The organism is Neobacillus sp. NPDC093127 (genome assembly GCF_044754175.1).
In the GTDB taxonomy this organism is placed as follows: Bacteria; Bacillota; Bacilli; order Bacillales; family Cytobacillaceae; genus Neobacillus.
Map to the genome: position 1 here is coordinate 127672 of NZ_JBIVOP010000002.1, position 57671 is coordinate 185342.

63 protein-coding genes, 1 tRNA gene and 1 pseudogene (1 of these 65 running past the window's edge) are annotated in these 57671 nt (G+C 42.9%); 56 read left to right on the top strand and 9 right to left on the bottom strand.

Annotated elements, in window-relative coordinates:
- The 4 genes and pseudogenes from ACIQCO_RS03735 to arsC form a co-directional block, all read left to right on the top strand.
- Positions 1-872 (top strand): annotated as a pseudogene (locus tag ACIQCO_RS03735) (hypothetical protein); the annotation flags it as partial.
- 918 nt (positions 873-1790) lie between these two features.
- Positions 1791-2069, top strand: a complete 279-nt coding sequence (locus tag ACIQCO_RS03740) for an ArsR/SmtB family transcription factor (protein ID WP_400426571.1) — start codon at positions 1791-1793, stop codon at positions 2067-2069.
- Positions 2070-2147: 78 nt separating this feature from the next.
- Positions 2148-2834 (top strand): MIP/aquaporin family protein, encoded by a 687-nt coding sequence (locus ACIQCO_RS03745; RefSeq protein ID WP_400426095.1) that lies wholly within the window; start codon positions 2148-2150, stop codon positions 2832-2834.
- 62 nt (positions 2835-2896) lie between these two features.
- Positions 2897-3316, top strand: coding sequence for an arsenate reductase (thioredoxin) (gene arsC, locus ACIQCO_RS03750; RefSeq protein WP_400426097.1), 420 nt, complete (start codon positions 2897-2899; stop codon positions 3314-3316).
- A 31-nt stretch (positions 3317-3347) separates the two neighbouring features.
- On the opposite strand, the gene ACIQCO_RS03755 is transcribed toward arsC, so the two are convergent.
- From ACIQCO_RS03755 to ACIQCO_RS03770, 4 genes are all read right to left on the bottom strand, one after another.
- Positions 3348-4559, bottom strand: coding sequence for an MFS transporter (locus ACIQCO_RS03755; RefSeq protein WP_400426099.1), 1212 nt, complete (start codon positions 4557-4559; stop codon positions 3348-3350).
- Positions 4560-4643: 84 nt separating this feature from the next.
- Positions 4644-5222 (bottom strand): DUF2087 domain-containing protein, encoded by a 579-nt coding sequence (locus ACIQCO_RS03760; RefSeq protein WP_400426101.1) that lies wholly within the window; start codon positions 5220-5222, stop codon positions 4644-4646.
- A gap of 145 nt (positions 5223-5367) precedes the next feature.
- Entirely contained in the window at positions 5368-6426 is a 1059-nt protein-coding gene (locus ACIQCO_RS03765) for an ABC transporter permease (RefSeq protein WP_400426103.1), read from the bottom strand.
- Positions 6423-7148, bottom strand: coding sequence for an ABC transporter ATP-binding protein (locus ACIQCO_RS03770; RefSeq protein ID WP_400426105.1), 726 nt, complete (start codon positions 7146-7148; stop codon positions 6423-6425). The genes ACIQCO_RS03765 and ACIQCO_RS03770 overlap by 4 nt, the downstream gene beginning before the upstream one ends.
- A gap of 110 nt (positions 7149-7258) precedes the next feature.
- On the opposite strand from ACIQCO_RS03770, the gene ACIQCO_RS03775 reads away from it, so the two are divergent.
- The 10 genes from ACIQCO_RS03775 (at position 7259) to cydS (ending at position 16153) form a co-directional block, all read left to right on the top strand.
- Positions 7259-7543 carry a hypothetical protein gene (locus tag ACIQCO_RS03775; RefSeq protein ID WP_400426107.1) on the top strand — a complete coding sequence of 95 codons (285 nt, stop codon included), beginning with the start codon at positions 7259-7261 and terminating at the stop codon, positions 7541-7543.
- A 37-nt stretch (positions 7544-7580) separates the two neighbouring features.
- Positions 7581-8174, top strand: a complete 594-nt coding sequence (locus tag ACIQCO_RS03780; protein WP_400426109.1) for a putative ABC transporter permease — start codon at positions 7581-7583, stop codon at positions 8172-8174.
- Positions 8175-8543: 369 nt separating this feature from the next.
- On the top strand, positions 8544-9242 hold the full coding sequence (locus ACIQCO_RS03785) for a response regulator transcription factor (protein ID WP_400426572.1): 699 nt from the start codon (positions 8544-8546) through the stop codon (positions 9240-9242).
- A 4-nt stretch (positions 9243-9246) separates the two neighbouring features.
- Positions 9247-10611 (top strand): sensor histidine kinase, encoded by a 1365-nt coding sequence (locus ACIQCO_RS03790; RefSeq protein WP_400426111.1) that lies wholly within the window; start codon positions 9247-9249, stop codon positions 10609-10611.
- Complete coding sequence (locus ACIQCO_RS03795; protein WP_400426113.1) at positions 10608-11300, top strand: polysaccharide deacetylase family protein; 693 nt, start codon at positions 10608-10610, stop codon at positions 11298-11300. The genes ACIQCO_RS03790 and ACIQCO_RS03795 overlap by 4 nt, the downstream gene beginning before the upstream one ends.
- Positions 11301-11307: 7 nt before the next feature.
- Positions 11308-11931, top strand: coding sequence for a DedA family protein (locus tag ACIQCO_RS03800; RefSeq protein ID WP_400426115.1), 624 nt, complete (start codon positions 11308-11310; stop codon positions 11929-11931).
- Positions 11932-12083: 152 nt separating this feature from the next.
- The gene (locus ACIQCO_RS03805) at positions 12084-13262 is read left to right on the top strand and encodes an MGDG synthase family glycosyltransferase (protein WP_400426117.1); all 1179 of its coding nucleotides are present in this window, start codon (positions 12084-12086) and stop codon (positions 13260-13262) included.
- Between the two features lie 400 nt (positions 13263-13662).
- Positions 13663-15009 (top strand): cytochrome ubiquinol oxidase subunit I, encoded by a 1347-nt coding sequence (locus tag ACIQCO_RS03810; RefSeq protein ID WP_400426119.1) that lies wholly within the window; start codon positions 13663-13665, stop codon positions 15007-15009.
- On the top strand, positions 15006-16031 hold the full coding sequence (locus ACIQCO_RS03815; protein ID WP_400426121.1) for a cytochrome d ubiquinol oxidase subunit II: 1026 nt from the start codon (positions 15006-15008) through the stop codon (positions 16029-16031). Before ACIQCO_RS03810 ends, ACIQCO_RS03815 begins: the two co-directional genes overlap by 4 nt.
- A 17-nt stretch (positions 16032-16048) precedes the next feature.
- Positions 16049-16153: a cytochrome bd oxidase small subunit CydS family protein gene (cydS, locus tag ACIQCO_RS03820; RefSeq protein ID WP_400426123.1), complete on the top strand. Its 105-nt coding sequence runs from the start codon at positions 16049-16051 to the stop codon at positions 16151-16153.
- Between the two features lie 342 nt (positions 16154-16495).
- On the opposite strand, the gene ACIQCO_RS03825 is transcribed toward cydS, so the two are convergent.
- Together ACIQCO_RS03825 and nikR are read right to left on the bottom strand one after the other, a co-directional pair.
- Positions 16496-18031, bottom strand: coding sequence for an NCS1 family nucleobase:cation symporter-1 (locus ACIQCO_RS03825; protein ID WP_400426125.1), 1536 nt, complete (start codon positions 18029-18031; stop codon positions 16496-16498).
- Positions 18032-18481: 450 nt separating this feature from the next.
- Entirely contained in the window at positions 18482-18901 is a 420-nt protein-coding gene (gene nikR, locus ACIQCO_RS03830; RefSeq protein WP_400426127.1) for a nickel-responsive transcriptional regulator NikR, read from the bottom strand.
- Between the two features lie 75 nt (positions 18902-18976).
- Here nikR and ACIQCO_RS03835 point away from each other — a divergent pair, with 75 nt between their 5' ends.
- The 7 genes from ACIQCO_RS03835 to ACIQCO_RS03865 all read left to right on the top strand — a co-directional run bounded on the left by ACIQCO_RS03835 (position 18977) and on the right by ACIQCO_RS03865 (position 22571).
- The gene (locus ACIQCO_RS03835) at positions 18977-19612 is read left to right on the top strand and encodes an energy-coupling factor ABC transporter permease (protein WP_400426129.1); all 636 of its coding nucleotides are present in this window, start codon (positions 18977-18979) and stop codon (positions 19610-19612) included.
- Entirely contained in the window at positions 19609-19884 is a 276-nt protein-coding gene (locus tag ACIQCO_RS03840; protein WP_400426131.1) for a PDGLE domain-containing protein, read from the top strand. Before ACIQCO_RS03835 ends, ACIQCO_RS03840 begins: the two co-directional genes overlap by 4 nt.
- The gene (locus ACIQCO_RS03845) at positions 19881-20567 is read left to right on the top strand and encodes an energy-coupling factor transporter transmembrane component T family protein (protein WP_400426133.1); all 687 of its coding nucleotides are present in this window, start codon (positions 19881-19883) and stop codon (positions 20565-20567) included. Before ACIQCO_RS03840 ends, ACIQCO_RS03845 begins: the two co-directional genes overlap by 4 nt.
- Positions 20567-21382 carry an energy-coupling factor ABC transporter ATP-binding protein gene (locus ACIQCO_RS03850; RefSeq protein ID WP_400426135.1) on the top strand — a complete coding sequence of 272 codons (816 nt, stop codon included), beginning with the start codon at positions 20567-20569 and terminating at the stop codon, positions 21380-21382. The genes ACIQCO_RS03845 and ACIQCO_RS03850 overlap by 1 nt, the downstream gene beginning before the upstream one ends.
- Before the next feature lie 73 nt (positions 21383-21455).
- The gene (locus ACIQCO_RS03855; protein ID WP_400426137.1) at positions 21456-21626 is read left to right on the top strand and encodes a hypothetical protein; all 171 of its coding nucleotides are present in this window, start codon (positions 21456-21458) and stop codon (positions 21624-21626) included.
- A gap of 95 nt (positions 21627-21721) precedes the next feature.
- Positions 21722-22129, top strand: coding sequence for an Imm26 family immunity protein (locus ACIQCO_RS03860; RefSeq protein ID WP_400426139.1), 408 nt, complete (start codon positions 21722-21724; stop codon positions 22127-22129).
- A gap of 76 nt (positions 22130-22205) precedes the next feature.
- On the top strand, positions 22206-22571 hold the full coding sequence (locus ACIQCO_RS03865) for a hypothetical protein (RefSeq protein WP_400426141.1): 366 nt from the start codon (positions 22206-22208) through the stop codon (positions 22569-22571).
- 559 nt (positions 22572-23130) lie between these two features.
- Here ACIQCO_RS03865 and ACIQCO_RS03870 read toward each other — a convergent pair.
- Positions 23131-23661: a PspC-like choline-binding domain-containing protein gene (locus ACIQCO_RS03870; RefSeq protein WP_400426143.1), complete on the bottom strand. Its 531-nt coding sequence runs from the start codon at positions 23659-23661 to the stop codon at positions 23131-23133.
- Positions 23662-23784: 123 nt separating this feature from the next.
- The gene (locus ACIQCO_RS03875) at positions 23785-24561 is read right to left on the bottom strand and encodes an Ig-like domain-containing protein (protein ID WP_400426145.1); all 777 of its coding nucleotides are present in this window, start codon (positions 24559-24561) and stop codon (positions 23785-23787) included.
- 359 nt (positions 24562-24920) lie between these two features.
- Here ACIQCO_RS03875 and ACIQCO_RS03880 point away from each other — a divergent pair, with 359 nt between their 5' ends.
- From ACIQCO_RS03880 to ACIQCO_RS04035, 32 genes are all read left to right on the top strand, one after another.
- Positions 24921-25205 (top strand): YhdT family protein, encoded by a 285-nt coding sequence (locus ACIQCO_RS03880; RefSeq protein ID WP_400426147.1) that lies wholly within the window; start codon positions 24921-24923, stop codon positions 25203-25205.
- Complete coding sequence (gene panF / locus ACIQCO_RS03885; RefSeq protein ID WP_400426149.1) at positions 25202-26647, top strand: sodium/pantothenate symporter; 1446 nt, start codon at positions 25202-25204, stop codon at positions 26645-26647. Before ACIQCO_RS03880 ends, panF begins: the two co-directional genes overlap by 4 nt.
- 68 nt (positions 26648-26715) lie before the next feature.
- A complete protein-coding gene (locus ACIQCO_RS03890) occupies positions 26716-26970 on the top strand; it encodes a CsbA family protein (RefSeq protein WP_400426151.1) in 255 nt (84 codons plus the stop codon).
- A 400-nt stretch (positions 26971-27370) separates the two neighbouring features.
- The gene (gene uvrB / locus ACIQCO_RS03895) at positions 27371-29350 is read left to right on the top strand and encodes an excinuclease ABC subunit UvrB (RefSeq protein ID WP_400426153.1); all 1980 of its coding nucleotides are present in this window, start codon (positions 27371-27373) and stop codon (positions 29348-29350) included.
- A gap of 9 nt (positions 29351-29359) precedes the next feature.
- The gene (gene uvrA, locus ACIQCO_RS03900; protein ID WP_400426155.1) at positions 29360-32236 is read left to right on the top strand and encodes an excinuclease ABC subunit UvrA; all 2877 of its coding nucleotides are present in this window, start codon (positions 29360-29362) and stop codon (positions 32234-32236) included.
- A gap of 201 nt (positions 32237-32437) precedes the next feature.
- The gene (locus tag ACIQCO_RS03905) at positions 32438-32608 is read left to right on the top strand and encodes a hypothetical protein (RefSeq protein ID WP_400426157.1); all 171 of its coding nucleotides are present in this window, start codon (positions 32438-32440) and stop codon (positions 32606-32608) included.
- Entirely contained in the window at positions 32583-32717 is a 135-nt protein-coding gene (locus tag ACIQCO_RS03910; RefSeq protein WP_400426159.1) for a hypothetical protein, read from the top strand. The genes ACIQCO_RS03905 and ACIQCO_RS03910 overlap by 26 nt, the downstream gene beginning before the upstream one ends.
- 236 nt (positions 32718-32953) lie before the next feature.
- Positions 32954-33895 (top strand): ABC transporter permease subunit, encoded by a 942-nt coding sequence (locus ACIQCO_RS03915; protein ID WP_400426161.1) that lies wholly within the window; start codon positions 32954-32956, stop codon positions 33893-33895.
- Between the two features lie 2 nt (positions 33896-33897).
- On the top strand, positions 33898-34803 hold the full coding sequence (locus tag ACIQCO_RS03920; RefSeq protein ID WP_400426163.1) for an ABC transporter permease subunit: 906 nt from the start codon (positions 33898-33900) through the stop codon (positions 34801-34803).
- A gap of 64 nt (positions 34804-34867) precedes the next feature.
- Complete coding sequence (locus tag ACIQCO_RS03925) at positions 34868-35182, top strand: magnetosome magnetite crystal formation protein family (protein WP_400426165.1); 315 nt, start codon at positions 34868-34870, stop codon at positions 35180-35182.
- A gap of 39 nt (positions 35183-35221) precedes the next feature.
- Entirely contained in the window at positions 35222-36331 is a 1110-nt protein-coding gene (locus tag ACIQCO_RS03930) for a DUF4097 family beta strand repeat-containing protein (protein WP_400426167.1), read from the top strand.
- A 17-nt stretch (positions 36332-36348) separates the two neighbouring features.
- On the top strand, positions 36349-36714 hold the full coding sequence (locus ACIQCO_RS03935; RefSeq protein WP_400426169.1) for a phage holin family protein: 366 nt from the start codon (positions 36349-36351) through the stop codon (positions 36712-36714).
- A 139-nt stretch (positions 36715-36853) separates the two neighbouring features.
- A complete protein-coding gene (gene hprK, locus ACIQCO_RS03940) occupies positions 36854-37789 on the top strand; it encodes an HPr(Ser) kinase/phosphatase (protein WP_400426172.1) in 936 nt (311 codons plus the stop codon).
- 20 nt (positions 37790-37809) lie between these two features.
- Positions 37810-38628 (top strand): prolipoprotein diacylglyceryl transferase, encoded by an 819-nt coding sequence (lgt, locus tag ACIQCO_RS03945; RefSeq protein WP_400426174.1) that lies wholly within the window; start codon positions 37810-37812, stop codon positions 38626-38628.
- Between the two features lie 91 nt (positions 38629-38719).
- Positions 38720-39688 (top strand): nucleoside recognition domain-containing protein, encoded by a 969-nt coding sequence (locus tag ACIQCO_RS03950; protein WP_400426176.1) that lies wholly within the window; start codon positions 38720-38722, stop codon positions 39686-39688.
- The gene (gene ppaX, locus ACIQCO_RS03955) at positions 39657-40301 is read left to right on the top strand and encodes a pyrophosphatase PpaX (protein ID WP_400426178.1); all 645 of its coding nucleotides are present in this window, start codon (positions 39657-39659) and stop codon (positions 40299-40301) included. Before ACIQCO_RS03950 ends, ppaX begins: the two co-directional genes overlap by 32 nt.
- Before the next feature lie 3 nt (positions 40302-40304).
- Positions 40305-40841, top strand: coding sequence for an acyltransferase (locus tag ACIQCO_RS03960; RefSeq protein WP_400426180.1), 537 nt, complete (start codon positions 40305-40307; stop codon positions 40839-40841).
- 356 nt (positions 40842-41197) lie between these two features.
- Complete coding sequence (locus ACIQCO_RS03965; RefSeq protein ID WP_400426182.1) at positions 41198-42370, top strand: ATP phosphoribosyltransferase regulatory subunit; 1173 nt, start codon at positions 41198-41200, stop codon at positions 42368-42370.
- A complete protein-coding gene (gene hisG / locus ACIQCO_RS03970; protein ID WP_400426184.1) occupies positions 42363-43025 on the top strand; it encodes an ATP phosphoribosyltransferase in 663 nt (220 codons plus the stop codon). Before ACIQCO_RS03965 ends, hisG begins: the two co-directional genes overlap by 8 nt.
- Positions 43003-44274, top strand: coding sequence for a histidinol dehydrogenase (hisD, locus tag ACIQCO_RS03975; protein WP_400426186.1), 1272 nt, complete (start codon positions 43003-43005; stop codon positions 44272-44274). The genes hisG and hisD overlap by 23 nt, the downstream gene beginning before the upstream one ends.
- 27 nt (positions 44275-44301) lie before the next feature.
- Positions 44302-44889: an imidazoleglycerol-phosphate dehydratase HisB gene (gene hisB / locus ACIQCO_RS03980; RefSeq protein ID WP_400426188.1), complete on the top strand. Its 588-nt coding sequence runs from the start codon at positions 44302-44304 to the stop codon at positions 44887-44889.
- 115 nt (positions 44890-45004) lie between these two features.
- Complete coding sequence (gene hisH / locus ACIQCO_RS03985) at positions 45005-45634, top strand: imidazole glycerol phosphate synthase subunit HisH (protein ID WP_400426190.1); 630 nt, start codon at positions 45005-45007, stop codon at positions 45632-45634.
- Positions 45631-46365, top strand: coding sequence for a 1-(5-phosphoribosyl)-5-[(5-phosphoribosylamino)methylideneamino]imidazole-4-carboxamide isomerase (gene hisA / locus ACIQCO_RS03990; RefSeq protein ID WP_400426192.1), 735 nt, complete (start codon positions 45631-45633; stop codon positions 46363-46365). The genes hisH and hisA overlap by 4 nt, the downstream gene beginning before the upstream one ends.
- Entirely contained in the window at positions 46356-47117 is a 762-nt protein-coding gene (gene hisF / locus ACIQCO_RS03995) for an imidazole glycerol phosphate synthase subunit HisF (protein WP_400426194.1), read from the top strand. Before hisA ends, hisF begins: the two co-directional genes overlap by 10 nt.
- Entirely contained in the window at positions 47114-47719 is a 606-nt protein-coding gene (gene hisIE, locus ACIQCO_RS04000) for a bifunctional phosphoribosyl-AMP cyclohydrolase/phosphoribosyl-ATP diphosphatase HisIE (protein ID WP_400426196.1), read from the top strand. Before hisF ends, hisIE begins: the two co-directional genes overlap by 4 nt.
- Before the next feature lie 283 nt (positions 47720-48002).
- The gene (locus ACIQCO_RS04005; RefSeq protein WP_400426198.1) at positions 48003-49505 is read left to right on the top strand and encodes a tetratricopeptide repeat protein; all 1503 of its coding nucleotides are present in this window, start codon (positions 48003-48005) and stop codon (positions 49503-49505) included.
- Between the two features lie 95 nt (positions 49506-49600).
- A complete protein-coding gene (gene trxB, locus ACIQCO_RS04010; RefSeq protein ID WP_400426200.1) occupies positions 49601-50551 on the top strand; it encodes a thioredoxin-disulfide reductase in 951 nt (316 codons plus the stop codon).
- A gap of 381 nt (positions 50552-50932) precedes the next feature.
- On the top strand, positions 50933-51391 hold the full coding sequence (locus tag ACIQCO_RS04015) for an NUDIX hydrolase (RefSeq protein WP_400426202.1): 459 nt from the start codon (positions 50933-50935) through the stop codon (positions 51389-51391).
- A 20-nt stretch (positions 51392-51411) separates the two neighbouring features.
- Entirely contained in the window at positions 51412-52305 is an 894-nt protein-coding gene (gene rapZ, locus ACIQCO_RS04020; RefSeq protein ID WP_400426204.1) for an RNase adapter RapZ, read from the top strand.
- Positions 52302-53288, top strand: a complete 987-nt coding sequence (locus tag ACIQCO_RS04025; RefSeq protein WP_400426206.1) for a gluconeogenesis factor YvcK family protein — start codon at positions 52302-52304, stop codon at positions 53286-53288. Before rapZ ends, ACIQCO_RS04025 begins: the two co-directional genes overlap by 4 nt.
- 51 nt (positions 53289-53339) lie before the next feature.
- Positions 53340-54290, top strand: coding sequence for a DNA-binding protein WhiA (whiA, locus tag ACIQCO_RS04030; RefSeq protein ID WP_400426208.1), 951 nt, complete (start codon positions 53340-53342; stop codon positions 54288-54290).
- A 114-nt stretch (positions 54291-54404) separates the two neighbouring features.
- Entirely contained in the window at positions 54405-54662 is a 258-nt protein-coding gene (locus tag ACIQCO_RS04035) for an HPr family phosphocarrier protein (RefSeq protein WP_400426210.1), read from the top strand.
- A 154-nt stretch (positions 54663-54816) separates the two neighbouring features.
- Here ACIQCO_RS04035 and clpP read toward each other — a convergent pair whose 3' ends face one another.
- Positions 54817-55419 carry an ATP-dependent Clp endopeptidase proteolytic subunit ClpP gene (clpP, locus tag ACIQCO_RS04040; protein WP_400426212.1) on the bottom strand — a complete coding sequence of 201 codons (603 nt, stop codon included), beginning with the start codon at positions 55417-55419 and terminating at the stop codon, positions 54817-54819.
- A gap of 205 nt (positions 55420-55624) precedes the next feature.
- Here clpP and ACIQCO_RS04045 point away from each other — a divergent pair.
- The 3 genes from ACIQCO_RS04045 to ACIQCO_RS04055 all read left to right on the top strand — a co-directional run.
- Positions 55625-55696, top strand: a tRNA-Arg gene (locus ACIQCO_RS04045).
- Positions 55697-55848: 152 nt separating this feature from the next.
- Positions 55849-56817 (top strand): tyrosine-type recombinase/integrase, encoded by a 969-nt coding sequence (locus ACIQCO_RS04050; RefSeq protein ID WP_400426214.1) that lies wholly within the window; start codon positions 55849-55851, stop codon positions 56815-56817.
- Between the two features lie 212 nt (positions 56818-57029).
- Positions 57030-57671, top strand: the 5' portion of a protein-coding gene (locus ACIQCO_RS04055; protein WP_400426216.1) for a ParB N-terminal domain-containing protein. It continues 564 nt past the right edge of the window; 642 of the gene's 1206 nt are visible here — the first part of the coding sequence; it begins with the start codon at positions 57030-57032; its stop codon lies beyond the right edge, outside the window.

The following is a 57671-nucleotide window of genomic DNA, read 5'->3' on the forward strand; positions in this document are numbered from 1 at the left end:
AAGGACCACAAGGAGAAGCAGGTGCACAAGGGACTCAAGGACCACAAGGAGCAACAGGTGCACAAGGGGTTCAAGGACCACAAGGAGAAGCAGGACTACAAGGGACACAAGGAACACAAGGAGCAACAGGTGCACAAGGGGTTCAAGGACCACAAGGAGAAGCAGGACCACAAGGGACACAAGGACCACAAGGGACACAAGGACCACAAGGAGAAGCAGGTGCACAAGGGACACAAGGACCACAAGGAGCAACAGGTGCACAAGGGGTTCAAGGACCACAAGGAGCAACTGGTACTCAAGGCACACAAGGTCCTCAAGGAGCAACAGGAGCTGGAGGAATAATTCCATTTTCAACGGGTATCATCATGAGTGGTGCAACAGTAGTATCAGCTGCTCCAATTTTAATGGGTTTTGGTAATCACACGGTTGAAGTTATTGACGGTTCTGGAGAATCAACTATGCCACCCGAAGCAGGAGGCTTTGCTTTCCCAATTCCTTTTGCGGGTACCGTTCAAGATTTACAAATAAGTGTAGATTTATTGGTTGCTTCAGCGGTTTCTATAAATACTCTCGGTATTCAATATGATTTTACAGTATTCCGCGCACCGTCAGTTCCTAATAATGGGATTGATCATCCTTCTTCACCTTACGTGACAACTCCGCTGACTAGTTCGGTTAGATTCGGATTTCCGAATACGGTCATTACACCTGGTACTTTCCGTACCGCAACGAATATTAATGTTGGATCATTAGTAGTCGCTGCGGGTGATCGTATTGGTATTCGTGTAAGAACGCTTAGCTCAACGGATCCCTCAGCAGCTGATATCACCCAACTCTCATTTAGCGCAAGTCTATCCTATACACCTTTTTAGTAAGCCTCCAGTAATGTGATTCACTATTTGTTTTATGGGTAGTTGAATAATTCAGAAAATGAACTGCCATATCTAAAAATATTGTCAATTAAGGAATCTCCTGCATAGGGAGATTTTTTTATCACATCAGAATTTATAACATTGAATATTGATACCTGTCTAGCGCAAGCAGCCAAACGGCTTGTGTACTTCGCCCTTTCCCTAGGATAAGTCAATATCGGATCGCAAACATTCATCGTGTTTCCTTTATCTCAGTCAAAGAGCTCCAGTCCATATGCCGCTAATCGGGCGCTTGCTCCTTGTTTAAGTAATATTTATGGAATCCATCCATTTTCTAAGGGAGAATCAATTTTAAATATTTGTACAAAGCGTCCGGTGACTTTATTCTTTGAACGATAGATGGAGATACTTCAACATTTACCTCATATCTTGATAGACTTTTAATAAATTCTTATGTTGAGCTATTCCAATATTGTGCTAAATCAATTTCATTTGGTCGGGTAAATGTTTCACTCAAGCAACTGGAATGACTGTGGGAAAAATGGGGAAGTTGATTGGTGTATCATAGACTCTGAGATGGGTTTTATTAATTTCTTAAATCAAATTGATACTATTTCCATAATCGGGCGCGATTGTGGAGAAACACAGGTAGAAAATGATCAAATTTTTTTATAAAACCGAAACTTTAATTAGCTAGAGAAGAATCCATTTTGATCAATATCTTTTTAAAATGGATTCTTTTTATTTATCATAAAATGCTGGCTTGTGAGGTTTGATTGATCAAACTTTATTTCAAAGCAACAAATGATTTACAAAAAATAAATATAATACAACTTGTAATCAATATATAAGTGGAATATTATATAAGTAAATTATTATATAGTAAGGAGGAAATCTTATTTGAAGAATATTGAATTAATGGCGAAACAGTTAAAAGCTGTGAGTGATCCTAATCGTTTAAAGCTGTTGGCTTATCTTAAAAAAGGGGAAATATGTGCTTGTGATTTTGTTGATGTTTTAAATATTTCTCAACCTGCTGTCAGTCAACAATTGAAAAAGTTAAAAGAAGCTGGAATTATTGTCGAAAGACCAGCAGGAACATGGAAGCATTATCGATTAAATGAATTGCAACAACCGTATATTCAGGCCATTATTGACCATTTGGATGAGATTTCATTCATACGGTGCGACTGTTAAACGCTTGTAATACTTTTTTAGTCAAGATGTACGACCCTGTTTTACGTCAAGAATTTCATCATCAAGGGGATTAAAACAATGAAAGAAAAGATCATCAGTGAATTTTTAGGAACCTATTTTCTCGTTTTTGCCGGGACAGGCGCAGTCGTAATCGATACGATGACAAAAAGTTTAACACATGTGGGTGTTGCGACTACATTTGGATTGGTCGTGATGGCATTAATTTACACGTTTGGTCACATCTCAGGTGCACATTTTAATCCTGCAGTTACCATAGGATTTTTAATTCATAAGGATATAACTAAAAAGGAAGCCGTGTATTATATTGTTACACAAAATATTGCAGGGATTGCAGCTAGTCTCACCTTATTTTCATTATTTGGAAATGTAGCGTCTTTAGGTGCTACGCTGCCAAATGGTACATGGGCACAATCGTTTGTTTTAGAATTCATCCTTACATTTTTCTTAATGTTTGTTATTTTTGGAGCAGCTGTTCATGGTAAAGCAGCAAAATCCTTTGCAGGAATAGCAATTGGTGCAACAGTGGGATTAGAAGCGATGTTTGGTGGACCAATTAGTGGTGCATCGATGAATCCAGCAAGATCGATTGGTCCTGCGATTGTATCAGGAACACTTCAATATTTATGGGTGTATATTATCGCGACTATATTAGGAGCCATGTGCGCAGCAATCATTTATAAATTACTAGACGATAAAGAAAACTTGCCGATTGGCGACCCCGTTAGGGCGAAGACAAAGGCGTAGTTGCACTTATGACTGATAGGAATGTTATACTTTCCTATCGGCTACAAAAAGGAGCGAGCAACATGTCTAAAAAAACAATTTATTTCCTATGTACTGGAAACTCATGTCGCAGCCAAATGGCAGAAGGTTGGGCAAAGAAATATTTAAACGATCAGTGGGAAGTACGCAGTGCTGGTATTGAAGCACACGGGTTGAACCCAAATGCTATAAAAGCGATGAAAGAAGCTGGAATCGATATTACAAATCATACTTCTGATATTATTGATCCTGTATATTTAAACGATGCAGATTTAGTTGTTACGCTATGTGGGGACGCTGCTGACAAATGTCCAATGACCCCGCCAAAAGTAAAACGAGTGCATTGGGGATTTGATGACCCAGCAAAAGCACAAGGAACAGATGAAGAAAAATGGGCCTTCTTTCAGCGTGTCCGTGATGAGATTGGAGATAGAATCAAACGTTTTAGTGAAACAGGAGAATAATACAACCAATAACCAAGAGTCAAGGTACTATTCAAATAGTACCTCTCTTCCGATATGATTTGGTTAATATGGTTACCATTAGGAAAACGGCAACAAGTATATAGGCAATACCTCCAATTAGACCTAAGGAACGGGGTGTAAGGTATTGTAGTGCGGATCCGGATATAAACATAGACATTCCCAAAATAGTGTTTGAGATTGTTGCCAGCAGCCCAAACATGGTTCCATGATGCTCCTCAGGGATTTCCTTCATGAGAGTGGTATCAAAGCACGCATTTCCAATCCCGGACATAAACGCAGCACCACAAAATATTAAAAGGGCGAAAACCATTAAATGTGTGCGGCTTAATAAGACTAGAAATATCCCTTCAAGTAATAGACATAATAAACCTGTAACAAGGAAATTTTTTCGTAGTTGATTGGCAACAGAAAAGCTTAACATTAAACCAATCCCTAATGCACCATAAAAAAGACCTACCCCAACATCTCCAAGCTGAAACTCATTAATCGCATACACGCTGATTAGAACATTATCAATCCCATTCATAGAAGCAATTAATATCTCACATAAAAGGAGAATTTGAACCGGAACAGACATCAAGATTACCTTTTTGAAGGTTGAGATAGGATTTTCTTTATTGGACTCAACTGCTTTTTCCATGTTTTTTTTGGGGGGAAATGTAATAGTCGAGATGATGGCTCCAGCTCCTAAAAATGAAACTGCATTTAACCAAAATGTCACACCAGCCCCAAAAATAGATGAAACAATTCCACCTGAAATGGCACCGATGATTAAAACAATCCCGACCATTACTTGCTCCAAACTATTCACTTTAACAAGGTGCTCTTTGCTCACGAGCCCAGCTATGCCCGATTTTCTAGCCGGTCCATAAATAGCTTCTCCTGAAGCCAAAATAAACGAACTACAATAGACAATCCAGAGATCCTCCTTACTGTGAACGAAAAGGAAAGATAAGGCTACCGCAACTCTAATGAGGTCAGTTGTGACTAATATTGTTTTTCGGGAAAATCGATCTACCAGCCTTCCTACCATTGGTCCAAAAAATAATGAGGGCACCAGCCGAATGGCTAGTGTCGTTCCCACCGCCAAGCCTGACCCTGTTACATGCAGAAGCATTGCTAACACAGCTACTGAACTAAAGCGGTCGCCAATCCCATTCACAATCCCTGCTAGAAATAACCTCCGATATTGTTTTTCTTCCTTTAAGAATGATATACCCATATCAATCACCTTCTTTTATATATATCTAATTTCATATACATCTAATTAGCTGGGCAAAAAAATACGGGTGCCGGCCAACACCCTTTAACTCAACCACCATAACTCAACTGGATTTAACTCATATTTATTGTTTTCACGGTACATATATTGGCACATAATAAGTTCGCGTCTTAATGTTGCATAATCCTCATGATAGTGCTTTAAATATTCATTGATCTCTTTCTCTTGATATACTTTTCCAAATTCTAATCCTTTGATGATATGCGCTAGTACAACAAGCTTTTTCTTTCTTTGTGCAGGGTAGTTTTTCAGTTTCCCATCTTTTGTGAAGAAATTATTGATAATAGCCGAACGTTCCTCTTCAGTAACCGACATTTCCATTTTTGCATCACCACCTGTTCCAACAGATAAAACGCCCTTAGCACTCATTTCCAATATTTTTGTATTAAGAGAAAAATAGATTGTATTTTTATCACGGCGTTCTTTAATAAGTCCAACCTCACGCAGCTTCGTCATATGGTGGGTAATCGTTGGCGGCTTAAGCCCTAACGTCTCAGCAATCGCTTGCCCATTCAAAGGACCTTGCTTTAGCAAGGCAATGATACGAATCCGTGTTAGATCACCTAATGCTTTATGAAATTCAACAATTTTGCTTAACTGCATTTGTTAACTCACCTACTTTTAAATCTATCTAATTAGATATTAATTGAATTCACTTTAATAATCAAGGGGTAAATATGTTTTTTATAATATAGACATGCCAAATAAAAAAGCCAAAGGATTTCTTATCCCTTGGCTTCACTTACGATTATAATTTTCGATATTTTTTCAAGGCCAAGATATTAAGCACAATGAAAATGGCTGCGAAAATAACTAAGGCGAGGAGATCGCAGCTGATTTCGCTAATGCTGGCTCCTTTATACATGACGCCCTTTAAGGCATCCCCTGCATAATACATGGGGATAATTTTCGCGACCGCTTGTAACCAGTTGGCCATCCCTTCGAGCGGGAAAATCCCGGCAAAAAATACTTGTGGAATAACGGCTATCGGGATAAATTGGATCATTTGAAATTCTGAAGCCGCAAAGGTCGATAACAGAATCCCTAAAGAGAGTGCCACCAAAGCGAGCAGCAAGTTAATCAATAGCACATTCCAAATCGAGCCGGCGAGGACTATATCTAATACATTGATCGCATAAAAGACGACAATCATCGTTTGAATGACTGCAAATATTCCATAACCGACCAAGTAGGCTGTAACAATTTCCACCCTTCGAATCGGTGTCGACAATAACCGCTCCAATGTGCCGGTCGTCCGCTCACGTAATAGGCCAATCCCTGAAATAATAAACACAAAGAAGAAGACGAAGAAACCTACTAAAATTGGACTTAAGACATCAAAAAAGACAGTATCCGCATTGCCGTAAACATAGTTTACATCGATACTTTTTGGTGTTATAGCTGGAGCTGTTCCAGAACTTTTCATCATCATTTTGAATTGGAACTCGGCAGCAACCACCTGATTGACCTTCATTTGCAGCACTTTCGCTTTTGAAGGGTCGTCATTCCGTAATATCAGCTTTAGTTTTCCATTATCCTGTTGCAGCAAGCCGTCAAGGTCGTCATCCACCACTGTATCCTTAGTAACGGCCTCATATTGTTTTACCTTTATGTCTGCCTTTTTAAATGCATCTACTAGGCCGCTTTCAACCTTTAAGACTCCTAATTTAGGATCCACTGTGTTGCCGTTAAATAGAAAGAACATCAAGGTTAATATTAATAGGGGTGCGACGAATAATAAGGCTAAGGTGCGTTTGTCGCGGAACATTTGCTGACAGATTCTTTTGATTAACGCTAAGACCCTCATGATTGTTTCACCCCTGCTTTCAGGAATACCTCATCAAAATCGTCTGTTTCGTATAACGCTTTTAACTCACTTGGTGAACCGCTGGTTAAAATGCGGCCATCGCGGACCATGGCGACATAATCACATTTCACAGCCTCATCCATCACGTGTGTGGTCACGATAATCGTTTTTCCTTCTTCATTTTTCAATCGTAAAAACTCTTTCCAAATCGACAATTTTAATTCGGGGTCAATTCCCACAGTCGGTTCATCTAAAATTAATATTTTCGGATCTTGAATCAGCGCGATTGCCAGGGATAAGCGTCGTTTCATTCCGCCTGAATAGGCCGCTACGCGCTTCTTTAGGTCGTCCGTCAGGTTTACTAAGTTGGCCACGTAAGCAATCCGCTGTTTCTGCGCTTCCTTATTTAAGCCAAAAAGTGAAGCAAAAAACTTCAGATTCTCCTCACCTGTTAACTCAACATAGAGTGCGTCCGATTGTGCCATATAACCGATATCCTGGAGCAGGACAAGATTTGGCACTTTTTGATTTAACACTTGAATCGATCCGGTATCAGCCTTTTCCATGCCGACAATCATTTTGACAAGCGTGGTTTTCCCTGCCCCTGAAGGTCCGATTAAGCCGAATAATTGACCTTTCGGGATTGTTAAGTTAACAACATTCAAAACGGGCTTTTTACCATAGCTTTTATTGACATCTTCTACTTTAATGGTTGGCTCCATTCCCATTCCTCCTCTAGAGATGCTTCTACTTTAATTTTACAGCTCCAGACGATTTTAACAATGAACAAATTGGTGTTTTCTGTTTTTTAATTCAAAATAAAAAAGAAAAAATGAGTGTTAAAAGCAGGTTTGGCGAAATAACTGTTAGGTTTGGCGAAATAAATCGCAAAGTTGGCGAAATACGTCCGAAGTTTGGCGAAATAACCAGTAAAGTTGGCGAAATAACTACGAAGTTTGGCGAAATAACCAATAAAATCAGCGGAATTACAACCAGGTTTGGCGGAATAACACCTATAGCCGGTACCCAATTACAATCAGAGTCCACGGTCCTCTATAATTCGTGTTTTTTCTGGAGAATTTATGTATATCTGGAAAACGAACGGTTAAACCTATAATGGTAAATTTTCCAATCAATTAAAAGGTGGTTTAGCCATGATTATTAGCTTGCTGAATGGTATTGAGTTTCAAAATCCGGGGATTTTTAATGTGGAAGGAGCGGCGGCCATCATTTTTTATTTCACGCTGTATTCGTTTATGGGCTGGCTGCTCGAAAACAGCTACAGCTTCTTCACAAAACGGGTATTTTTTAAACCCAATTTTTTGTGGGGGCCATTTAAACCGATGTACGGCTTTGCCCCTATACTACTGGTCTATTTAATACCGACGAACACACAATGGGCGGTTGTGGTCCTGCTATGCTTTTTCATTCCGACGATTGTGGAATATGTGAGCGGCGCCTTGCTCCTGAAATTATTCAACCGCCAGTGGTGGGATTACTCCGATACCCCGATGCAGCTGCACGGTCATATTTGTTTGCCTTTTTCTCTTTGCTGGGGTGCCCTCGCCATCGTTTGTGTACGATGGATCCATCCAGCCATTACTGCTTTCTATGGTGCAATCGCGCCTTTTTGGGCGTGGATTTGGGCTGTGGCAGGGTTATACTTTCTTGCCGACCTCGCCTTAGCGACACGAAGACACTCACTAAAGGACCTCGTAACTGATGAATCATCAAATCCAATTCAATAACAGCACCACGGCACCAGTAAGAAACTCCTTCGCTTCCTTAAAGCTGAAGGAGTTTTTATTAACAGATATCAAATTTTCAACTTTGAGAATTGTCTAGCTCCAGCGCCCTAGCGGCTAGTGTCCTTCACGCTCCGCCCTACGATAAGTCAACATCGAATCGCCTCCGGCTCTTCGTGTTTCCTATATCTCAGTTGGAGCGCTCCAGGCCATACGCCACTGACCAGGGCACTTCCGCTTTTCTGATAAATAGATTAAATTTCTATGAAAAAAAGAAATTTAAGGATAAATAATGCTACATTGAAGGGGAGCGTTTTACGCAAACTAGTTGGAATGGGCATCTTGAGAGAGATTCAAAAAGGAGCGATAATCTTGAAACAGCGAATTTTGGTAGTAGAGGATGAAAAACAAATTGCCAAGATTTTAAAGCTTGAACTCGAGTATGAAGGCTATGAGGTCATGGTTGCCTATGACGGCAAGTCGGGGCTGCAATCAGCCTTGAGCGAAAAACTGGATTTAATCCTATTAGATGTCATGCTCCCAGAAATGAACGGCATTGAGGTATTAAGAAGAATACGCAAAGTAAATACGCTGATCCCTGTTATTTTACTAACCGCCCGAAACATGACGATGGACAAGGTGGCGGGCCTCGACCAGGGGGCCAATGATTATATCACCAAGCCATTTGAAATCGAGGAATTATTGGCGAGAATTCGCTCTTGTCTTCGGCAGAATTCCATTGCTGTTAAGGCATCACAAGAGGAGGATTCCGTATTAACAATTAGGGACCTAACCGTCAATCTTGAGACGAGAGAGGTAACAAGGGGTGAGGCCTCGATTACATTAACCCCGAAGGAATTTGATTTGCTCGTGTATTTACTGACTAATAAAAATAAAATCGTCACTAGGGACAATATTCTTTTTCATGTTTGGGGCTATGAATATGAAGGGGAAACAAATGTCATTGATGTGTTTATCAGACATTTACGCAAAAAAATTGAAGAAGGCTTCTCAGATCCAACGATTATTCAGACTGTTAGGGGAATCGGTTATACAGTCAGGGAGAATTAAATAAATGAAGATAACGACAAAAATCAATCTAATCACGACGACTTGGATCATTTGTGTGCTAATAGCGGTCAACGCTGTGGTCTTTTTTTCTTTTATGAAAATTACCGTAAATATGGAGGATGATGAACTGCTGCAAAAGGCAAGTTTGTTAATAAAGGAACTCAACAAGGAGACCTCCGCTGCCGACACGAAGGAGAAATTAACCCCATACCTTGCGAACCATTCCTATATTCGGGTTATCAATCCCGATTCAAAAATTGTCAATCAAGTAACCAATGATCCGCCGATGGCAGCGAAAATAAAGGCGGAATTTGCTGCTAAAAAAGGAACAGACCGGCTCACAATAAAACTAAAGAATAAAGAAGAACAAATTGCGATTGTGAGGGTGCCAATCCAGAAAAATGGACAGGTTGTCGGCACGCTAGAGTTTGGCAAGAAATTAGCCGGCTTGGAATTAGGAAAGGATTTATTACTGTCGATCCTTGCCTTTTGTACCATCCTAGGCGCGGTGTTATCACTGCTTGGCGGCAGGTGGCTCTCCAATCTGATTATGAGGCCGATCTCCAATATGATTAACACGATGGAGGATATTGAGCAAAGCGGGATTCCGAAAAAAATTGATATTCAACTTGAAACAAAGGACGAACTGCAGAAATTGGCTGTCACCTTTAATCGCATGATTGGGCGGCTAGAGAGGAACTTGGAAAACCAAAGGCAGTTTATCTCCGATGCCTCACATGAATTAAAAACCCCGCTTACCGTGATTAAAAGCTATGCAGATCTTTTGCTTAGACGGGGACTGCAAAATGAAGCGGTTGCCCATGATGCGATAGAATCAATTCATTCAGAAGCAACGAGGATTCAAAAAATGACCGAACGGTTTCTCGACCTCGCCGATACCGAATCGGGAAATCTGTTAGAAACAAAGAAAATCAATTTAGTCTCTTTATGCGAGAATATAGGCAAACAACTGCAAGCAGCCTATAAGCGGATGATTGACCTCCATGTTAATGAATCCTCCATTACCGTGGTCGCGGATGAAGTAAAGCTCAAACAGGCAATTATTATTTTAATCGATAACGCCATCAAGTACAGTATGGACAAAGTAGACGTTTCTTTAGAGGACTCTGAAAAAGGGACCAGTATTATCGTAAAAGATTATGGAATTGGTGTACCCGAGGGTGAGCTTGAAAATATCTTTGAACGCTTTTACCGGGTTGATAAGGCGAGAAGCCGGGAGACTGGCGGAACCGGGCTCGGCTTGGCGATTGCCAAAAACATCATCAAGCAGCACCAGGGGGAAATAAAAATAAGAAGCACGGAGGGAGTAGGAACAGAGGCAGAGCTGTTCTTACCAAAAAGGAAATGATCAAACTAGTAATCATAGCTTTCATTTTATTATTGATGCTTATTCTTGTTTATGCGGTATTGCCAACAGTGATTATTCGTATTGGCAATCTGGGCATATGCAAGCGGACGAACACAGAAGCAATCGCGATCACATTTGATGACGGTCCCAATCCGGAATACACACCACAGCTGTTAGATCTTTTAAAAAAGAACGATGTAAAGGCCAGCTTTTTTGTGGTCGGTGCTAAGGTGAAAAAGTATCCCGAAATCATCAAACGCATGAATGAGGAGGGCCATACGATTGGCATCCATCATTATCAACATATTTCAAGCTGGATTCTCGCACCCTTTCAATTGAAAAAACAGCTTCAGATGACGGAGCAGGCCATCATGGAATGTACGAACGAGAAGGTTATGTTTTACCGGCCGCCATGGGGACATTTTAATCTTGTCAGCCTGCTGCTAAGTAAACGATATAAGATCGTCATGTGGTCGCATATCTTCGGCGATTGGAAAGAAGCAAAGGGAAAACATGGTTTAACGGAGCAATTACGGCTAGCAACAGAACCAGGTTCGATATTATTGCTTCATGACTGCGGGGAAACACTTGGTGCCGACAAGTCTGCGCCCGGCTATATGCTTAAGAGCTTGGAAATCTATTTTCAGGAAAATAGGGGAACTAAGTTTATCACATTAAAAGATAGATGAGGCCATTATGAATGTTGATACAATTGTAAATTATATTGAAATCTATGGATACGCCGTTATTTTTCTGTTTTTATTCTTCGGGATTGTCGGCATTCCTGCCCCCGAAGAATCGCTGCTGTTTTTAATCGGCGTCCTGAGTGTCCATCACAGACTCTCATTAGAATTAGCGATGATTTCTTCAATCCTAGGCGCCTTTGTCGGCATGCTGACGGCATATAGCTGCGGACGATATGCAGGCTCCCCATTTATCAAAAAATACGGCAAGTATGTTGGAATAACGAATGAACGCTTGGAAAAGGTAAGCGCTAAATATACAACTAATGCCCGTAAAACGATCTTGCTGGGTTTTTATCTGCCGGGACTGCGCCAGATAAGTCCATACTTTGCCGGGATTACTAACATTCCCTTTCAGCGCTTTTTTATCTTTTCACTAATAGGCACACTTCTTTGGGTCATTCCGTTTATTTTGGCAGGATATTTTGCGGGCAAGGTATTTAATATTAATCCCGCCTATGTCCCTTATTTAGGAATAATTTTACTCCTAATCTTTATTCTCTTTGTTATAATAAAGTATATAAAAAGGAAGAAAACGGAATCAACGAATAAACCAACAGAGACCAAAACCCGATAGCTGTTGTTCGGGTTTTTGTATTGTAAAAAAACGCTGAAACCAAGATTAAAAATCAATTAAAAACCTCGTTTTTCCAGAAAATAGTGATACAGTTGAGAAGTAGAAATCATCATTTCTAGGAACGATTTCTAAAAGAACAGGAGATGAAACAAATGAAAAAGATTCTGTTTTTACCACTGTTACAAATGCAGTCAGGGCATCACCAAGCCGCTGAGGCAATCATGGACTTATTAAAAAATCATACAGACGATATTATTTTTAAAAAAATTGACTTATTAAGTTATACCAATAAATCGCTAGAAAAAATGATTACGAATGGCTACTTAAAATGGATCCGCTATGCGCCGGAATCCTATAATCTTGCCTATAAAAGCTTTTTTTACGTCCCGCCTGCCAAAGGTCATTCCTTTAAATGGTATCAGCCGCTGTTTTTGAAAAAAATGGAGCAATTGCTGGCTGAGGAAAAACCGGATTTAATCGTTTGTACGCACGCCTTCCCTTCCAATTTGCTTAGCAAGTTAAAAATGAAGGGGAAATGTGACGTCCCGGTCATTAACGTGTATACCGATTTCTTCATTAATAGTATTTGGGGAAGAGAGGGAATCGATGTTCATTTTCTTCCAAGTCAGCATGTAAAGGAACACCTGCTTAAGAAGTATCAAATTCCAAAACAACGGCTGTTTGTCACTGGCATTCCTGTTCATGAACGGATTACCAAGAACGACGTCAGGAAAAAAACAGACAACCTGCGTCCGCAAGTTTTAATCGCTGGGGGAAATAGCGGTTTGGGCGGTATTGCTAAGCTGGCGGATGAGTTAAAACGCTCCACCCAGATAGATTATTTAATCCTTTGCGGCAAGAATCGGAAACTATTTGAGGAAATTCGCTCATGGGATTTAGCACATATTAAACCATTGTCCTATCTTTCCTCAAGGACCGAAATGAACACGATCTATGAAGCGGTTGATGCGATTATGACCAAACCAGGCGGTGTCACCGTGAGTGAGGCCCTGAAGAAGCGGCTGCCGATCTTTGTTCATTCGATGCTTCCCGGTCAGGAGGAAATTAATTTACACTATTTAAAGGACAAAGAGCTTGCTTTTGAACTTGAACAGAAACTGCCATTGGAAAAACAATTGCTTGCTGTTTTGCAGGATTCCGGCAAAATGAAGCGCTGGGAGCAGGCCGTCGATTCCTATCAGCAGGGGATTGAGCTTGATCATCCAGAATCAATCGTTGATACAATCAAAGTCATTCTCGACCAAGAGACAACCCGTATTCAAGCAGCAGTTAGCAGCCAGCAAAAAGTCCTTCATAGTGCAGGTGCCTAATGGTATTTCAGAAAGCAACAGGAAGAAGAGCCAGTGTATAGGGTTCTTCTTCTTTTCATATCTGTCACATATCGATAGGATTTTAACTTGATTTGTCTATAGTGATTTGTCTATGCACCACATCATTTCAATATGTAATTTCTGTGAATTTATAGAGTTTGTTTGTGTTATAAAAAGGGAAACAATAAATAATAGGGATTGAGAAGTATGTGATATACTGAGCAAAAAAGGAGTGAAACCTTATTTATAAAAAACAAGAACGAATGTTAATCTGGCTGGCCTTTATTGTTGCTTTTATTATCGGCTTATCGATTATTGGCCGGATTTTTTGAATGAAATTGGTTCTAAAGGCAGGTAAATGATGCCTTCCGAAATGTAAGAAAGGTGGTCGGACCGATATATGGGAAATGCAGATTCACTATTTTTTAGCCGTGTCTTAACAGAATTAACCTTATCCTTCCATATTATTTACGCAACTATCGGCGTGGGCATACCGCTGATGATAATGATTGCCCAATGGGTTGGGATTAAGAAAAATGACGAACATTATATTTTACTGGCGCGCAGGTGGACGCGGGGCTTCGTCATTACCGTGGCAGTCGGGGTGGTAACCGGAACCGCCATTGGCCTGCAGCTCTCGCTTCTATGGCCAAATTTCATGGAGCTGGCAGGAAATACAATTGCCCTGCCGTTATTTATGGAAACGTTCGCCTTCTTTTTTGAAGCGATCTTTCTAGGCATCTACATATATACTTGGGATCGATTTGAGAACCAGAAAAGGCATTTGCTGCTGTTAATTCCGGTTGCGCTCGGTGCCTCTTTTTCTGCCGTGTTTATCACGATTGTGAATGCGTTCATGAATGCACCGCAAGGCTTTGACTTGGTTAACGGGCAGCTGGTGAATGTAAGTCCGCTGCTCGCGATGTTTAACCCGGCGATGCCGACCAAGGTGGCCCATGTCGTGGTCACAGCCTATATGACATCGGCGTTTGTCCTCGCCTCCATCGGCGCTTATCGGCTGCTGAAGGGCTCTAATCATCTGTACCACAAGAAGGCGCTGTTTTTAACGATGAAGCTCGGGCTGATTTTTTCGATTGCCACCGCGGTCCTCGGTGATTTTTCCGGAAAGTATTTAGCGGAATATCAGCCGGAAAAATTAGCGGCAGCAGAGTGGCATTTTGAAACAGAGAAGGGGGCGCCGCTGATTTTGTACGGTGTTCTTGCAGATGGCGAAGTGAAATATGCCCTGAAAATTCCCTTTGGTCTCAGTATCCTTTCCCATAGCAATCCAAATGCTGAAGTGATCGGGTTAGACCAATTTAAGGAAGCAGACACTCCGCCGCTCTATATCCATTATATGTTCGATTTAATGGTGACAATCGGAATGTGGATGGTTCTCCTATCATTCGTGTATGTTGTCGGAACATGGCGTAAATGGCAGTTTATTTTTTCAAAATGGTTTAGATGGCTTATGGTGCTTGGTGGTCCTTTGTCGATTATCGCGATTGAAGCGGGCTGGTGGCTCGATGAAGTCGGGAGGCAGCCATGGGTATTGCGCGGGATTATGCGGACAAAGGATGCAGCAACCGCAAGCGGCCATGTCGATACGATGCTCTGGCTGTTTGCTGGTCTTTATCTCATCCTTGGGATTGGCAGTGTTTTCGTATTATGGCGGATGTTCCGCCGGAATCCGGTGGAACAGGAACTAGCTGACCGGGCTGCGGAAAGGGGCGGTGTTGCGAAATGACGCTGGAGGTTCTTGGTATTACGGTATTGGGCGTGTTTCTTTTCGGATATATTATCGTTGCATCGATTGACTTCGGGGCAGGATTCTTTAACGCCTTTAGTACAGTGACTGGTAAACAGCATATTTTGACGAAGGTGATTCAGCGTTATTTATCACCGGTCTGGGAAGTGACGAATGTATTTTTAGTGTTTTTCTTTGTCGGGATTGTCGGTTTTTTTCCGAAAACAGCCTATTATTATGGCTCAACCTTGCTTGTCCCCGCGAGCATTGCCATCATTTTGCTGGCCATCCGCGGCGCCTATTATGCGTTTACCATATACGGTGGGCTGAAGCATAAACGTTACACGATTTTGTACGGATTGACAGGATTATTTATCCCGGCCTCCTTATCGATTGTTTTGACGATTTCCGAGGGCGGCTTTGTCACCATGGTTGATTCGGGACCTGTCCTCGATTATTGGACGCTGTTTACGAGCCCATTATCATGGAGTATTGTCGTTCTAAGTTTGACATCCGTCTTATATATTTCCGCCGTGTTTTTAACGTGGTATGCGCAAAAGGCGAAAGACCGGGCTGCCGTCAGCCTGCTAAGGAAATATGCACTCGTTTGGGCGGTGCCGGCAATCATCACGGCTGCCGGCATCATTGTGGAAATGAAGGGACATAATCCGGAACATTACCAACGCTTAGTCGATGTCTGGTGGCTGTTTGCGCTGTCGGTGATTTTCTTTGCGGGAACGGTGTTTTTACTTTGGAAGCGGCTTGCCTACGGTGTCGCCTTTTGGCTATTGATTGGGCAATTTACGTCCGCCTTCTTGGCTTACGGCATTTCTCATTATCCGTATTTAATGTATCCATACCTGACGATTTATGACAGCTTCACAAATAAAGCGATGGCCACGGCGCTAGTCATTGCGTTTGTCGCCGGACTTTGCTTGCTATTGCCGTCACTGTATCTGTTGCTCAGGCTGTTCTTGTTTAACAAAGCCTATGTACAAGGTGATCGAAATGATCATGCCTAGGAGGGAGGAGACTAACGGTGTTGGAAAAATTCCTGATCTTTTATGCGCCATTTTTTGTGCTTATCGCATCCATCCTGGTCGGGTTCTGGAGTGCTCTAAAGGATAGCGCAGTGAACAAATAACATACATGTAATTGAAGAGTTTCATCGATTAACGGATTCCGTTACCTATAAAAAATGAGTGCCAAATTTTATATGAATTTGGCACTCATTTTTTCCTTCTTTATCAATCCTTTTAAACTTCTTTTTTTGTTGGCTGTGTTAAAAGTGAATGTTGATTTCCGTTCCAGGCGCTTCGCTTTCCGCGGGGCGGGCGGTGAGCCTCCTCGGCGCTAAAGCGCCTGCGGGGTCTCACCTGGCCCGCTTCTCCCGCAGGAGTCTCGCGCCTTCCACTCCAATCAACATTGTGCTAAAAATCAACAATGTTATTTAACACAGCCTTTTTGTTAAAGCAGATTTCAGATATTAATATAGATCAACATTTGGATTGCTTCCATCTAATGTATCGGCAAGATTCCCTGAAACTGAATTTTTGTAGCTTGTCATTTTTTCATACTCACCTTTTCGGAGAACGCTCTGATCGCCCTTCATTAAATAGGTGTAGGCAATAATCGCAACAAACAATCCAAACGTCCATGCATTATCCCATAAGAAATGAAGTCCTGGTATGATGAGACCAATAGCCGGGACGGCAACTCCGATGATGAGCGCATAAACCCCATTTTTATTAAAACCGCCCGTATAACTATAGCGGCCGTTTACATCGTACAGCTCATGAAGAGCCATTTGCCGCTTACGAACAAGCCAGTAATCAGCTATGGCAATCCCATCGATTGGCCCAAGTAAGGCACCATATGTTCCAAGCCAGCCAAAAATGTAATTACCAAAGTTCTCCATGATATACCACGGCTGCATGAGGATGGCAAATAGACCAGTAATAAGGGCCCCGAGTCCAAATGTAATTCGTCTTGGATTCAAATTTTCGATTGCACGTGCTGGCGCAACCACGTTTGCTCCAACATTGATAGTTAAAGATGAAATAACGATCACGATTGTACCTAAAAAGATGATAAATGGCGGGAACTTTGCCAGAAGCGCAACCGGATCCCAAAGTGCCTGTCCAAAAATGACCACAGTAGCAGAAGTTACAGCAATTCCAATAAAGGAGAAAATCGTCATGGTAAGTGGGAGTGAAAAGCTTTGTGCAACCATTTGCGACTTTTGGCTTTTTGCGTAACGGCAAAAGTCAGGAATGTTTAAAGCAAGTGTAGCCCAGAAGGCAATTACCCCGGTTACGGCAGGGAAGAACACTTTGAAAAATTCACCGGTTGTCTGGAATTGAGATGGAGTCGATAAAATCGGCCCCCAGCCGCCGGAATTGGTGAGTGCCCATATGAGGAGAATAATCGCTGAGATCCCAACGACAGGAGTTGCAATCAAACTTAAATATTTCATAGCCTGCGGACCCTTATAAGCAACTGCTACATTTAAGATCCAAAAAAGAGCAAAGACAATGACTGTATGTCCCGAAAAGTTCCAGAAAGAGAAGGAAGCTGATAATAAGGTATCGATAGCGCCGGTTCCAATCCAGGTATTAATACCAAACCAGCCAGCAGCAACAATGGCTCTTGCCATAGCAGGAATATGTGCTCCCTTTGAGCCAAACCAAAGGCGGGCAAAAACTGGGTACGGAATCCCGTATTTTGTCCCAGCATGAGAATTCAATAAAATAGGAATAAGAACAATTACGTTACCAACAAAGATGGTTGCAATCGCCTGCCACCAGTTCATTCCTAAAGAAATCAATCCGCTTGCCATCGTATAAGCTGGAATACATAAACACATTCCAATCCATAGAGTCGCAAAGTTCAGACCTTTCCACGAATGCTCCTTCATGGTCGTCGGGCGGAGATCGTCATTCCATAACCCACTTCCCTCCAGGCTGTCCGAAGCTTGCTTTGTCAAAATGACAATGCCGTTTTGCTCAATCTGCGTTTTCAATAAAATTCCCCCTTTTTTGGTCCTCCAAAAGCTTAAAAACAAAACCATTTAAAACAAGGTTGACAGAGGATATTCATGATAACTTTCGAGCGGCCAATTTCACGGAAGATTGAATATTCAGAAATTAAAATCCGCAATACCCCACTACCCTTAATTGTAAGCGCTTTTATTTTTTGTGGTACCAACCTTCCATCCCTGCCTATATTATTATATTTTCTACAAATTGGGCTGTCATTGGACAAAAAGTTAAAAAATTGTATTGATATTTCTTATATTTTGTAAAGGGGCCATTAACTGTTATGGTTGATAGGTTTCGATCCATTTCATGAGGAGATTCTTTCGTTCCCCTATTAATGAAACGGCTTTTCTAACCTTAAACTAAAAATAGACACATATACCCCATTTCACTGGCATATATTGGTGTTACGATTAAATTGAAAAGTAACACGATTACGGTTCGGTTACAGGGGAAACGGACAATTGACCATATTTAACCCCTTTTAAACTAAGTAATTTATCTCGTAAACTGCGAATATGTAATGTATTCCCACGAACGACAATCATTTCAAGGCAGTTATGATGATCAAGGTGAAAATGGGTCGTTGCAAGAATCGAATCATGGTAGTCATGCTGAATCGTTGTTAATTCCCCCATAAGATGGCGTTGATGGTGATCATAAAAAATCAGGAGACAGCCAGCAACCTCATGATCATCTTGTTCCCATTGCTGTTTGACTAACTTTTCCCGGACTAAATCCCGGACAGCTTCCGAGCGGGTTTTATAGCCTTTTTCTTCAATTAATTGGTCGAAGCTTTCGAGTAAGCTTTCTTCCATGGATACGCCAAACCGGCTTAATTTCTTTGAAGTCAAAATAGTTTGCCTCCTTCCCTTTAACGTAACGATATCATAAATATTTTGATAGAAAAAGTGAAAAGGAGAATTGTTATGCATATTCCTGATGGGATATTAAGTCCCGCAATTTTGGCGGCAGGTGCAGCCGTATCGGTTGTCGTCCTTGCCAAAAGTGTTCAAGAATCAAAAAAGAACCTGGAGCAGACAGCTGTGCCGATTATGGGCGTAATGGCTGCTTTCATCTTTGCTGCGCAAATGGTGAATTTTCCACTACTAGGGGCGGCGGCATCCGGCCATTTGATTGGCGGAGCGCTGGCTGCCTATCTATTTGGCTTTTGGCCGACGACACTCATTATGACAACCGTCGTCACCATCCAAGCAGTGGTCTTCCAGGATGGCGGCATCAGTGTGCTTGGCGTCAATATTCTCAATATGGCCATCCTTGCTCCACTGGCTGCATCAATAGTTTATAAATTTTTACGAAAAACAAGGGTTCCGGTTTCGGTAATGGTATTTATCGCCGGCTGGGTCTCTGTAGTTGTCACGGCTGGATTTGCTGCCCTTCAGCTCGGAGCGTCACAGGTTGTTTCCTATCAATTGGCCTTACAAACTCTTATTCTTTGGCATGCGATTATTGGGATTGGCGAAGGCGTGATCACAGTTGCAGTTGTTCCGTTTGCCCGCCGCTCCTCCTTTTTCCTTGGCGTTAGTGAGGAGAGGTTACGATGAAGAAACGGTTAGTTCTTTGGGTAGCGGTATCATTATTTATTGCCGGTGCAGTTTCATTACTTGCTTCGACAGATCCCGATGGCTACGAAAAGGCGGGAGAACAATTGGGGTTTATTGACAGAGCCACATCCTATATGCATTCACCACTCCCTGATTATGCGATTCCAGGCGTCCATTCATGGCTGTCAACCAGTCTTGCCGGCATCTTTGGTGTAGCGATTACGTTTGGGCTCTTTCTTTTGCTTGGAAAAATGGCTGGAAAACGCAGATGATTACGGTCCCGAAGCCTAGAGTAAAAGTGGTGATGGCTCTTATCTTGATTATTCTTGGTGTTCTACCGAAGAATCTTGTGATGATTGGCGGAAATCTCGTCATCGGCCTCCTGCTTTTGTTTATTTATAGAATTCCGCTTCGTGCGTTTGTCAAACAGCTAAAGCCGATCGCCTTCTTTATGCTGTTTACGTTTCTCTTCTTTCCGCTTTATGAAGGGAGCCATGGCTGGATAAAAGCACTCCAATATAGCGGGCGCTTACTGTTTGTTGCCATGGTGCTCAGCTTCCTGTTTTATCGTTTAGGGATTGTTGCTTTTTTACAAGCGTTGGCTGAACTTCGGCTTCCGTCGATTTTTATTGAGCTACTCCTGTTTACATTAAGATTTATGGATGTGTTTCGCTTGGAAGTGCGGCAAATGCTGTTAAGTCTCCGGAGCAGGGGTTTTTATACAGGCAATTGGTTTCAACTTAAGAAATACCGGGTTCTAGGCGGGCTGTTGGGAAGTCTGCTGCTCCGTTCCTTTCAACGCTCTGAACGGATTTATTTGGGGATGTTAAGTAAGGGCTACAAAGGAGAACGTAAATCAATCAGGACAGAACTTGTCCCTAAGTATGAGTGGCTGCATTGTGCACTGTGGGCGGGCTGTGTTCTTTGCTTGTTTTTTGTAGGAGGTGTGCGATAGTGGATCTATTTCGATTTAACGAAGTTTCGTATGGATATACGAGGGACAAGCCAATCTTACGTGACATTACTTTTTCAATTCGTGAGGGCCGGAAAACAGCGATTGTCGGTGCAAACGGAGCGGGAAAGTCGACGATTTTGTTTCATTTAAATGGCTTGTTTGCGGAGCAGAAGGGGGACATCTTCTTCCGTGGAGAAAAGCTTGATAAGAAGTTACGGAAAGAATTATTTAAGCATGTCGGAATCGCCTTTCAAGATCCTGACGACCAAATCATTTCATTGACAGTATCCGATGACATTGCGTTTGGACCGGTTCAGATGGAAATTTCCGCTTCGGACGTTCAGGAAAGAGTGGGGAAATATACCAGGATTTTAGGAATTGAGCACTTACTGACGGAAAACCCATCCGAGCTAAGCTACGGGCAAAAAAAGCATGTCACCGTTGCCGGGGTGCTGGCGATGGAGACGGACGTATTTATATTGGATGAACCGATGGCCTTTCTTGATCCCTATGGAAAAGAACGGATGGCATCGATTTTGCAGCTGCTGCAGGAGCAGGGAAAAACCGTAATTGTTACCACGCACGATATGCAGTTTGTCGCCGAATGGGCGGAGGATGTGATTGTCATCCATCAAGGTCAGTGCCTTGGGATATTTCAACCAAGAGAACTTTTCGGGCGTCACGATATCATGAAACAAGCAAACCTTACACTGCCGCCAATCGTGGAATTAATGACAGCCATCTGGAAGGGCAATAAAGAAGACATGCCAATACGAGTTGAGGAGGCGAAGAAGTGGTTAGAACTGAAAGTATAAGGAGTTAGGAGGGAGCCTAGGGTTCTTTCCTTTTTTATTATCAAGGGTAAACAGACGATAAATACACCTATCAATGGGATGCCGCCGACAATTAATTTCTGTAACAGAAAAAGGAAAAAAGTCGTCACTTACAGAATATAGATACGATGATGCAGGTCGCCGTATCGAAAAGAAGATTAATAAAAGTGATGGAACAACATCACCCATTCACTATAATTACAGCGGCAGCTTTCACCCGATGTAACAGGACTAGCTGCCGATAACCCATTTGGCTATGCAGGATATATGTACGATAAAGAAATCGGAATTAGGATTAAAATGATTAGGAAGTGGTTATGTTTGGCAACAAAAAAATACCAACTAGGTGATGTCTTTGCGATACCTCTTCAAAATAATAAATTCGGATTTGGTAGGTTGTATAAGGAAAGTTGTATAGCTATATATAAACACATTGGCAACTCAGTAAATGATATTCCAAAAAGAGAAGAATATCATTTCATCGCGGGGGTTTATCAAGATGTTCTAAAATCAGGAAAGTGGGCAATTGTTGATAAAAGACCTTTTAATTCGGAGGATGAGGCATGGCCTCCTCCTATGTGTGTAATAGATAGTATTTCTGGAAAATATTCGATTTATCATAAAGGCGAGTTTATAAATGCTAGTAAAGCTGACTGTGAAGGATTAGAAATAGCAGCAGTATGGGATAAAACCCATATCATTGATAGAATTATGGGTGATAATCAGTGATATAAGTAATAGTATGGTGCGGCTCTGTTGGTGGTATATTCCATTAAAATAAATTAAAGATAAATGAGGGATAATTTTGTCATCTGTTGATAGATTTGGTATCAGTTGGATTGAGGGCGTAGAAATGACATCGGTTATTTTCATCAGGGATTATATCCAGCTAATTTTTGAGGGGATTAACGATACAGCCATTTTAACCGCATATAAATTACCAACAGTCTATAAAAATAATGTCTCTTACAGTATTGTTACAAAGGGGTACAGAGATGAATTGTGTTCACTAATAAACCAAAAAGTAGAAAAAGTCATATTGCTTGAAAAGGAAGCTATCAAGTTGATTTTTGAAAAGAATACAACAATGGAAATTTCTTTACTTGAACAAGATTATGAAGGTCCTGAGGCAGCCATGTTTATGAGAGGGGATGATATAGTAGTTTGGTAATCCTTTCATCTATTTAAGGTAAAGTATTGATTACTGCTCCGAAGAAATGTAGATCAATATTTGATTACCATAATAGCCTTAAGTGAAAATTTCTCTTAAGGTTTTTATGGTGCGCCCGGCATGGGCTGGTCACTTTAAATGGTTTGAGACTTTTACAGTAAAAGAAGAGTGGGGAGTTTTTTGTTTCGATGATTCGCTGATAAATATTGATTATTCGCCGATAAAATCAAAAATTCGCCGATATATGAAGAATATTCGCCGATAAAGTATAATTTTCCGCTGATAAGTGGATCCCGAAGGATAATGGGCACGAAAATCAATCTTATTTGCGAATTTCACCTGTTTATTTGCAAATCTAGCACATTTATTTGCGAATTTTGCCTGTTTATTTGCGAATCTAACACTTTTATTTGCGAATTGACCTCAACCAACAGAAAATGGTGTTTAGATGAAACCGAAACCGCACTATAAGTTATATATAACGAAAAAAAATGAAAATAACCAAAAAAGGAGGAGCAAAATCATCACAAGATGACTTCGCTCCTTCTCTTAATGCCGTTTACTTAATCCAAGCACCATCGGCACCTAAGCGGTAAGTTCCAATCTTGGTACTGTAGGCCATCTTCCCACTGCCGTAGAGGTAATACCATTTTGCTCCATCTTTGACCCAGCCTGTCTTCATAGCTCCATTGTTGCTAAGGTAATACCAATCTTTACCGGAGCGAAGCCATCCGGTTTTCATGGCCCCATTGCTGCCAAGATAATACCAATCTTTACCGGATTTCAGCCACCCTGTAATCATAGAGCCATTGCTATTTAAGTAATACCAAGCACCTCTATCTTTGACCCAGCCGGTTTTCATTACACCATTCGCATCAAGAAAGTACCATTTTCCGCCATCCAAAATCCAGCCTGCTTTTCTTTCTCCAGACTGTTTATCGAGGAAAAACCATTTGTTTTCTGTGAACAGCCAACCAGTTACCATGGCGCCGGTGGTTTTATCAAGGAAATAATATTTTCCGTTTTGGAAAAACCAGCCGGTATTTTTTACTCCATTGGTGTAATAATAACGTTTGCCATTTTCAACCACCCAGCCGGTAAAAGTTGAACTTGCAACTGTTATCTTTGTCGCCTTACTCTTATTTCCTGCTTTATCTGTTGCCGTTACACTTAATACTGTTCCTGCGGGATAAACAGGTATAGAAACGCTAAATCACCCATTTGCACCGGTAACGGCAGTACCGGCGACAGTACCGTTTACGGTTACCTCAATCACAGAACCAGCTTCTGCTGTTCCTTTTAAGATATTGTCCTTATCATTCACGCGATCAACCTGTGGTGCCGCAGGCGGAGTGGTATCCTCATTATCAAGATTCATCGTGGCCATTAGTGCGTAGGTGTCGCCGTAATAGTCATTTAAGTTGAATGCTTTTATATAATAAGTTCCTGGTTTGATATTATATAGCTCTACTAATAGTTTTCCTTCTTGATAGATATCATCCAAGTTGACAAGGGTATCATTTTTATCAAATAGTAAAAATCCAATTTCAGATAAAGCATAATCATCCATAAGACCAAGGACGGCCAAGGGTCCGGATTTTGTCACATTAATTTTATATGTATCAATATCATAGTAATCTAATGTGCCCAAAGCTATTTCATCTAATCTTAATGGATTCGCTTGATTAATGAAGTCATTCGGCTCGACTTCGTAAATAGTTGGATACTCATCCATTGCTGTCGCCGCTGCCTTACGATTAGCAGAATCTGATGCAGATGAAGACCATTTCTTACCGCTAGTTAATGCTTTATTCATTTCGCGGATTTTCTGTTTTTGTGCAAAAGTGAAGTTTGCCTTTTCAGCGCTAGTAACCCCCTTGTTAAAAAGATTTTTTAGTGATTCTGATGTTGTTTCCGCCTTTACCGCTGAATTACCGATGAGCAAAATGACCATTAATACTACTAAACTCCCTATTGCCTTTAACCTCATTCCAATAACATCCCCCTTTTATAAAACTACCAGCAAGGACAATGTTACTATACTTATAGGTATTTTTTAACAAATATAATCCCCTAAATAGTTACAATTCCCCCTATAAAATTGGTGCTTTTTTACAAATGGTGCCTGACACCATCAGATATTGGTGGATTTTGTAAAAGTAAGTCCTGGCAGGGACATGGGGACCTTGCCCTCTTTTTGGGTTAGGGATTTCTCTATAAAATTATTAGAAATTAACTGGGACAATAAACCTATCCCTAGGGTACCCTCTTTTTGCATTCCGGATTGTTTGGTAAAATGTTCATTATTCATTAAAAATAACGTAATTGTGGAAACGAGGAGGGGTCCAGTTGAAAAAAACAGCCAAACCGCTGGACAAGCGTTTTAAGATTGCCCACAGAGAAGCCCTGATCGGGGTTATTCTTGTTTTGATTAATTTTATTTGGTGGTATGGCTTTGCCTATGGTCTTGGTTCAGCTGATGTCGATAACTATACCTACATATTTGGGCTGCCGGCATGGTTCTTTTACAGCTGCATTGCCGGCTTTGTCGTGATGGTGATTCTTGTCATTTTGACTGTTAAATTTCTGTTTAAAGAAGTTCCTTTTGATGAGGAAGAGGGGGAGCGCAAATGAATTGGGCGGTCATTACACCTTTGATACTCTTCCTCATGATTATTTTTGCCGTCGGCTTTTGGTCAAACAAGTTCGTCCTTAAGTCCAATTCCTTCCTTGAGGAATATTTTTTAGGGGAACGGCAAATGGGTGGTTTTATCCTGGCGATGACGATGGTTGCGACCTATGGCAGTGCCTCAAGTTTTATCGGCGGTCCGGGGATTGCCTACACCCAAGGCTTAGGCTGGGTCCTGCTGGCGATGGCCCAATTAGCAACCGGTTATTTCACGTTAATGGTGCTGGGAAAGAAATTCGCGATTGTAGCTCGTCAGTATAAAGCGATTACCCTTATTGACTTTCTTAAAGAGCGCTATAAAAGTAAAACCGTTGTCCTATTATCTGCTGCAAGTATTATCATTTTTCTATTTTCATCAATGGCAGCGCAGTGGATTGGCGGGGCACGGCTTGTTGAATCCCTAACCGGGCTGCCGTACACAGCGGCACTATTAATCTTTGCCTTTTCCGTTCTCGCCTTTGTGATTGTCGGCGGCTTTCGAGCGGTGGCCTTGACCGATGCCGTCCAGGGGGTCGTCATGTTTCTCGGGACGCTGATCCTGCTGGTGGCGACGATTAAAGCAGGCGGCGGCATCCCGCGAATTATCGCCGATTTAGCGGCGGAAAATCCGAATTTAATCAGCCCGTTTGGTGCCGAGAGAACATTAACGCCTGCTTATGTTTCTTCGTTCTGGATATTAGTCGGGATCGGCGTTGTCGGGCTGCCGCAAATTACCGTACGGGCGATGTCATATAAAAATTCAAAGGCGATGCATAGTGCCATCATTATTGGAACAATCGTCGTCGGTTTTATAATGCTTGGGATGCACCTCATTGGCGTGTTCGCAAGACCAGTGCTTCCTGGTGTCAAAATTGGCGATACCGTCATGCCGCTGCTGTCGATGAAGGTGCTGCCGCCGTTCGTTGCCGGCATCGTCCTGGCAGCGCCGATGGCTGCAATTATGTCCACAGTCGATGCCCTGCTCATCCTCGTCAGCTCGGCATTAGTCAAGGATGTCTATTTGAATTACATAAAGCCCAATGCCGGGGAGCATCATGTAAAAAAGGTCAGTTTCAGTGTCACGGCGATTATTGGAATTCTCGTCATACTGCTGGCATTAAGTCCGCCCGATTTAATTGTCTGGCTCAATTTATTTTCTTTCGGCGGCTTGGAATCCGTCTTTATTTGGCCCGTTATCATGGGGCTGTATTGGCGGCGAAGCAATAAATATGGCGCCATCACGTCGATGATTCTAGGGATGGGCTCCTACATCTTATTAGACCGTTTTTATCCGAACGCCTTCGGGCTCCATACAGTAGTGGTGCCAATTGTGCTCTCATTGCTAGGATTTGTGCTCGTTAGTTTTGCATCCCAGCAACACATCGCTGCGATTGAAGTTGAAAAATAACAAAGCAGAAGTATTTTTGTTGCAATTTTATTAATTAATTTCTAGAATGAATTAACAGAAATCTTTGAATGGGTGTGGACCGATTGTTAGATGTTATTAGATTCTTGTCAGCCTTAATTATGCCGGGGTTACTAGTTTTGCTGTTTACACGGGTCACTTACAATCGAATTATCGGTCTTGTTTTAACCGTTGCCCTTATTGCCGCGTCTGTATATAAAGGTTATACCGGCTCATTTTTTCTTATTGTGATTGATGCCTTCTCCTTAACCGCCGGGTTCTGGCTGGCGGCAAAAATGAAGCAGCGAGCGGTGAAAAGAAGCTAGTATTTGTTAAGTCTGTCGAATTGCGGCAGGCTTTTTGTTTTTGGCTGTGTTAAAAGAGAATGTTGATTTCCGTTCCAGGCGCTTCGCTTTCCGCGGGGCGGGCGGTGAGCCTCCTCGACGAATCTCGCGCCTGCGGGGTCTCACCTGTCCCGCTGCTCCCGCAGGAGTCTCGCGCCTTCCACTCCAATCAACATTGTGCCCAAAATCAACAATGTGCTTTAACACAGACTGGTTCTTTTAAAAAAACGAATGCTAGTTCGCATATTATTGGTTTGTTTTTGGGTGAATGTGGTAGAATGTTAATATGAAATTTTTACAGCACACTTTCCGGCGCTATCCCGGTCCAATTACAAGGTTATTAAGCTGAAAAGTGATTTATATTACGGGGAGGAAACTTTTTGTGAAAGACCAATTTGAATTAATTTCAAAGTACTCGCCACAAGGGGATCAGCCGGAAGCCATCAGGCAATTAGTCGAAGGCATCAAGCAAAACAAGCGCCATCAAACACTTCTTGGCGCCACAGGTACGGGAAAGACATTTACCGTTTCAAACGTGATAAAAGAGGTAAACAAACCGACATTAGTGATTGCCCATAATAAAACGCTCGCCGGCCAGCTTTATAGTGAGTTTAAAGAATTTTTTCCAAATAATGCCGTTGAGTATTTCGTCAGTTATTATGATTACTATCAGCCAGAAGCCTACGTGCCGCAAACTGATACATTCATTGAAAAAGACGCTAGTATCAACGACGAGATTGACAAACTGCGCCACTCGGCAACATCTTCTTTATTCGAGCGCAAGGATGTCATTATTATTGCCTCAGTATCCTGTATTTACGGTCTCGGTTCACCAGAAGAATATCGCGAGATGGTGCTATCGCTCCGAACCGGAATGGAAATTGAGCGCAACCAGCTGCTTCATCGCTTAGTGGATATTCAATATGAACGAAACGATATTGATTTTAAGCGGGGGACATTCCGTGTCCGCGGTGATGTCGTGGAGATTTTTCCCGTTTCACGTGATGAACACTGCATGCGTGTGGAATTTTTCGGTGATGAAATCGATCGGATTCGCGAAGTCGATGCGCTTACAGGTGAAATCATGGCTGAGCGGGAGCACGTTGCGATTTTCCCAGCCTCCCACTTCGTTACCCGGGAAGAGAAGATGCGCGTCGCGATTGAGAATATTGAAAAAGAACTCGAAGAACGGCTTGCCGTCCTCCGGGCTGAAGATAAATTGCTTGAAGCACAAAGGATTGAGCAGCGCACTCGTTATGATCTCGAAATGATGCGCGAAATGGGCTTTTGCTCGGGAATCGAAAATTACTCGCGCCATCTGACACTTCGTCCCGCTGGTTCAACGCCATATACACTGCTCGATTATTTTCCAGAAGATTTTCTGATGATCGTCGATGAGTCGCATGTCACCCTGCCGCAGGTAAGAGGGATGTTCAATGGCGACAAAGCACGGAAACAGGTGCTTGTCGACCACGGCTTCCGGCTGCCATCGGCGCTCGATAACCGGCCGCTCACCTTCGATGAATTTGACAAGCACGTTCATAATGCCATCTTTGTTTCGGCAACACCTGGTCCTTATGAATTAGAGCATACACCGGAAATGGTTCAGCAAATCATTCGCCCGACTGGCCTGCTCGATCCAACAATAGAAGTCCGGCCAATTGAGGGCCAGATCGATGACTTGATAGGTGAAATTCACGAGCGGGTGAAGAAAAATGAACGAGTCCTTGTCACGACCTTAACGAAAAAAATGTCCGAGGACTTAACCGACTATCTGAAAGAAATCGGCATCAAGGTCCAATACCTGCATTCAGAAGTCAAAACGCTCGAACGAATTGAGATTATCCGTGAGCTTCGCATGGGAAAATACGACGTTCTCATCGGAATCAACCTTCTCCGTGAAGGGCTGGATATTCCAGAGGTTTCACTGATTACGATTCTTGATGCCGACAAAGAAGGCTTCCTCCGGTCGGAACGTTCGTTAATTCAGACGATTGGCCGTGCTGCCCGTAATTCTAACGGTCACGTCATCATGTATGCCGACAAAATCACCAATTCGATGGAACTGGCGATTAGCGAAACGAAGCGGCGCCGTGCAATTCAAGAGGAATACAATTTGAAACATGGAATCACACCTACGACGATTCAAAAGGAAATTCGCGATGTCATCCGCGCCACCCATGCGGCCGAAGACCAGGAAGCATATATACCAGCGGCCTCGTTCGGCAAGATGAGCAAAAAGGAAAAAGAGAAACTGATTGCGACAATGGAAAAAGAAATGAAATTTGAAGCGAAGGCGCTTAATTTTGAACGTGCCGCCGAGCTTCGTGATTTAATATTGGAATTGAAAGCGGAAGGATGACGTACACACATGGCAATGGATAAACTGATTGTGAAAGGCGCCAGGGCCCACAATTTAAAAAATATTGATGTCACGATTCCGAGAGATAAGCTTGTTGTCTTAACGGGACTTTCCGGTTCGGGGAAATCCACACTTGCGTTTGATACGATTTACGCCGAAGGGCAGCGCCGTTACGTCGAATCGCTCTCGGCCTATGCCCGGCAATTCCTCGGCCAGATGGATAAACCGGATGTCGATGCAATTGAGGGATTGTCCCCAGCGATATCGATAGACCAAAAGACAACAAGCCGGAACCCGCGTTCAACCGTCGGGACGGTGACAGAAATCTATGATTATTTACGGTTATTATATGCTAGAGTCGGGCATCCAACTTGTCCGATTCACAAAATAGAAATCTCTTCACAAACGATTGAGCAAATGGTCGACCGGATTCTCGAATATCCGGAACGAACGAAAATGCAAATCCTTGCCCCGATTGTTTCCGGTCGTAAAGGAACACATGCCAAGGTCTTCGAAGACATTAAAAAGCAAGGCTTCGTCCGTGTTCGCGTTGACGGAGAAATGGTCGATATCGGCGATGAGATTGAACTCGAAAAGAATAAGAAGCACTCTATTGAAGTGGTCGTCGACCGGATTGTCGTCAAAGAAGGGGTTTCCGCCAGGATTGCCGATTCCCTAGAAACGGCCCTAAAGCTTGGCGAAGGAAAAGTCATCGTTGACGTGATGGGCGAGGAAGAGCTGTTGTTCAGTGAAAACCATGCGTGCCCCATTTGCGGTTTTTCGATTGGAGAACTGGAACCGCGGATGTTTTCCTTCAATAGTCCCTTCGGTGCTTGCCCCGAGTGTGACGGGCTCGGTTCCAAGCTTGAAGTTGATGTCGACCTCGTGGTTCCCAATAAGGATTTAACCCTGAAGCAGCATGCGATTGCCCCGTGGGAGCCGACAAGCTCGCAGTATTACCCGCAGCTTTTGGAGGCGGTATGCAATCATTTTGGCGTGGATATGAATATTCCTGTTAAGGATATTCCCGAGCATCTGTTTGAAAAAGTTCTCTATGGTTCCGGCCGCGAAAAAATTTACTTCCGTTATGAGAATGATTTTGGTCAAATTCGTGAAGGGAATATTGAGTTTGAAGGCGTCATTCGGAATGTAGAGCGCCGCTATAAGGAAACAAGCTCCGATTATATCCGTGAGCAAATGGAGAAATACATGGGCCAAAAATCATGTCCAACCTGTAAAGGCTACCGCTTGAAAAAGGAAACCTTAGCGGTCCTGATCAATGGCCACCATATTGCCCATGTGACTGACCTTTCAATAGAAGAAGCACAGCAATTCTTCGCCGAATTAAACCTTTCGGAAAAAGAAATGCAGATTGCGAAGCTGATCTTCCGTGAAATTAGCGAGCGTCTTGGCTTCCTAGTCAATGTCGGACTCGATTATTTAACGCTGAGCCGCACGGCAGGTACGCTGTCCGGCGGTGAGGCACAGCGAATTCGCTTGGCGACACAAATAGGTTCACGATTAACAGGCGTATTATATATTTTAGATGAGCCGTCCATCGGGCTCCATCAGCGTGACAATGACCGCTTAATCGGCACGCTGCAAAGCATGCGTGATATCGGCAACACATTAATTGTTGTCGAGCATGATGAAGACACGATGCTTGCCGCTGATTATTTGATCGATATCGGACCGGGTGCAGGTGTCCACGGCGGAGAAATTGTCTCCGCGGGAACACCTGCCGAAGTAATGGCGGACCCGAATTCGCTAACCGGGCAATATTTGTCGGGGAAGAGATTCATCCCGCTGCCATTAGAACGCCGCAAATCGGATGGCCGCTATATTGAAATCAAAGGCGCTTCCGAAAATAATTTAAAAAATGTCAATGTGAAAATTCCCCTTGGAATGTTTATCGCCGTTACCGGTGTATCCGGATCAGGAAAAAGTACACTAATCAACGAGATCCTTCATAAATCACTTGCACAAAAGCTTCATCGTGCGAAAACGAAGCCTGGTGAACATAAAAGCATTAAGGGTATTGATTATTTAGAAAAAGTCGTTGATGTTGATCAGTCACCAATCGGCAGAACACCGCGCTCCAATCCGGCGACCTATACCGGTGTCTTCGATGACGTCCGTGATGTATTTGCTTCTACGAATGAAGCGAAGGTCCGCGGTTATAAAAAAGGCCGCTTCAGCTTTAATGTCAAGGGAGGCCGCTGTGAAGCCTGCCGCGGTGATGGGATAATTAAAATTGAAATGCACTTCTTACCAGATGTGTATGTTCCTTGCGAAATTTGCCACGGCAAGCGTTATAACCGTGAAACACTGGAAGTTAAGTACAAAGGGAAGAATATTTCTGATATTCTTGATATGACCGTTGAGGCAGCCGTGGAATTTTTTGAAAACATTCCAAAAATCAGCCGCAAGCTGCAGACAATTTTGGATGTCGGCCTCGGCTATGTCAAGCTTGGCCAGCCGGCAACAACACTGTCCGGAGGCGAAGCCCAGCGTGTTAAGCTTGCTTCTGAGCTCCATCGTCGTTCTAACGGAAAATCCTTTTATATTTTAGACGAGCCGACAACCGGTCTCCATGTCGATGATATTTCACGATTGCTTGTTGTGCTCCAGCGTTTAGTGGAAAATGGCGACACCGTTTTGGTCATCGAACATAATCTTGACGTCATTAAGGCGGCTGATTATCTAATCGATCTTGGCCCAGAAGGCGGAGACAAGGGCGGGACGATCATCGCAACGGGAACACCGGAAAAGGTCGCAGAAGTCCCTGAATCCTATACAGGCAAATATCTAAAACCGATTCTCGAGCGCGACCGGTTACGAATGAAACAGCAAATCGAAGAGAAAGAAATGACTGTAAAAAGCTAAAACTTCGCGTTTTAGCTTTTTTGCTTTAAAAAACTAACCTGTAGCTGCTGTTAGATAAATGGTCTAATGGAATAAACTGTAAAGTCGGCGGAATTTGCAAGCAGTTTGGCGAGATTAAACCGGAAGTTGGCGAAATCCCCGTAGAGTTTGGCGAGATTAATCCAAAAATCAGCGAAATAAGCCTGATTCAAGGTGATAAAAATGGAGTTTGGCGAGATAAATCGTAAAGTTGGCGAAATCCGCAAGCAGTTTGGCGAGATTAAACCGGAAGTTGGCGAAATCCCCGTAGAGTTTGGCGAGATTAATCCAAAAATCAGCGAAATAAGCCTGATTCAAGGTGATAAAAATGGAGTTTGGCGAGATAAATCGTAAAGTTGGCGAAATCCGCAAGCAGTTTGGCGAGATTAAACCGGAAGTTGGCGAAATCCCCGTAGAGTTTGGCGAGATTAATCCAAAAATCGGCGAAATAAGCCTGATCTAAGGTGATAAAATCCGGTTTGGCGAGATAAATCGTAAAGTTGGCGAAATCCGCAAGCAGTTTGGCGGGATTAAACCCGAAGTTGGCGAAATCCCAGCAAGTTTGGCGGAATCCAAAGCCGCCTCGCCGCCATACTTTTCAAAATTGTGACCTCTTGCGCACTATCATTTTCAAAATTGAAATAATTTTGAAATATTAGTAGAATAATAGGTGATTCCAAAAAAAGGAGATGAAAAGAGATGATTTTGCGTAATATTTTTCACCAGACTCTTTTATGGCTGACAACCATCATCCTGTTTCTAACACTCTTATTCCTGCCACGCACAGCTGCCTATGAAACCGGGGCCGGCGGCATGTATAAAAGTGCGACCTCTACTTATTCTATCGATGCCCATGTTAACCAATTTAAGCAATTTTTTCAGTACATTAAGGAAAATAAAGGCCTTGGCACCGTTTATAATGGGGTCTCGCTTACAGAAAATATTTGGCGCACATTCCAGAAAAGCATGCTGATTACCATTCCCGCCCTATTCATCGGCTTTTTCCTCGGCATCGCCAAAGGGGTTTTCGACTACCGGATTCGCAATCGCAGAGGGAAACTGTTTGGGGTTAATACAACAAGATTCTTTCTCTCGATTCCGGATTTATTTTTGATCATTGCCTTGCAGCTTCTGATTATGGAAGGCTTTGAGGCCGGTCTGCTTCCACATATTGTCGTTTACGGCAGCGACCAGCCGAGTGTCGTCATCCTAGATATTATCTTTTTAGCGATTTATCCGTTATTTTACATAGCCAATATTACTTTTTTCAGCATCCGCGATGAACAGGGAATGGATTACATACGGACGGCCTTTTCTAAAGGGACCTCCTCCTTTAAGGTATTGTACCGCCACGTCTTGAAAAATTGCTTTGTCAAAATTTTAAGCCATACCAATACGATTACCCTTTATGCGCTCTCAAACTTATTCATCGTCGAATTCCTGACAAATTATCGCGGGGCTGCCTATTTTTTTTACGAAACGGTTACGTCACCGAAAGCTTTTATGGTTGGACAGGACTTCTCAATTGCGGTATACCCGGCAGCAGGATATGTTATCCTCTTTACCGCTGTGATCTATTTGGCGAAGGTTCTAAGTGAAATCGCAAGAGGCATGGTATCGCCGTTGGAAAGGAATGAATAGAATTGAAGAATTGGAAGCTGTGGATTAGTTCGCTCTTTTTACTAGTTTTACTGATTGTTGTGTTCGCCGGGCCGTCTTTGCCGTTTGTCGATCACCAATTAAAGCAACATGGTGTGATCAAAACCGAAACAGGAGCCTTCATCCTGCCGCCGATTCCACCGAGGGAAGGCTTCCCGCTAGGCAGTAATCATAAAGGTGTCGATGTTCTCAGTCTGATCATTATGGGGGCGAAAGAAACATTGACCACCGTTATCCTTGTCGTTGTCATCCGCTACGTATTGGCCATTCCGTTAGCCGTTGGCGGGTTTTATTCGAAACTGCTGGAAAAAATACTGCAGGGCTGGCAGCAGCTGTTTTCCTTTATGCCGCCGATCTTTTTTGTGACCTTTTTCGTGACACTGCCGTTGATCTTTTTTTCCAAGGAAAGAGGATTGTGGGTCATTCTTGTGATTGCGATGCTTGAAACGGGGAGGGTGGCCGAGATTATCCTGCAAAATATGAAGGAAACAAAGAAACGGCCGTATATTGAAGCTGGAATTGTCGCTGGCGGGACGCCGCTAAGGCTGTTTAAAAACTATTATATGCCTGTCGTGATTCCGCATCTGATAATTTTAATTGTTAATGATATTGGCAGGGTGCTCTTCCTGCTCGCACAGCTGGGAATTGTTCATGTTTATGTTACCCATACGTTTATCACGAATGAGTGGGGGGCCTATGAAGTTGTTAATACCTCCCTTGCATGGCCTACGATGTTTGAAAAAATTACGGCAGATATTTTTTCCTATCAGTGGATTCCGTTTTCCGTAATTGGCGCGATTGCTGTAACAATTTACACCTTTAATTTGTTCGCCGATGGCTTGCAGAAGTTTTTTGAAGATAAATACCGGACCTACCGCGCTGATTTATAATTTTAAAAAAACTGAAACCTTCAGCTTTCCCTTTCGTAAATATAGGATAGAGGTGATGAACGAAATGGAAACAAGAAAGGTGCTTTCAAGTTTGTGTTATTTTAGTATTTTTTTCGCAGGGTTTCTTTTTCCGCTGGTTGTCTACTTGGCAACAAGGGATGAAGTGACAAAAACACATGCGAAGAAATCACTGTTATCGCATTTAATTCCATTGATTCCGACACCGCTGATTGTTGCTGCTGTCTGGCATGATTTTGCTTCCCTTCACGATCAGGTTCCTGCTTTTACGATTATTAGTATCGTCGTGTTAATGCTGATTTGGATTATTGTTCTCATTTGGAATGTTGTAAAAGGCGTAAAGATCCTAACAGCTGAATAAGCTTTAAGAGAGAAAAATTTTATATTTGAGGTGGAGACCATGAAAGAGGAACGAAAACGTATTTTAAAAATGGTGGAAGAAGGTAAGCTGCCAGTTGACGAAGCCTTAACATTGCTGGAAGAACTGGAAAAAGCCCAGAAGACGATGGAAGAGAAGCAAGAACAAATTGTGAACGAGCTGTCAACGGCCGTTCAATTTGAAGAGGCGAAAAAGGAAGAGCCTTTCCAGGCGAAATACCAATCGACAAAGGATAAGATTTTTGACTTTGTCGACAGTGCTTTGAAAAAAATAAAAGACTTGGATTTTGACTTGAACTTTGGACAATCCGTTGATATTTCCCATATCTTTCACCAAGCGGACGTCGATCTGAAGGATCTGGACATTGATGTAGCAAATGGTTCCGTTAAGATAGCGGCCTGGGATCAGCCGGACGTAAGAATTGAATGCCAGGCGAAGGTTTACCGAGTCGACAATCAGGATCAGGCGCGGCAAAACTTTTTAAGAGACGTGAATTTTTCCGCCGACAATCAGAAATTACGATTTATGACCCAGCAAAAATGGATGAAGGTGGAAGCCATCATTCTTGTACCAAAAGCCCAATATGAGCGGGTTCGCATTCGGATGTTCAATGGTGCCGTTACCGGTGAAGAAATGGATGCCCATGACCTGCGCGTGAAAACCGCGAATGGAAAAATCAGCCTCAACCGGTTGAACGGAAAAAAAGCAGAGATTGAAACAGCGAACGGAAAAATCAACATGACCAGCAGTCAATTCGATGACATTGAGGCCGAGACTATTAACGGCGCAATTAACCTTGATGGTGATTTTAAAAGGGTTGAAACGCAGTCCTTTAACGGAAATATCAGTTGCAAATTAAGTGGGAATCGCGCAGAATTGCTTCAAGCAAAAGCAACAACGGGCGGCATTGACTTGCTTGTCCCTGAGGGTGCGCCTATCAATGGTGAGTTTAAGACCAATCTGGGCGGATTTAATTTGAACCTTGTCGGCGTCCAAATCCTCGAGGAGAAAAGCGAAATGATTCAGAAATCGCTTCGCTTCCAATCGGTCAACCATCCTGATAAAATGGTAAGAATCTACGCTGATACAAAAACGGGCTCGATTTCAATTCAAAAATCACTTGAAGAATAATTAGGGGACTAGAGAAAATGAGATGGCTGATTGGATGTTTGATTAATGCGGTTTTGTTTATGGCACTTGCGGGTTATTTTCACGAAAGCTTTTACTTAACAGGGTTTATGGCCGCACTTCAGGCAAGCATTTTATTATCCATCTTAAATGTGCTCGTGCGCCCGCTCCTGATTTTGTTTACCCTGCCAGTAACGATAGTAACGATGGGATTGTTTTTATTTGTCATCAATGCCATCACACTTGAACTGACGGATTGGCTGCTGGGATCGTCCTTCGAGATTCACGGCTTTGGGATGGCCTTGTTTTTTGCGGTGCTGATGTCGCTTGTCAACTTAGTCATTCAGAAAACGATTCTGGAACCTTCTAGGAAATCAAAGCATTAATTAAGTGAGTGCGCACTGCTGCCAAGTGGTGCGCACTTATTTATTTGCTTTTTCGAATAACTTCCATTTGGTTCTTTTTCAAAAAATGCTAAAATAAGAGATAGTGAAAAAAATTAGTCCGTGTTGAGGAGGAAGCTTCTTGCCAAAAGTACGCACCAAAGATATATTGGAAAAATTTCAGCTTGAATTGGTCAGTGGTGAAGAGGGCATCAATCGCCCAATCCCCACGAGTGATATCTCACGGCCGGGAATAGAAATTGCCGGATATTTTGAATTTTATCCAGCTGAGCGAATCCAGCTGTTAGGGAAAACAGAACTATCCTTTTTCGAAGAGCTTCCTGAAAGCGAACGAATTTCAAGAATGGAACGCTTATGCACCGACATTACCCCAGCGATTATTATCACCCGGGATATTGACGTTCCAGTGGAGTTAATTGAAGCATCGGAACGTGAATCGGTCCCTGTCCTTAGGACAAGCATGAAAACGACGCGGTTTTCAAGCCGGTTAACGAATTTTTTAGAAAGTCAGCTTGCGCCAACGACGGCGGTCCACGGTGTATTAGTGGATGTGTATGGAATAGGCGTGCTGATTACTGGAAAAAGCGGCGTCGGAAAAAGCGAAACAGCGCTGGAGCTAGTTAAGCGCGGGCACCGGCTTGTGGCCGATGATTGTGTAGAAATTCGTCAGGAAGATCAAGATACCCTCGTTGGTACGTCACCAGGGTTAATCGAACATTTATTGGAAATCCGCGGTTTGGGTATTATCAATGTCATGACGCTGTTCGGTGCCGGAGCAGTCCGTAGCAATAAGCGCATCACGCTCATCATGGATTTAGAAATTTGGGATTCCAAAAAACAGTACGACCGCCTGGGTTTGGATGAAGAAAAAGTGAAGATTATTGACACCTACGTTACAAAGCTGACAGTTCCCGTTCGGCCAGGACGAAACCTCGCTGTTATTATTGAAGTAGCAGCGATGAATTTCCGTTTAAAACGAATGGGCGTGAATGCGGCGCAGCAATTTACGGAACGACTATCCGATGTGATTGATGAAGGGGAACAGGAAGATATTTAAGGGAAAAAGGAGAAAGAGAGATGAACGAAATAATTGAACCGCTTAACCCGATTGCCTTTAAGCTTGGGCCGATTCCGGTGCATTGGTACGGAATTATTATTGGTTCAGGTTTAGCACTCGCCCTGTTCCTTGCGATTAGAGAAGGTAATCGCCGGGGACTTCCGAAGGACTTATTTGCTGATTTGATGCTTTGGGCAATTCCGATTGCGATTATATCAGCCCGGATTTATTATGTAATTTTTGAATGGAAGTATTATGTCAAACATCCAATTGACATCCCGCAGATTTGGACGGGCGGGATTGCCATTCACGGCGCGTTGATAGGTTCCGTGATTACGGCAGTTGTATTTGCCAAAAAACGAGGAATTTCTTTTTGGAAAATTGCCGACATTGCGGCCCCAAGTATTATTCTTGGCCAGGCGATTGGCCGCTGGGGCAATTTCATGAACCAGGAAGCACATGGCCATGAAGTAAGTCTTAGTTTTCTCCAAAGCCTGCATTTGCCGGATTTTATTATCAACCAAATGAATATCGAAGGGGTGTATTATCACCCAACGTTCTTATATGAATCTCTTTGGGACTTTGCCGGCTTTTTCTTATTAATTGTTCTCCGGCGTGTGAATTTCCGCCGCGGCGAGCTATTTCTTTCTTATGTGATTTGGTATTCCATCGGCCGCTATTTCGTCGAAGGTTTACGGACAGATAGTTTAATGCTTGGCAGCCTGCGGATGGCGCAAACAATTTCGATAGCATTGATTGTTGGAGCGATAGCGATTATCCTATATCGACGTCAAAAGAAAATAGCGGAAGCCCGGTACTTAGATCAAGCGAATGTGTAGGTATATTTTTTGGGGATGGTAGTGTTGCGAATGCAACAAGGCCCGGTACTTTAATCAAGTGAATTTGTAGTGAATGGGGGGGAGTTTGGGAATGCTGCTAAGCTCAATGAAAAAGGGGTTACTGGTTGGCTTCAAGACAACATGGACGTTAGGGAAAGTTATTTTTCCAGTTACCCTGATTGTCGCAGTGCTGCAGTATACGCCAGTTCTGCCATGGGTAATGAATGCGATTTCCCCGCTCATGAAGCTGTTGGGATTATCAGGGGATGCCGCGATTCCGCTCGTGCTCGGGAATTTCCTGAACCTGTATGCGGGCATCGGCGCCATCTTGACGTTCGATTTTTCGGTAAAAGAAGTATTTATTCTAGCCGTAATGCTTTCGTTTTCACATAATTTATTCATAGAATCCAGCGTTGCCATGAAAGCAGGCGTCAAGCTGTGGGTCGTCCTGGTGACAAGGCCCGGGCTTGCCCTTCTGTCTGCCGCCGTGATTAATCTTGTTTGGCATGGGGGCGGAGAGACCGCAAAGTATGGGCTAATTCAGCCGAGTACGGAACAGGCCGACGGCATCGCTGCCATTTTACTAGAAGCGGTTCAAAAAGCAGGGCTCGGCATTTTTCAGTTAGCGATGATTGTCATCCCGCTTATGGTGGTCATCCAAATTTTAAAAGACTTACAATGGTTATCTAAGTTTTCAAAAATGATGTCGCCCGTCACGAAAACGCTTGGCATGAAGGAGAATACCTCGACGACGATGGCTGCCGGTTTATTATTCGGCTTAGCATATGGTGCAGGTGTCATGATTCAAGCCGTAAAAGAAGATGGTGTCAGTAAAAAGGATATCACGCTGGCGTTTATTTTTCTAATGGCCTGCCATGCGGTGGTCGAGGATACGTTAATCTTCTTGCCGCTCGGAATCCCAGTTTGGCCGCTGTTTTTAATCCGGCTTGGTGTCGCGATTGTGCTAACCCTAGTGGTCGGAATGATTTGGAAGCGCTCAGGTCTAGTGAAAAGAAAGGATGCAGCATATGAACAACAAAATTACGACAATTCTCTTTGATTTAGATGGAACGTTAATTGATACGAATGAATTAATTATTTCAACCTATTTGCATACGCTCGAAAAATATTATCCAAGCAAGTACAAGCGCGAGGATGTTTTGCCGTTTATGGGTCCAACCCTCCACGAAGCATTTAGTACCGTAGATCCTGACCGTGTCGAGGAAATGGTTCTGGAGTACCGTACATTTAACCTCGCAAATCACGATGCCTTAGTGAAAGAATTTGAGGGTGCAGTGGAAACAGTTCAAACTTTATTCGAAAAAGGGTACAAACTCGGAATTGTCACGACGAAACGTCATGACACGGCCTTGAAAGGGCTCCGCCTCATGAATCTTGATCGCTATTTTGAAGTGGTTGTCGCGCTAGATCATGTGACAAAGGTAAAGCCTGATCCGGAACCGCTTTTCAATGCGCTTGAGCAGTTAAAGTCCACACCAGAGGAGTCACTGATGGTCGGCGATAATTACCATGATATTTTAGCAGGAAAAAATGCCGGCACATTGACGGCAGGTGTCGCATGGTCGATTAAAGGCAGAGAATATATCGCCAAATATGAACCAGATTACATCCTAGAACACATGACGGATTTATTAAAAATCCTCGGAGAGTGAGTTATGAGGAATACGACCCGCTACCCCGTTGAAGGCGCGAATTCCTTATGGCACGTTTATAAGACCGTGCCTTTTTGGAAGGTTGTCAGAAATTTTATTGTCATTCAGCTTGCCCGCTACACGCCCTTTTTAGGGATGAAGAATTGGCTTTACCGTGTGTTTCTGGGAGTTAAGGTCGGCGAGCAAACCTCCTTTGCGCTGATGGTGATGCTCGATGTGATGTTCCCAGAGAAAATCAGCGTCGGCCGCAACACAGTTATCGGCTATAACACGACCATCCTGGCGCATGAGTATTTGATAAAAGAATACCGGTTGGGGCCGGTTTCGATTGGCAGCGAAGTCATGATCGGCGCCAATTCAACGATTCTACCCGGTGTGACCATTGGTGATGGGGCCATCGTCTCAGCCGGAACCCTCGTCCACAAAGATGTCCCCGCGGGGGCATTCGTCGGCGGTAACCCAATGCGGGTGATTTACACAAAGGAAGAACTAGCCGCGCGCTGGGCCGATGATGTGATTTATGGTGGTAAAAATAAATAAGTAAGTATGAAGCCTGGTTCACGATAGTGAATCGGGCTTTTTTAATGAGCTATTTGAAGCTTTATTCACTGTGTAAGGTATTTGGCGAAATAACCGTCCGGTTTGGCGAGATTCCTGCCTCGATTGGCGAAATAAAAGTAAAACTTGGCGAGATAACTCAATAGTTTGGCGAAATAACGGACAAACTTGGCGAAATAACCCCCATTACCTGCATAAATGCTCCTCAACTACTACTCTCACGCCACCCAAAAAGATTTTTCCATTGACGAAAACATATCTAGAGAGTAAACTACTAATTATTAACTTTAATCCACTACCAATTTAGCAGACTAAAGCATATGAAAAGGGTGAACCAAATGAGTCGCTTGTTTATGTTTGAAAAGCCTTTGGGAATGCGCGATACGCTGCCGGAGTTATATGAAAAAAAGCACCAGATTCGGTCAGTAATAGCGGAAACAATGAAACTCTGGGGCTATCAATTTATCGAAACACCAACACTTGAATACTACGAAACTGTCGGAGCGGCATCTGCGATTGCTGACCAACAGCTGTTTAAATTGCTTGACAAAGAGGGTAATACTCTTGTACTCAGACCTGATATGACAGCGCCAATCGCTCGTGTAGCGGCATCCAAACTATTAAGCGAGGATCTTCCTGTAAGATTGGCATACTCCGCCAATGTTTTCCGTGCTCAGCAGCGCGAGGGTGGCCGGCCTGCCGAGTTCGAGCAAATTGGGGTTGAATGTTTGAACGAAGATACCGTCTCCTGCGATGGCGAGACGATTGCCTTATTGATTTCTTCCTTAAAAAAAGTCGGTCTGCCGCAATTCCAAGTCTCGATTGGCCATGTAGGATTTGCCCAGGAATTGTTTATGCAAATCCTCGGAACGAACGGACGGGCGACAGCCTTACGGAAATTTTTATATGAAAAAAATTATGTCGGCTACCGCGAACATGTAAACTCCTTGCAACTATCATCCATTGATAAGCAAAGGCTTCTCCAGCTCCTTCAACTAAGGGGTGGTGAAGAAGTCATCGGCAAAGCTCTCGACATTATTGAAAACGGCAAAGGCAAGCAAGCCATCATCGAGCTGCAAGAGCTGTGGGATGTCATCAAGGATTATGGTATCGAAGAAATGGTTAAATTCGACCTTTCGATTGTCAGCCATATGAGCTATTATTCAGGCATTTTATTTGAAGCATACGCCGGGAATGTCGGCTTCCCCATCGGAAATGGCGGCCGCTATAGTTTAATTGAGAAATTTGGAAAAAAAGCAACGGCGACCGGGTTTGCGGTACGACTTGATATGCTTCTCGAAGCGATGGGAGGCGTCCAGCTCGAAAATCGTGCTCACTGCATTTTGTTCAGCGGAGAGCGGCGAAGGGTTGCCTTTCAACTGGCTGAAAAGATGCACAATCAAGGCAAAACGACGATACTTCAAGACATTACCGGTGTAAAAAATCTTGATGCTTTTACAAAAAGGTTTGCCGAAACGAGCTTTTTAATCGGAGGAAACAGCGATGAATAGCATCTTAACAATTGCGATGCCAAAGGGAAGAATTTTTGAAGAAGCTGTTGAATTATTAAGAAGAGCGGGTTACAAGCTGCCGTCGGATTTTGATGATTCACGAAAGTTGATAATCGAAACGGCTGCGGAAGGGCTGCGATTTATTTTAGCAAAACCGATGGATGTGGCTACATATGTCGAGCATGGCGTTGCTGATGTCGGAATTGCCGGAAAGGACGTTCTTCTTGAGGAGGAACGCGATGTCTATGAACTTCTTGATCTCAAAATCAGCCCCTGCTATCTAGCAGTTGCCGGGCTTCCGAATACACAGATGAATGAGGTTGCCCCAAGAGTCGCCACTAAATATCCGAATGTGGCGGAAGCCTATTTTCGTGCGCAAGGGGAACAGGTCGAAATAATCCAATTAAACGGTTCAATCGAACTTGCCCCATTAATTGGATTATCCGACCGGATTGTTGATATCGTCTCATCTGGCCGGACATTAAAGGAAAACGGGCTGGTCGAATATGAACGAATTGTTGACGTAACATCGAGGCTGATTGTCAATCCAGTCAGCTACCGGATGAAAGATGCCCGGATTGACGAACTGGTAACAAGGCTGCATGAAGTGGTTGCCGAAGGGGGTTCTGAAGATGAAAATAGTAAAAATATCTGACGAGGTAACGATCAAACGCTCCATTGATACGGGCACTACCGAGCAGCAAGCGATTGTTAAAACAATAATCTCTGATGTACGAACACAGGGTGATGAGGCGTTACACGTGTATACGGAGAGATTCGACAGGGTCAACCTAACTACTTTTTCCGTAACTACCAAAGAAATTGAGGAAGCTTACCAAAAAGTCGATCAGCATTTTATTTCCATCATTCAGGAAGCGGCAGCAAATATTCGCAGCTTCCATGAAAAGCAGCTCCGGCCTTCATGGATGACAACCGAAGAAAATGGAACCATTCTAGGGCAAAAAATAACTCCGCTTGATTCGGTAGGAGTGTATGTGCCAGGAGGGACGGCGGCCTATCCATCTTCGGTGCTGATGAATGTGATTCCAGCGAAAGTGGCCGGTGTCAAACGCATTGTGATGGTGTCACCGCCAAATGAAAATGGCGTTGTACCTGCCGCAGTCCTTGTCGCTGCTAAGGAAGCCGGGGTTGAAGAAATCTATAAAGTTGGCGGTGCACAGGCGATTGCCGCGCTTGCTTACGGTACCGAGTCGATTGCTTCAGTTGATAAAATTACTGGCCCGGGAAATATCTTTGTGGCGCTGGCGAAACGTGAGGTATTTGGCGATGTCGATATCGATATGATTGCCGGTCCTAGTGAGATTGCGATTTTAGCAGATGAAACGGCAAGGGCAGATGAGGTTGCTGCTGATCTATTATCCCAGGCAGAACACGACCCTCGGGCCTGCAGTGTTCTAGTTACTCCTTCAATGGGGTTGGCTGAAGAGGTAGCAGCGGAAGTCGAAAAGCAGCTTACCATGCTGCCGCGTCAGGAAATTGCCGCCCGTTCGATTGCCGATTACGGGGCAATCTATGTAACAGCAGACATCGATGAAGCGGTTAATACGATTAATCAGTTAGCGCCAGAACATCTCGAAGTAATCACGGAAAATGCGCTGGATCTTCTTGGAAAAATTCATCACGCTGGGGCAATCTTTATCGGCCGATACAGCTCAGAACCCGTCGGTGATTATTTTGCGGGGCCGAACCATGTGCTTCCGACTAACGGCACCGCCCGTTTTTCCAGCCCGCTTAATGTCGACGATTTTCAGAAGAAATCAAGCGTGATCATTTACAGTGAAAGGGCGTTAAAGGAGAATGGCGCTAAAATCGCCGCCTTTGCCCGAATGGAAGGGCTTGAGGCACACGCTAGGGCAGTGGAAATAAGACTTAAAAACGATTAATAGTATTTCATTTCAAGGAGGTTCCTTATGGAAAGGATCGCAAGTATTGAACGGCAAACAAATGAAACGAAAATTCAGCTATCGTTAGCAATTGACGGGGAGGGCCATTCCAATCTTGAAACAGGCGTTCCTTTCCTTAGCCATATGCTTGATTTGTTCGCGAAACATGGACAGTTCGACCTGACAGTCGATGCCGAAGGTGATACTGAGATTGATGATCACCATACAACAGAGGATATTGGCATATGCTTAGGGCAGGCATTACAAAAAGCACTCGGTGACAAGCGTGGCATTAAGCGTTACGGGAATGCGTTTGTACCGATGGATGAGGCCTTGGCCCAGGTAGTCGTCGACCTCAGCAATCGTCCGCATCTCGAAATGCGTGCCGAGTTTCCTGGGCAGAAGGTAGGAACCTTTGATACCGAACTCGTCCACGAATTTCTCTGGAAGCTGGCACTCGAGGCCCGAATGAATCTTCATGTGATTGTCCACTACGGAAAAAATACACACCATATAATTGAGGCAATCTTTAAAGCACTTGGTCGGGCTCTTGACGAAGCAACCACAATTGACCCTCGTATCAAAGGCGTCCCATCTACAAAAGGGATGTTATAAATTCACGGTGTAGGCACCAATAGGGGAAATCATCTAGGTGGTGACTGGCACCAATAGGGAAAATCATCCAAACGGTGTCAGGCACCACCAAACAATCAAAAAAGGTGGCATTAACATGATCGGTATTGTTGATTACGGCATGGGAAATCTTTTCAGCGTAAGCAAGGCATTGGAACGACTCTCTGCCAACTATTTTATTTCCGCTGATAAGAGTGAATTGCTTCAGGCAGATGCGTTGATTATCCCCGGAGTAGGCTCATTCCGAGATGCGATGGAACGGCTCCCCGCAGATACCATAAAGGAATTTGCGGCATCAGGTAAACCGCTGCTCGGTATCTGCCTCGGCATGCAGCTGCTCTTTGAAAATAGTGAAGAAAACGGCCTGACGGAAGGGTTGGGGCTATTACAGGGAGGTGTCCGCCGTTTCCCAGGAAAATCCCGCAATGGCAAGCCCTATAAAGTTCCACATATGGGCTGGAACCGATTAGAATTTGTTAAAGAATCCCCCCTCTTGAAAAATCTCACTGAGGATTATGTCTATTTCGTGCATTCTTATTATGTTAATGCAGAAAACTCGGATGTCCTCCTTGCCAAAACAGTCTACAATGAACAGGTTTCAGCAGTAGTTGGCAGGGATAATATTCTAGGGATGCAATTTCATCCTGAAAAAAGCAGCAGGCTCGGGATGGCCCTGCTAGGTAATTTTTTAAAAATGGTGGAGGAAAGGAAGGCGGTTCGACGATGAGCATGACGATTTATCCGGCCATTGATATGCGAGGCGGCAACTGTGTCCGCCTCCTTCAAGGGGATTATGATCAGGAGACGATATACGGGGATTCACCTTTCGATATGGCCCAAAGCTTTGCCGCTGAAGGGGCAGAGTGGATTCACATGGTCGACCTTGACGGCGCAAAAGATGGCAAGCGTGTCAATGACCGCTTTGTGATTGAGGCCGCCCAAACGCTGAACGGTGTGAAAATTCAAATTGGCGGCGGCATTCGCTCTGAGGAAGATATCCTTCACTACCTTGAAAAGGGTGTTGATCGAGTGATTATCGGGAGTATAGCTGTTTCAAAGCCAGAGTTCGCAATTGAAATGATTAAAAAATATCGTGGGCAAATTGCTGTCGGAATTGATGCAAAAAATGGCTATGTCGCCACACATGGCTGGCTGGAAACATCAGAACTAAAGGCCATCGAACTTGGTAAACGCTTTGCCGATGCGGGAGCTGAACACTTTATTTTTACCGATATTGCGACAGATGGGACGCTCTTAGGTCCGAATATTCCTGCTGTTTGTGAAATGGCTAAAGTCACCGGAAAAAATGTTATTGCTTCAGGCGGGGTCAGCAGTCTCGTAGATTTGCAGGCTTTAGCTGAAGTAAAAATTGTAAACGGAGCGATTGTCGGAAAAGCACTTTATGAGAATCGGTTTACATTGAAAGCAGCATTAGAAGAGGTGAAATCATGGTCTTGACAAAACGAATTATTCCCTGCCTCGATGTCAAGGAGGGAAGAGTAGTTAAAGGGATTCAATTTGTGCAGCTACGTGATGCTGGTGACCCTGTTGAACTTGCGCGCTTTTACGATGAGCAAGGTGCAGATGAGTTAGTTTTCCTCGATATTTCGGCTTCAGTTGAAGGCCGGAAGACAATGGTCGAGGTCGTTAAGGCTGTTGCCTCCGAACTGGCAATTCCGTTTACGGTTGGAGGAGGGATCAATTCCCTTGAGGATATGAAAAAACTCCTCCGCGCCGGGGCTGATAAAGTGTCACTTAACACAGCTGCTGTATTGAACCCCGCTTTAATTAGCGAGGGTGCCCGTTATTTCGGGTCCCAATGTATCGTAGTTGCGATTGATGCAAAATTCGACGCAGGGCTCGGAACATGGCGTGTTTTCACACATGGAGGTCGAAAACCTACTGATAAAAAAGTAGTGGAATGGGCGGTGGAAGCTGCCAAGCTTGGTGCGGGAGAAATTTTATTAACCAGCATGGATAGTGACGGCGAGAAAAATGGCTTTGATCTTGCCTTGACGAAAGCAGTTAGTGAGGCAGTTCCCATTCCAGTTATTGCTTCAGGCGGGGCAGGGAATGCGGCACATTTTGAAGAAGCATTTTTGGAAGGCAAAGCGGACGCTGCCCTTGCAGCCTCGATTTTTCATTATAAGGAAACCTCGGTTCGTGAGGTAAAAAGCTATTTGTGCGAAAAAGGAGTGACGGTCCGATGAATGTTAAATTTGATGAAAAAGGGCTTATCCCGGGAATCATTCAGGATGCCGGTACGAAAGAAGTGTTAACGCTCGCTTATATGAACGAGGAATCGCTGGCGAAGACAATTGAAACAGGAGAAACATGGTTTTTCAGCCGCTCGCGTCAGGAGCTGTGGCATAAGGGTGCGACGAGCGGGAACACGCAGACAGTTGTCAGCATCAACTACGATTGCGATCAGGATGCGATACTCGTAATGGTTACTCCCAAAGGCCCCGCCTGCCACACTGGTTCGGTTAGTTGTTTTTCAGAGCGGTCAACGGGCCTAGGGGATTATCAGATCTTACAATCGCTTGAAAAAGTAATCTTGGAACGTGAACGGGAGCGTCCAGAGGGTGCCTACACCACCTATCTTTTTGAAAAAGGTGTCGATAAGATTTTGAAAAAAGTCGGCGAAGAAGCCGCTGAGGTGATTATTGCAGCCAAGAATCGCGACCACGAGGAGCTTAGGTGGGAGGCCGCCGATTTGCTTTATCACCTCCAGGTATTGTTGGTGGAACAAGGCCTTCCATTCAAAGAGGTTTTGCGAACACTAGAGGAAAGACACAAAGGCCGTTCATAATCGCGGTCTTTCTTTTTTCGGATTTTCCATATAATGTCTAAACAGCCAAAACTCCTTGAAAAACAGCCAAAACCCCTAAAAAAGTAGCCAAAACCCCTGGAAAAATAGCCAAAACCCCTAAAAAAACAGCCAAACCCAAAAAAACTACCTGAAACCTACAATATAACTATCTGAAACCTACAAAAAACTACCCAAGACCCACAAGAACTCCTCAAATCCCTTCTCGAACAACCGCAAAATATGGTATACTACATAAGTTATATTGAAAAATGTGGAGGACTTCATGGGAAAAGACGCAAAAGCAAGAATTCAAAAGGGAAAATTACTTTCATTTATTCCTACGGGCGAATATTATTTCACGAAGGGTTTAAAGGCATACCATCGACGTGATTTTATCAAAGCAAAAAAATATCTTGGACGGGCGATGCAGCTCGAGCCTGGTGAACCGATGATTACATGCCAGCTGGCCATTGTGTCAACAGAACTTGGCGAGTTTGAAAATTCCAACCGGCTCTTGCATCAAATCCTTGAAGAACTAGACTCTGAAATGATTGAGTGCCATTACTTTTTAGCGAATAATTATGCCCATATAGGATTTTTTAAAGATGCTTATCACCATGCAAAGCTCTATTTACAATTAGAACCGGATGGTGATTTTTCAGAAGATACAGAGGAACTAATTGAACTGCTTACATTTGAATCAGAGGATCTTGAGGATGAGCTGTTTCTGGAGCAGGATGATTTGATTTTCAAACAGGAACAGGCTCGTGAGCTTCTAGAGTCAGGCTATTTTCCAAAGGCTATTGAGCTGTTAAAAGATGTCGTCAAGGAATATCCGGAATACTGGTCGGCTTACAATAACTTAGCGCTAGCCTATTTTTATTTAGGCAAAACGGAAAAAGCGGAATCTATCTTACAGGATGTGCTCGAGCGCAATCCTGGGAATCTGCATGCCCTCTGTAATAAACTTGTATTTGCCCATTATCAGGGGCAAACAAAGCATGTCACAACCATGCTGCAATCATTGAAAAAAATTCAGCCGCTCCTTAGTGAGCATCAATTTAAGCTTGGTACCAGTTTTGCGTTGGTCGGGGAGTATGAGCCTGCCTATTTATGGTTGAAAAAGTTATATAAAAATGGCTTTGATGGCGATGGTCCGTATTATTACTGGCTTTCCTATTCAGCCTATTTCACCGGCCATGAAAATTTCGCAAAAAACATCTGGAAGAAGATGCTTGCGATTAATCCTGATAAAGAAGGCATGGAACCATGGAATACCGAAAAGTCGCCAGCAAAAGTAAACGGATTAGAAGACCAATCAGGCTCTATTTTTCAAAAGCTTGAAAGTGACTATGTCGAAGAGCGCTTATTTGCCCTATTCCTAACCACTATTTCAAGCAAAAAAGAGGAAATCATTACCTCGAAGCGGCTATTTCAAAATCAAAAATTCACCGGACTTGAAAAAGAATATATTTCGTTAATCAGATCGGGAAAACCATCTGTGACCTCTGATGCACAGGAAATTGCCGAGCTTTTTTATGAAAATCATCAGCCAATTGGCACAATTGAATCTGGTTTGTACTTAATGTGGTTCTCGCTGTACGTCGAAGTTTCCAAGGCTAACATTTCCTTGAAAAATAAACGGGCCTGGGCGGGAGCGGTAGAATATATGTGGCACAAACTGCGCAGTGAAAAGGTATCCCAGCAGGAGGTTGCCGAACGCTACGGGCTATCAACCGCCACGATTGGCAAATATGTAAAAATCGTGAATGAGTATTTAAATTAAGCAGATAAATGGACTATAATTGAATTGTTTAATACGATTAAGTAGGGAAGAATATACTTAATCGTATTTTTTTATACAAGAGGAGTGAACCAACCATGACTGAAGAAAAAATTTATGATGTCATTATTGCCGGGGCTGGTCCTGCGGGGATGACGGCTGCTGTATATACATCACGCGCGAACCTTTCTACATTGATGATTGAGCGCGGCATGCCTGGCGGGCAAATGGCCAATACAGAGGATGTTGAGAACTATCCGGGCTTTGAGAGTATTTTAGGTCCTGATTTATCAACGAAGATGTTTGAACATGCCAAGAAATTTGGCGCTGAATATGCCTACGGCGATATTAAGGAAATCGTTGACCATGGCGACTACAAACTCATTACTGCTGGGTCTAAACAATATAAAGCGCGCGCTGTCATCATTTCAACCGGTGCTGAGTATAAGAAAATTGGCGTTCCTGGTGAAAAAGAACTTGGCGGCCGCGGCGTTTCTTATTGCGCCGTTTGTGATGGTGCTTTCTTTAAAAATAAAGAACTTTACGTCATTGGGGGCGGGGACTCAGCTGTTGAGGAAGGTGTTTACTTAACCCGTTTCGCATCCAAAGTCACCATCGTTCACCGCCGCGATCAGCTGCGCGCGCAAAAGATCCTCCAAGACCGTGCCTTTGCTAACGAAAAGGTTGATTTTATTTGGAATCACACGCTTAAGTCGATTAATGATAAAAATGGCAAAGTAGGCAGCGTGACCTTGGTGTCGACACAAACTGGTGAAGAGCAGGAACTGCCAGCAGATGGTGTATTTGTTTATATCGGAATGCTGCCGCTATCGCAACCATTTGTCAGTCTTGGCATTACGAATGAAAATGGTTATATTGAAACAAATGAACAAATGGAAACAAAGGTGCCGGGTATTTTCGCTGCCGGAGATATTCGTGAAAAGACGCTCCGCCAGATTGTCACGGCCACTGGAGATGGCAGTATTGCTGCCCAAAGTGCACAGCAATTTGTCGAAGAACTTCAAGAAGAGATGAAATTAAAGAAATAACCGGGTAGGGAAAAGGTATAATTGTAAATTTACACTTTACGAAAAAGTAACTCTGTTTTAATTTTCCTGTAACAGTAGTGAAATATAGATAGGGTATGATTATATAAATTGACCCCCTTTAAAATAAATACCTTTTGAGCGCACAAGCCCAGCAGCTTGTGCCATTTTTTTGCGTGGAAAAGGGGGGGAGCGCCTAAAGATTAAGGAATGATTCTTTGAATACCTTTTTGTCGTAAATTGTGGCGTGAAACACCATATTAGTTTGGGCCTGCTAAGGTAAAAAAATATCAATTTTGTATTCATTGTGGCTGTTTCCTAAAAATAGTATAATGAAAAGAATAAAATAAACTGTTACAATATTAGTTTTAGTAGGTGAAAAGAATGCAACGGGTCACCAATTGTGTTTTGATAAGAAATAACCAAATATTGTTACTGCAGAAACCGCGCCGGGGCTGGTGGGTGGCCCCAGGCGGAAAAATGGAACCGGGTGAATCGGTAAGGGACTCCTGCATCAGGGAATACCGTGAAGAAACGGGCATCTATTTAAAAAGTCCACAATTAAAAGGGATTTTTACTATGATTATGAAGGAAAGTGATGAGCTTCTTTCCGAGTGGATGATGTTTACTTTTATGGCAGCGGATTCAGACGGCATTGATTTAGTCGAATCTGAAGAGGGGAAGCTGGCGTGGCATGCGATAGACCAGGTGAAAGCTCTGCCGATGGCTGCAGGCGATTACCATATCATTGATTACATGATTCATGGAAAGGGCATCATTTACGGTACTTTTACTTATACAAAAGATTTTGAACTAATCAGTTATCGATTAGATCCAAGTTAATATAATTAGGGGGAATTAGAGTGAGTACCGGTTCGATTAACGATACCCAGATGGTGATTATTACTGGAATGTCTGGGGCAGGAAAAACGGTAGCAATCCAAAGCTTTGAAGATTTAGGGTTCTTCTGTGTAGATAATTTGCCGCCGACACTGCTCCAGAAATTTCTTGAACTTATGAAGGAATCAGGGAATAAAATGAATAAGGTTGCCCTCGTAATGGACCTACGGGGAAGAGAGTTTTTTGACCATTTATTCAAAGCATTGGATGAGCTGGACGAAACATCGTGGGTGAAGCCGCAGATTTTATTTCTAGATGCGGATGATTCGACATTAGTACGTAGATATAAGGAAACAAGGCGTTCGCATCCGCTGGCCAAGTCAGGCTTACCTCTTGAGGGCATCTCGCTTGAACGCGAACTTCTTGAGGAATTAAAAGGCCGGGCACAATTGATTTACAATACTTCCCAGATGAAACCACGTGAATTACGTGAGAAGATATTAACGGAATTTACCGCGAATAAACAATTAATCTTTACTGTCAATGTCATGTCGTTCGGCTTTAAACATGGGCTTCCAATTGATGCAGACCTCGTCTTTGATGTGCGCTTCCTGCCGAATCCCCATTATATTGATCATATGAGACCAAAGACAGGGCTGGATGAAGAAGTTTCAAGCTATGTTTTAAAATGGAATGAGACGCAAAAGTTTTTGGAAAAAGTAACGGATCTGCTAAGCTTCATGCTTCCACATTATAAGCGGGAAGGAAAGGCGCAGCTGGTGATTGCGATTGGCTGTACTGGCGGGCAGCACCGTTCGGTTGCCCTTGCTGAGTATTTGGGCCGATTTTTCGAAAATGATTATAAAACATGCGTTTCCCACCGCGACATTGAGAGGAGAAAGGATAAAACAACATGAGAGAGTTAAGACAGCCTCGGATTGTCGTCATTGGCGGAGGAACAGGTTTACCGGTTTTATTGCGAGGGTTAAAACAGTTTCCTGTGGATATTACCGCCATTGTGACTGTCGCGGATGACGGCGGCAGTTCAGGACGCTTGCGCGAGGATTTGCATATTCCTCCCCCCGGCGACATACGTAATGTATTAGCATCACTGTCAGATGTAGAGCCGCTGGTTGAGGAAATGTTTCAACATCGTTTTAAAACCTCGAATGAACTTTCCGGACATTCGCTGGGAAATTTAATCTTGGCGGCGATGACATCGATTACCGGCAATTTCGTTCATGCCATTCAAGAGATGAGCAAAATCTTGAATGTTCACGGTAAAGTGCTTCCGGCTGCTAATCAAAGTGTGGTTCTGCATGCGGAGATGGAGGACGGAGCAATTGTTTCCGGGGAATCAAAAATCCCTTATTCGGGGAAAAAAATTAAACGAGTGTATTTAACATCTAAAAGTGCAATCCGCCCATTACCGGAGTCAATCCAAGCGATTCGCCAGGCTGATTTAATTATCATTGGCCCTGGAAGTTTGTATACCAGTATCTTGCCAAATCTGCTTGTCCCACGATTAGGGGATGAGGTTTGCCGCTCCAATGCGAAAAAGGTGTATATTTGTAATCTAATGACACAGGCAGGGGAAACGCATGGCTATACGGCGAGCGATCACGTCAAGGCCTTATATAGCCATATGAGCTGTGCCTTTGTCGATACGGTCCTTGTCAATAATGAAGAAATTCCCCCGGAAGTGCAGCTTCGCTATAATGAAGAGCTGGCTGACCCGGTAAAGTATGATTTACCACAGCTTTTTGAACTGGGTCTCGAGGTGGTCCATGCGGATATTGCCTATCAGGAAAATGGCGCACTCCGGCATGATCCGAAAAAAGTAGCAAATATTTTATATAATTTGCTCGTGGATGAAACCAAAAAGCGTTATGAAGCGTAGATAGTAGCAGGCATTTTAAATTAATAATGTTTTTTATAAAGGGGTGAGGGGATGTCTTTCGCTTCGGAAACGAAAAAAGAATTAACTAACCTGGAAGTGAAAACGTGCTGCATTCAATCAGAGCTCTCGGCTTTGATCCGTATGAACGGTTCCCTTTCCTTTTCAAATCGTAAGTTAGTTGTTGATATTCAAACCGAAAATGCCGCGATTGCAAGAAGAATTTATACATTATTGAAAAAAAGCTACCAAGTGCAAGTAGAATTGCTGGTCCGCAAAAAAATGCGTCTGAAAAAAAACAATGTCTACATTGTTCGTTTGTCCCAGCAGGCAAAGGAAATCCTGGAGGACACGAAAATTATTGGAGATGGATTTACCATCATCCACGATATTTCGCCGGATCTTGTAAAAAAGAAGTGTTGTAAGCGTTCTTATTTGCGAGGTGCCTTTCTAGCTGGAGGCTCCGTCAATAATCCGGAAACGTCTTCCTATCACTTGGAAATTGCTTCGCTCTATAAAGATCATAATGACTCTTTATGCGAATTAATGAATACATTCGGACTTAACAGTAAAACACTTGAGCGTAAAAAAGGCTTTATTACCTATTTAAAGGAAGCCGAGAAAATTACCGAGTTTCTAAATATTGTCGGTGCCCATAATGCCCTGCTCCGCTTTGAAGACGTTCGAATCGTCAGGGATATGCGGAACTCAGTGAATCGCCTGGTAAACTGCGAGACCGCCAATCTCAATAAAACAATTGGTGCTTCCATCCGTCAGGTCGAGAATATCCGCTTGATTGATGCGACGGTTGGCTTGCAAATCTTACCGGATAAACTGCGGGAAATTGCAGAGCTTCGGTTGAATTTTCCGGATGTTACTCTAAAAGAACTGGGTGAAATGGTTTCCGGCGGTGCCATTAGTAAATCAGGAATTAATCATCGTCTGCGTAAAATTGATGAGATTGCCGAGAAGCTCCGAATGGGCGAAATTGCGCAAAGGAAGTAGACGGGTCTGAAGGGACCCAAATATTGTCCGCTTTAGGGCTAAGTGATTTTGACTTTGTGAAATAATGAATTTGTTATCATAATATAGGATAAAAAAATGAGGAGGAATTAAATAATGTTGGCAAAACAGGTAGAGGTTAAATTGAGAACAGGTCTCCAAGCACGACCAGCAGCACTTTTTGTGCAAGAGGCAAACCGCTTTTCAGCGGATATTTTTCTAGAGAAAGATGGCAAAAAGGTAAATGCAAAAAGTATCATGGGATTAATGAGCCTTGCAGTTGGCTCAGGAATCGTGATTAATATTATCGCAAACGGCGATGACGAAGAAAAAGCCATCAACGCATTAACTGACTTTATTCAAAAAGATCATTAATTTGGAAAGGGTTCAGCCTCATTTAGGAGGCTGAACCCTTTTATTTTTGCCCGAGGAAGGGAAAAAGGCGATAATTGTGCCCGGAGACAGGAAAAATGGGCCGCTCCGGTCACAAAAAAATGCAGCTGGCATTATGCCAACTGCATCCCTTTGATTATTTCTCTTTTTTATCAAGTGTGTGGCGGGTGATGATGCTGTCGATCAGGCCGTATTCCTTTGCTCTTTCAGCCGTCATGAAATTATCGCGGTCGGTATCTCTTTGAATGACTTCAAGCGGCTGGCCAGTGCGCTCGGCTAAAATTCCATTTAATTTTTCACGAAGGAAAAGGATCCGCTTAGCGGCAATTTCAATTTCGGTAGCTTGGCCTTGGGCACCGCCAAGTGGCTGGTGAATCATGACTTCAGCATTTGGAAGGGCAAAACGCTTACCTTTTTCCCCAGCTGAAAGTAAGAATGCTCCCATGGAAGCTGCCATTCCGATACAAACAGTTGATACATTTGATTTGATATACTGCATGGTATCGTAAATCGCCATCCCGGCTGTGATGCTTCCGCCTGGACTATTGATGTAAAGGGTAATATCTTTTTCAGGATTTTCCGCTTCTAAAAATAATAATTGTGCTACAATACTGTTAGCAACATTGTCATCAATAGCGCTGCCAAGCATAATGATCCGATCCTTTAATAGACGGGAATAAATGTCATAGGCACGTTCACCGCGGTTTGTTTGTTCAATAACTGTAGGAATCAAATTCATATTTCTTCCTCCTCCTGAGTGTGAAAGTTTAAAATAATTTGTATAGTAATCATACACTGATGGTCAATAAAGGTCAAACAATTCGCCTTTCAAATGTTCGACAACTTTCCTACTTAAGCATAACCAATCCGGACTAATTTAAAACCTATTATTTACTTGCAAAGTTGTCGAAACTAGCATATAATATGTAAGTCGTTACAAATTAGCGCTCGTGGTGCAACGGATAGCACGTAAGATTCCGGTTCTTAAAATGGGGGTTCGATTCCCTCCGAGCGCGTTATACAATCGTTGATATCACTGCGTTTTATATACGTGGTGATATTCTTTTATGTCCATTTTTCAATGGGTACATTTCAACCGAAAATAACACGAATAAATACCACGCAGTTCAAGACTCCCCTTACGTTAAATTCTAAGGAGGGTTCCGCTATGAAACGAAGGAACGGCACTACCAACATTTCCATTCAACACGCACTTGAAAGAAATACCACGCAGTTACAGGTCTCAAATTTTCAGTACGCAGTAAAAGAATTTCTGAGACATTGTCGCATTAAAGGTCTTTCTTCAGAAACAGTGAAATTTTACGATAAGGAACTCAAGCAAACTGGTCGGGCTTTTACCGAAATTAACGTACCCCTATTAGATATTCGAAAAATGACGATGGACCATATTGAGCAATTTATTGAGCATCAACAAAATTTAGGTCGTGCCGTAAATACGATTAATGCACGGCTTCGGGCGGGTAGAACCTTTTTTAATTTCTGTTTACGAAAAGAGTATATAGATACGAATCCTTATGAAGGCGTTCAGCAACTCCGTAAAAGGCATGAAGTTGGTGCAACATTTACAAAACGACAGTTAAAACTTTTGCTAGATGCACCTGACGTTACAACCTTTATTGGCTTACGTGATCTGGCAGTTATGTTGACGTTTGCACATACGGGCATTAGACTTACAGAATTAACCTCTCTACGCATCCAAGACGTTTCTTTTGATGGAAAGGGCGCAGTTAATATACAACGTGCCAAGAACCGCTACGCACGCCGTATACCTCTTACAAAGCGTCTGAGAGCGGTCTTAAAAGCATACATTGAAGAACGTGGTGCATTGGATACAGACATATTATTTATTAACGTAGTAAATCAACCTATTGGAGGACGCTCCATACAAAATAGATTACGTCACTACGGAAAACTAACGGGAGTTGGAAATGAAGTCACGGTCAGCCCACACGCATTTAGACGGACATTCTGTCGATTAAAGGTTGAAGCAGGAACGAATATTTTTGTATTGCAACGCTTATCGGGTCACCAGTCGCTAGAGATTTTAAAGCGTTATGTTGAGATATATGGAAAAGACTTAGAGGACGCAATTGAAAAAGGCTTTGAGGGTCTGTAAAAAATGATTGCTTAACAATGAACATAAATAATATATATTTGAACGTCACCTTATCGGGTGTCGTTTTTTTTCTTTAAATTCAAGATGATTTTGTTTAATAACAATGAAAGGATTTAATTAGTGCCATGCTTAAATGCCTAAAATACTTTGAAAGTGTGATTAGAAGATGCTATCATAAAAAAAGGTTAATTATGGTTTAAGGAGAAAATTTAATGAGTGATTACGTAAATATTTTAAAGGATGAAAGAGTAGACTGCTTTTCTGTTCTAACAAATATTAAAATTAAGGATTATTTGGAATTAGTACAAATTGCTTATAAAGATAAAGGAGGGATTGAAGGGCAAAGACAAGCATTAAAAACTAAATCCGCAATTAGAATTAGAGATCGAATGAGAGAAGATATAATTAGAGGTACAATTCTCCCGCCTATTGTGATTGGTATCGTTTTGGATACAGAAACTTATGAAAAAGTGAATTTATTAAATTCAGACAGAGATGCAATACTCGAAATATTAAATAATGTCCCAAAAGAAAGTTTATCAATTATTGACGGTATGCAAAGAACCACGGCAATAGGTGAAGCTATTAAAAGTAACAGTAATTTAAATGATAAAGATATACGAGTTGAATACTGGTTATCTACTAATACAAATAGTCTACTATACCGTATGTTAATCCTTAATTCAGGTCAGGTACCTTGGAACTTAAGAAGGCAGATAGAAATATTATATAACACATTGATAAATGAAATCCGAACCAAAGTACATAATATTCAATTAATCGAAATTGACGAAAATGGGAATAGAACAAAACCTGGAAGCTATCAGGCTGATAAGATTATTGAACTTTTTTTG

What these genes read in the sequence shown, in the direction of transcription:
- uvrA (WP_400426155.1), top strand. Translation starts at nt 29,360, where the DNA reads ATGGCAATGGATAAACTGATTGTGAAAGGCGCCAGGGCCCACAATTTA.
- hisA (WP_400426192.1), top strand. Translation starts at nt 45,631, where the DNA reads ATGAGCATGACGATTTATCCGGCCATTGATATGCGAGGCGGCAACTGT.
- hisG (WP_400426184.1), top strand. Translation starts at nt 42,363, where the DNA reads ATGAATAGCATCTTAACAATTGCGATGCCAAAGGGAAGAATTTTTGAA.
- ACIQCO_RS04015 (WP_400426202.1), top strand. Translation starts at nt 50,933, where the DNA reads ATGCAACGGGTCACCAATTGTGTTTTGATAAGAAATAACCAAATATTG.
- ACIQCO_RS03765 (WP_400426103.1), bottom strand. Translation starts at nt 6,426, where the DNA reads ATGAGGGTCTTAGCGTTAATCAAAAGAATCTGTCAGCAAATGTTCCGC.
- ACIQCO_RS03905 (WP_400426157.1), top strand. Translation starts at nt 32,438, where the DNA reads ATGGAGTTTGGCGAGATAAATCGTAAAGTTGGCGAAATCCGCAAGCAG.
- ppaX (WP_400426178.1), top strand. Translation starts at nt 39,657, where the DNA reads ATGAACAACAAAATTACGACAATTCTCTTTGATTTAGATGGAACGTTA.
- ACIQCO_RS03800 (WP_400426115.1), top strand. Translation starts at nt 11,308, where the DNA reads ATGAATGTTGATACAATTGTAAATTATATTGAAATCTATGGATACGCC.
- ACIQCO_RS03805 (WP_400426117.1), top strand. Translation starts at nt 12,084, where the DNA reads ATGAAAAAGATTCTGTTTTTACCACTGTTACAAATGCAGTCAGGGCAT.
- ACIQCO_RS03930 (WP_400426167.1), top strand. Translation starts at nt 35,222, where the DNA reads ATGAAAGAGGAACGAAAACGTATTTTAAAAATGGTGGAAGAAGGTAAG.
- panF (WP_400426149.1), top strand. Translation starts at nt 25,202, where the DNA reads ATGAATTGGGCGGTCATTACACCTTTGATACTCTTCCTCATGATTATT.
- hisB (WP_400426188.1), top strand. Translation starts at nt 44,302, where the DNA reads ATGGAAAGGATCGCAAGTATTGAACGGCAAACAAATGAAACGAAAATT.
- ACIQCO_RS03770 (WP_400426105.1), bottom strand. Translation starts at nt 7,148, where the DNA reads ATGGAGCCAACCATTAAAGTAGAAGATGTCAATAAAAGCTATGGTAAA.
- ACIQCO_RS04005 (WP_400426198.1), top strand. Translation starts at nt 48,003, where the DNA reads ATGGGAAAAGACGCAAAAGCAAGAATTCAAAAGGGAAAATTACTTTCA.
- whiA (WP_400426208.1), top strand. Translation starts at nt 53,340, where the DNA reads ATGTCTTTCGCTTCGGAAACGAAAAAAGAATTAACTAACCTGGAAGTG.
- ACIQCO_RS03925 (WP_400426165.1), top strand. Translation starts at nt 34,868, where the DNA reads ATGGAAACAAGAAAGGTGCTTTCAAGTTTGTGTTATTTTAGTATTTTT.
- arsC (WP_400426097.1), top strand. Translation starts at nt 2,897, where the DNA reads ATGTCTAAAAAAACAATTTATTTCCTATGTACTGGAAACTCATGTCGC.
- hisD (WP_400426186.1), top strand. Translation starts at nt 43,003, where the DNA reads ATGAAAATAGTAAAAATATCTGACGAGGTAACGATCAAACGCTCCATT.
- ACIQCO_RS03875 (WP_400426145.1), bottom strand. Translation starts at nt 24,561, where the DNA reads ATGAGGTTAAAGGCAATAGGGAGTTTAGTAGTATTAATGGTCATTTTG.
- ACIQCO_RS03840 (WP_400426131.1), top strand. Translation starts at nt 19,609, where the DNA reads ATGAAGAAACGGTTAGTTCTTTGGGTAGCGGTATCATTATTTATTGCC.
- hisF (WP_400426194.1), top strand. Translation starts at nt 46,356, where the DNA reads ATGGTCTTGACAAAACGAATTATTCCCTGCCTCGATGTCAAGGAGGGA.
- clpP (WP_400426212.1), bottom strand. Translation starts at nt 55,419, where the DNA reads ATGAATTTGATTCCTACAGTTATTGAACAAACAAACCGCGGTGAACGT.
- ACIQCO_RS04025 (WP_400426206.1), top strand. Translation starts at nt 52,302, where the DNA reads ATGAGAGAGTTAAGACAGCCTCGGATTGTCGTCATTGGCGGAGGAACA.
- ACIQCO_RS04050 (WP_400426214.1), top strand. Translation starts at nt 55,849, where the DNA reads ATGAAACGAAGGAACGGCACTACCAACATTTCCATTCAACACGCACTT.
- ACIQCO_RS03910 (WP_400426159.1), top strand. Translation starts at nt 32,583, where the DNA reads ATGGAGTTTGGCGAGATAAATCGTAAAGTTGGCGAAATCCGCAAGCAG.
- ACIQCO_RS03845 (WP_400426133.1), top strand. Translation starts at nt 19,881, where the DNA reads ATGATTACGGTCCCGAAGCCTAGAGTAAAAGTGGTGATGGCTCTTATC.
- ACIQCO_RS03755 (WP_400426099.1), bottom strand. Translation starts at nt 4,559, where the DNA reads ATGGGTATATCATTCTTAAAGGAAGAAAAACAATATCGGAGGTTATTT.
- hisH (WP_400426190.1), top strand. Translation starts at nt 45,005, where the DNA reads ATGATCGGTATTGTTGATTACGGCATGGGAAATCTTTTCAGCGTAAGC.
- ACIQCO_RS03890 (WP_400426151.1), top strand. Translation starts at nt 26,716, where the DNA reads ATGGGTGTGGACCGATTGTTAGATGTTATTAGATTCTTGTCAGCCTTA.
- trxB (WP_400426200.1), top strand. Translation starts at nt 49,601, where the DNA reads ATGACTGAAGAAAAAATTTATGATGTCATTATTGCCGGGGCTGGTCCT.
- ACIQCO_RS03960 (WP_400426180.1), top strand. Translation starts at nt 40,305, where the DNA reads ATGAGGAATACGACCCGCTACCCCGTTGAAGGCGCGAATTCCTTATGG.
- ACIQCO_RS03745 (WP_400426095.1), top strand. Translation starts at nt 2,148, where the DNA reads ATGAAAGAAAAGATCATCAGTGAATTTTTAGGAACCTATTTTCTCGTT.
- ACIQCO_RS03740 (WP_400426571.1), top strand. Translation starts at nt 1,791, where the DNA reads ATGGCGAAACAGTTAAAAGCTGTGAGTGATCCTAATCGTTTAAAGCTG.
- ACIQCO_RS03835 (WP_400426129.1), top strand. Translation starts at nt 18,977, where the DNA reads ATGCATATTCCTGATGGGATATTAAGTCCCGCAATTTTGGCGGCAGGT.
- ACIQCO_RS03915 (WP_400426161.1), top strand. Translation starts at nt 32,954, where the DNA reads ATGATTTTGCGTAATATTTTTCACCAGACTCTTTTATGGCTGACAACC.
- lgt (WP_400426174.1), top strand. Translation starts at nt 37,810, where the DNA reads ATGAACGAAATAATTGAACCGCTTAACCCGATTGCCTTTAAGCTTGGG.
- ACIQCO_RS03855 (WP_400426137.1), top strand. Translation starts at nt 21,456, where the DNA reads ATGGGATGCCGCCGACAATTAATTTCTGTAACAGAAAAAGGAAAAAAG.
- ACIQCO_RS03810 (WP_400426119.1), top strand. Translation starts at nt 13,663, where the DNA reads ATGGGAAATGCAGATTCACTATTTTTTAGCCGTGTCTTAACAGAATTA.
- ACIQCO_RS03790 (WP_400426111.1), top strand. Translation starts at nt 9,247, where the DNA reads ATGAAGATAACGACAAAAATCAATCTAATCACGACGACTTGGATCATT.
- hisIE (WP_400426196.1), top strand. Translation starts at nt 47,114, where the DNA reads ATGAATGTTAAATTTGATGAAAAAGGGCTTATCCCGGGAATCATTCAG.
- ACIQCO_RS04035 (WP_400426210.1), top strand. Translation starts at nt 54,405, where the DNA reads ATGTTGGCAAAACAGGTAGAGGTTAAATTGAGAACAGGTCTCCAAGCA.
- ACIQCO_RS03780 (WP_400426109.1), top strand. Translation starts at nt 7,581, where the DNA reads ATGATTATTAGCTTGCTGAATGGTATTGAGTTTCAAAATCCGGGGATT.
- ACIQCO_RS03795 (WP_400426113.1), top strand. Translation starts at nt 10,608, where the DNA reads ATGATCAAACTAGTAATCATAGCTTTCATTTTATTATTGATGCTTATT.
- ACIQCO_RS03965 (WP_400426182.1), top strand. Translation starts at nt 41,198, where the DNA reads ATGAGTCGCTTGTTTATGTTTGAAAAGCCTTTGGGAATGCGCGATACG.
- ACIQCO_RS03935 (WP_400426169.1), top strand. Translation starts at nt 36,349, where the DNA reads ATGAGATGGCTGATTGGATGTTTGATTAATGCGGTTTTGTTTATGGCA.
- ACIQCO_RS03815 (WP_400426121.1), top strand. Translation starts at nt 15,006, where the DNA reads ATGACGCTGGAGGTTCTTGGTATTACGGTATTGGGCGTGTTTCTTTTC.
- ACIQCO_RS03950 (WP_400426176.1), top strand. Translation starts at nt 38,720, where the DNA reads ATGCTGCTAAGCTCAATGAAAAAGGGGTTACTGGTTGGCTTCAAGACA.
- ACIQCO_RS03775 (WP_400426107.1), top strand. Translation starts at nt 7,259, where the DNA reads ATGAGTGTTAAAAGCAGGTTTGGCGAAATAACTGTTAGGTTTGGCGAA.
- ACIQCO_RS03760 (WP_400426101.1), bottom strand. Translation starts at nt 5,222, where the DNA reads ATGCAGTTAAGCAAAATTGTTGAATTTCATAAAGCATTAGGTGATCTA.